At 68.7% G+C, this 50,862-nt stretch carries 50 protein-coding genes; 40 read left to right on the forward strand and 10 right to left on the reverse strand.

Annotated features, from left to right (window positions below):
- The first annotated feature begins 218 nt into the window (after positions 1 to 218).
- Genes VHU88_23945 through VHU88_23985 form a run of 9 tightly spaced genes read left to right on the forward strand, consistent with a single transcriptional unit; the run spans position 219 to position 8,881 of the window.
- The gene (locus tag VHU88_23945) at positions 219 to 1,067 is read left to right on the forward strand and encodes an NAD(P)-dependent oxidoreductase (GenBank protein ID HEX3614762.1); all 849 of its coding nucleotides are present in this window, start codon (positions 219 to 221) and stop codon (positions 1,065 to 1,067) included.
- Positions 1,068 to 1,072: 5 nt separating this feature from the next.
- Positions 1,073 to 2,332, forward strand: coding sequence for a cytochrome P450 (locus VHU88_23950; GenBank protein ID HEX3614763.1), 1,260 nt, complete (start codon positions 1,073 to 1,075; stop codon positions 2,330 to 2,332).
- A gap of 23 nt (positions 2,333 to 2,355) precedes the next feature.
- Entirely contained in the window at positions 2,356 to 3,447 is a 1,092-nt protein-coding gene (locus tag VHU88_23955) for a zinc-binding dehydrogenase (protein HEX3614764.1), read from the forward strand.
- A 17-nt stretch (positions 3,448 to 3,464) separates the two neighbouring features.
- Complete coding sequence (locus VHU88_23960; GenBank protein ID HEX3614765.1) at positions 3,465 to 4,370, forward strand: acetaldehyde dehydrogenase (acetylating); 906 nt, start codon at positions 3,465 to 3,467, stop codon at positions 4,368 to 4,370.
- The gene (gene dmpG, locus VHU88_23965; GenBank protein HEX3614766.1) at positions 4,367 to 5,395 is read left to right on the forward strand and encodes a 4-hydroxy-2-oxovalerate aldolase; all 1,029 of its coding nucleotides are present in this window, start codon (positions 4,367 to 4,369) and stop codon (positions 5,393 to 5,395) included. The genes VHU88_23960 and dmpG overlap by 4 nt, the downstream gene beginning before the upstream one ends.
- Before the next feature lie 9 nt (positions 5,396 to 5,404).
- Complete coding sequence (locus VHU88_23970; GenBank protein HEX3614767.1) at positions 5,405 to 6,460, forward strand: hypothetical protein; 1,056 nt, start codon at positions 5,405 to 5,407, stop codon at positions 6,458 to 6,460.
- A complete protein-coding gene (locus tag VHU88_23975) occupies positions 6,457 to 6,840 on the forward strand; it encodes a cupin domain-containing protein (GenBank protein HEX3614768.1) in 384 nt (127 codons plus the stop codon). The genes VHU88_23970 and VHU88_23975 overlap by 4 nt, the downstream gene beginning before the upstream one ends.
- A complete protein-coding gene (locus VHU88_23980; GenBank protein HEX3614769.1) occupies positions 6,837 to 8,048 on the forward strand; it encodes a CaiB/BaiF CoA-transferase family protein in 1,212 nt (403 codons plus the stop codon). Before VHU88_23975 ends, VHU88_23980 begins: the two co-directional genes overlap by 4 nt.
- The gene (locus VHU88_23985; GenBank protein ID HEX3614770.1) at positions 8,045 to 8,881 is read left to right on the forward strand and encodes an NmrA family NAD(P)-binding protein; all 837 of its coding nucleotides are present in this window, start codon (positions 8,045 to 8,047) and stop codon (positions 8,879 to 8,881) included. The genes VHU88_23980 and VHU88_23985 overlap by 4 nt, the downstream gene beginning before the upstream one ends.
- 283 nt (positions 8,882 to 9,164) lie before the next feature.
- Here the strand turns inward: VHU88_23985 and VHU88_23990 are convergent, their stop codons facing one another.
- From VHU88_23990 to VHU88_24010, 5 genes are read right to left on the reverse strand one after another with little or no spacing between them, the layout of a single operon-like run.
- Positions 9,165 to 10,334 carry an NAD(P)H-binding protein gene (locus VHU88_23990; protein ID HEX3614771.1) on the reverse strand — a complete coding sequence of 390 codons (1,170 nt, stop codon included), beginning with the start codon at positions 10,332 to 10,334 and terminating at the stop codon, positions 9,165 to 9,167.
- Complete coding sequence (locus VHU88_23995; GenBank protein ID HEX3614772.1) at positions 10,265 to 11,143, reverse strand: alpha/beta fold hydrolase; 879 nt, start codon at positions 11,141 to 11,143, stop codon at positions 10,265 to 10,267. The genes VHU88_23990 and VHU88_23995 overlap by 70 nt, the downstream gene beginning before the upstream one ends.
- Positions 11,140 to 12,363, reverse strand: coding sequence for a cytochrome P450 (locus tag VHU88_24000; GenBank protein HEX3614773.1), 1,224 nt, complete (start codon positions 12,361 to 12,363; stop codon positions 11,140 to 11,142). Before VHU88_24000 ends, VHU88_23995 begins: the two co-directional genes overlap by 4 nt.
- Before the next feature lie 34 nt (positions 12,364 to 12,397).
- Entirely contained in the window at positions 12,398 to 13,282 is an 885-nt protein-coding gene (locus VHU88_24005; GenBank protein ID HEX3614774.1) for an SDR family NAD(P)-dependent oxidoreductase, read from the reverse strand.
- A gap of 2 nt (positions 13,283 to 13,284) precedes the next feature.
- Positions 13,285 to 14,556, reverse strand: coding sequence for a cytochrome P450 (locus VHU88_24010; GenBank protein ID HEX3614775.1), 1,272 nt, complete (start codon positions 14,554 to 14,556; stop codon positions 13,285 to 13,287).
- Between the two features lie 88 nt (positions 14,557 to 14,644).
- On the opposite strand from VHU88_24010, the gene VHU88_24015 reads away from it, so the two are divergent.
- Positions 14,645 to 15,505: an NAD(P)-dependent oxidoreductase gene (locus tag VHU88_24015; GenBank protein HEX3614776.1), complete on the forward strand. Its 861-nt coding sequence runs from the start codon at positions 14,645 to 14,647 to the stop codon at positions 15,503 to 15,505.
- Here VHU88_24015 and VHU88_24020 read toward each other — a convergent pair.
- Together VHU88_24020 and VHU88_24025 are read right to left on the reverse strand one after the other, a co-directional pair.
- On the reverse strand, positions 15,499 to 16,200 hold the full coding sequence (locus VHU88_24020) for an ABC transporter ATP-binding protein (protein ID HEX3614777.1): 702 nt from the start codon (positions 16,198 to 16,200) through the stop codon (positions 15,499 to 15,501). The two genes, VHU88_24015 and VHU88_24020, sit on opposite strands and share 7 nt — an antisense overlap.
- Positions 16,200 to 17,000 carry an ABC transporter ATP-binding protein gene (locus tag VHU88_24025; GenBank protein ID HEX3614778.1) on the reverse strand — a complete coding sequence of 267 codons (801 nt, stop codon included), beginning with the start codon at positions 16,998 to 17,000 and terminating at the stop codon, positions 16,200 to 16,202. The genes VHU88_24020 and VHU88_24025 overlap by 1 nt, the downstream gene beginning before the upstream one ends.
- Positions 17,001 to 17,140: 140 nt before the next feature.
- Between VHU88_24025 and VHU88_24030 the strand changes: the two genes are divergently transcribed.
- The 8 genes from VHU88_24030 to VHU88_24065 are packed head-to-tail and all read left to right on the forward strand — an operon-like array spanning position 17,141 to position 25,453.
- Positions 17,141 to 18,625, forward strand: coding sequence for a hypothetical protein (locus VHU88_24030; protein HEX3614779.1), 1,485 nt, complete (start codon positions 17,141 to 17,143; stop codon positions 18,623 to 18,625).
- Positions 18,613 to 18,963 (forward strand): hypothetical protein, encoded by a 351-nt coding sequence (locus VHU88_24035; protein ID HEX3614780.1) that lies wholly within the window; start codon positions 18,613 to 18,615, stop codon positions 18,961 to 18,963. Before VHU88_24030 ends, VHU88_24035 begins: the two co-directional genes overlap by 13 nt.
- Positions 18,960 to 19,448 carry a hypothetical protein gene (locus VHU88_24040; protein HEX3614781.1) on the forward strand — a complete coding sequence of 163 codons (489 nt, stop codon included), beginning with the start codon at positions 18,960 to 18,962 and terminating at the stop codon, positions 19,446 to 19,448. Before VHU88_24035 ends, VHU88_24040 begins: the two co-directional genes overlap by 4 nt.
- Positions 19,445 to 21,379 (forward strand): ABC transporter permease, encoded by a 1,935-nt coding sequence (locus tag VHU88_24045; protein ID HEX3614782.1) that lies wholly within the window; start codon positions 19,445 to 19,447, stop codon positions 21,377 to 21,379. The genes VHU88_24040 and VHU88_24045 overlap by 4 nt, the downstream gene beginning before the upstream one ends.
- A 22-nt stretch (positions 21,380 to 21,401) precedes the next feature.
- Positions 21,402 to 23,045: an ABC transporter substrate-binding protein gene (locus VHU88_24050; GenBank protein ID HEX3614783.1), complete on the forward strand. Its 1,644-nt coding sequence runs from the start codon at positions 21,402 to 21,404 to the stop codon at positions 23,043 to 23,045.
- 10 nt (positions 23,046 to 23,055) lie between these two features.
- A complete protein-coding gene (locus VHU88_24055; GenBank protein ID HEX3614784.1) occupies positions 23,056 to 23,943 on the forward strand; it encodes an SDR family NAD(P)-dependent oxidoreductase in 888 nt (295 codons plus the stop codon).
- Complete coding sequence (locus VHU88_24060; protein HEX3614785.1) at positions 23,940 to 24,713, forward strand: hypothetical protein; 774 nt, start codon at positions 23,940 to 23,942, stop codon at positions 24,711 to 24,713. The genes VHU88_24055 and VHU88_24060 overlap by 4 nt, the downstream gene beginning before the upstream one ends.
- The gene (locus VHU88_24065) at positions 24,710 to 25,453 is read left to right on the forward strand and encodes a hypothetical protein (protein HEX3614786.1); all 744 of its coding nucleotides are present in this window, start codon (positions 24,710 to 24,712) and stop codon (positions 25,451 to 25,453) included. The genes VHU88_24060 and VHU88_24065 overlap by 4 nt, the downstream gene beginning before the upstream one ends.
- A 39-nt stretch (positions 25,454 to 25,492) precedes the next feature.
- On the opposite strand, the gene VHU88_24070 is transcribed toward VHU88_24065, so the two are convergent.
- Complete coding sequence (locus tag VHU88_24070; protein ID HEX3614787.1) at positions 25,493 to 26,128, reverse strand: helix-turn-helix domain-containing protein; 636 nt, start codon at positions 26,126 to 26,128, stop codon at positions 25,493 to 25,495.
- 44 nt (positions 26,129 to 26,172) lie between these two features.
- A complete protein-coding gene (locus tag VHU88_24075) occupies positions 26,173 to 27,069 on the reverse strand; it encodes a hypothetical protein (protein ID HEX3614788.1) in 897 nt (298 codons plus the stop codon).
- Positions 27,070 to 27,282: 213 nt separating this feature from the next.
- Between VHU88_24075 and VHU88_24080 the strand changes: the two genes are divergently transcribed.
- From VHU88_24080 to mdlC, 10 genes are all read left to right on the forward strand, one after another.
- Positions 27,283 to 28,896, forward strand: a complete 1,614-nt coding sequence (locus tag VHU88_24080; protein HEX3614789.1) for a PEP-utilizing enzyme — start codon at positions 27,283 to 27,285, stop codon at positions 28,894 to 28,896.
- A gap of 150 nt (positions 28,897 to 29,046) precedes the next feature.
- Positions 29,047 to 29,502 carry a MarR family winged helix-turn-helix transcriptional regulator gene (locus VHU88_24085; GenBank protein HEX3614790.1) on the forward strand — a complete coding sequence of 152 codons (456 nt, stop codon included), beginning with the start codon at positions 29,047 to 29,049 and terminating at the stop codon, positions 29,500 to 29,502.
- Between the two features lie 106 nt (positions 29,503 to 29,608).
- The gene (locus VHU88_24090) at positions 29,609 to 30,136 is read left to right on the forward strand and encodes a YceI family protein (protein HEX3614791.1); all 528 of its coding nucleotides are present in this window, start codon (positions 29,609 to 29,611) and stop codon (positions 30,134 to 30,136) included.
- A gap of 14 nt (positions 30,137 to 30,150) precedes the next feature.
- Entirely contained in the window at positions 30,151 to 31,911 is a 1,761-nt protein-coding gene (locus VHU88_24095) for an FAD-dependent monooxygenase (GenBank protein ID HEX3614792.1), read from the forward strand.
- Between the two features lie 2 nt (positions 31,912 to 31,913).
- Positions 31,914 to 32,840: a VOC family protein gene (locus VHU88_24100; GenBank protein ID HEX3614793.1), complete on the forward strand. Its 927-nt coding sequence runs from the start codon at positions 31,914 to 31,916 to the stop codon at positions 32,838 to 32,840.
- A 13-nt stretch (positions 32,841 to 32,853) separates the two neighbouring features.
- A complete protein-coding gene (locus VHU88_24105; GenBank protein HEX3614794.1) occupies positions 32,854 to 33,714 on the forward strand; it encodes a fumarylacetoacetate hydrolase family protein in 861 nt (286 codons plus the stop codon).
- 3 nt (positions 33,715 to 33,717) lie between these two features.
- Entirely contained in the window at positions 33,718 to 34,698 is a 981-nt protein-coding gene (locus tag VHU88_24110; GenBank protein HEX3614795.1) for an LLM class flavin-dependent oxidoreductase, read from the forward strand.
- A 150-nt stretch (positions 34,699 to 34,848) separates the two neighbouring features.
- On the forward strand, positions 34,849 to 35,244 hold the full coding sequence (locus VHU88_24115; protein ID HEX3614796.1) for a tautomerase family protein: 396 nt from the start codon (positions 34,849 to 34,851) through the stop codon (positions 35,242 to 35,244).
- 44 nt (positions 35,245 to 35,288) lie between these two features.
- Positions 35,289 to 36,023, forward strand: a complete 735-nt coding sequence (locus tag VHU88_24120; GenBank protein ID HEX3614797.1) for an SDR family oxidoreductase — start codon at positions 35,289 to 35,291, stop codon at positions 36,021 to 36,023.
- A 153-nt stretch (positions 36,024 to 36,176) separates the two neighbouring features.
- Positions 36,177 to 37,760, forward strand: coding sequence for a benzoylformate decarboxylase (mdlC, locus tag VHU88_24125; GenBank protein HEX3614798.1), 1,584 nt, complete (start codon positions 36,177 to 36,179; stop codon positions 37,758 to 37,760).
- Positions 37,761 to 37,767: 7 nt separating this feature from the next.
- Here mdlC and VHU88_24130 read toward each other — a convergent pair whose 3' ends face one another.
- Positions 37,768 to 39,030, reverse strand: a complete 1,263-nt coding sequence (locus VHU88_24130; protein HEX3614799.1) for a helix-turn-helix domain-containing protein — start codon at positions 39,028 to 39,030, stop codon at positions 37,768 to 37,770.
- Between the two features lie 180 nt (positions 39,031 to 39,210).
- Between VHU88_24130 and VHU88_24135 the strand changes: the two genes are divergently transcribed.
- From VHU88_24135 to VHU88_24190, 12 genes are all read left to right on the forward strand, one after another.
- Positions 39,211 to 39,672, forward strand: a complete 462-nt coding sequence (locus VHU88_24135) for a MaoC family dehydratase (protein HEX3614800.1) — start codon at positions 39,211 to 39,213, stop codon at positions 39,670 to 39,672.
- A 27-nt stretch (positions 39,673 to 39,699) separates the two neighbouring features.
- A complete protein-coding gene (locus VHU88_24140) occupies positions 39,700 to 40,923 on the forward strand; it encodes an acyl-CoA dehydrogenase family protein (GenBank protein HEX3614801.1) in 1,224 nt (407 codons plus the stop codon).
- 26 nt (positions 40,924 to 40,949) lie between these two features.
- Positions 40,950 to 43,253, forward strand: a complete 2,304-nt coding sequence (locus VHU88_24145) for a molybdopterin cofactor-binding domain-containing protein (GenBank protein HEX3614802.1) — start codon at positions 40,950 to 40,952, stop codon at positions 43,251 to 43,253.
- A 15-nt stretch (positions 43,254 to 43,268) separates the two neighbouring features.
- Complete coding sequence (locus VHU88_24150) at positions 43,269 to 43,748, forward strand: (2Fe-2S)-binding protein (GenBank protein HEX3614803.1); 480 nt, start codon at positions 43,269 to 43,271, stop codon at positions 43,746 to 43,748.
- Positions 43,749 to 44,231: 483 nt separating this feature from the next.
- The gene (locus VHU88_24155) at positions 44,232 to 44,495 is read left to right on the forward strand and encodes a hypothetical protein (GenBank protein ID HEX3614804.1); all 264 of its coding nucleotides are present in this window, start codon (positions 44,232 to 44,234) and stop codon (positions 44,493 to 44,495) included.
- Positions 44,495 to 45,184, forward strand: a complete 690-nt coding sequence (locus VHU88_24160) for an acetate uptake transporter (protein ID HEX3614805.1) — start codon at positions 44,495 to 44,497, stop codon at positions 45,182 to 45,184. The genes VHU88_24155 and VHU88_24160 overlap by 1 nt, the downstream gene beginning before the upstream one ends.
- Before the next feature lie 11 nt (positions 45,185 to 45,195).
- The gene (locus VHU88_24165) at positions 45,196 to 45,747 is read left to right on the forward strand and encodes a GNAT family N-acetyltransferase (GenBank protein ID HEX3614806.1); all 552 of its coding nucleotides are present in this window, start codon (positions 45,196 to 45,198) and stop codon (positions 45,745 to 45,747) included.
- 83 nt (positions 45,748 to 45,830) lie between these two features.
- Complete coding sequence (locus tag VHU88_24170) at positions 45,831 to 46,676, forward strand: alpha/beta fold hydrolase (protein HEX3614807.1); 846 nt, start codon at positions 45,831 to 45,833, stop codon at positions 46,674 to 46,676.
- Positions 46,667 to 47,239, forward strand: coding sequence for an adenylate kinase (locus tag VHU88_24175; GenBank protein ID HEX3614808.1), 573 nt, complete (start codon positions 46,667 to 46,669; stop codon positions 47,237 to 47,239). The genes VHU88_24170 and VHU88_24175 overlap by 10 nt, the downstream gene beginning before the upstream one ends.
- Positions 47,239 to 48,726, forward strand: a complete 1,488-nt coding sequence (locus tag VHU88_24180; protein HEX3614809.1) for a long-chain fatty acid--CoA ligase — start codon at positions 47,239 to 47,241, stop codon at positions 48,724 to 48,726. Before VHU88_24175 ends, VHU88_24180 begins: the two co-directional genes overlap by 1 nt.
- Entirely contained in the window at positions 48,726 to 50,420 is a 1,695-nt protein-coding gene (locus VHU88_24185; GenBank protein HEX3614810.1) for an alpha/beta fold hydrolase, read from the forward strand. The genes VHU88_24180 and VHU88_24185 overlap by 1 nt, the downstream gene beginning before the upstream one ends.
- A 2-nt stretch (positions 50,421 to 50,422) precedes the next feature.
- Positions 50,423 to 50,862 (forward strand): inorganic diphosphatase (locus tag VHU88_24190; GenBank protein HEX3614811.1); only part of this gene is annotated, 440 nt, incomplete at its 3' end.

Raw genomic sequence — 50,862 nt, forward strand, 5'->3', positions numbered from 1 at the left:
CGGGATAACCTTCACCTACGGAGTGCCTTCCGCCAGGGAACATCAGGACCTCAGGAATCCCGATCTTCCCTTGCCGGACAGGCACTTCCGTGTCTCACCCGCCGCCCAACACCCGCCGACCTGCAATTTCGAGGCTAGGCCCTCGTCGTTCTCCAGCAGCGTTCCCGAATGACGAATTGACAGATACGATATCTTAGATCTCAAGGAGGTCGGATATCGTGAGTTTCCCGCGTCGGTCGGTCGGCTTCGTCGGCCTGGGCACCATGGGCGAGCCGATGGCGGCCAACGTCGCCCGGTCCGGTCAGCCGCTCACGGTGATCGACGTCCGGTCCGAACCGATGGATCGGCTGGTGGCACTCGGGGCGAAGCCGGCGGCGTCGCTCGCGGCGCTGGCGGCGGCGTGCGACGTCGTCCTCGTCGCGGTCGTGGACGAGCCACAGCTCGACGCTGTCCTGCTCGGCGGCGACGGGGTGTTCGCGAACGCGTGGCCCGGCACGGTCGTCGTGGTGCACAGCACGGTCGGACCGGGTGCGTGCCTGCGTCTCGAGGCCGAGGCGGCTGCGCACGGCCTGCTGCTGCTGGACGCCCCGATCACCGGCGGGCCGCACGGAGCGGTCGCCGGGACGCTCTCGATCCTGGTCGGTGGGAGCGAGCCGGCGCTGGACACGTGCCGGCCGGCGCTGGAGGCGATGAGCCGGGAGATCTTCCACCTCGGCGGGGTGGGGGCCGGGCAACTGGCGAAGATCGCGAACAACGCGGTGCTGGCGGTCACCCTGCACGCGGTGCACGAGGCGTTGCGGCTGGCCGAGGGTGGCGGGCTGCGCCGCCAGGCGATGCTCGACGTCCTCTGCGCGGGATCCGGTGACAGCTGGGTCACCCGCAACTGGTCGGCCATCGGCGCGACGGTCACCGGTTACCCCGGTGGCCTGGAAGGTGTGGCCAAGTTGACCCGGAAGGACCTCACCCTCGCCCTCGCCGCCGCGGCGGAACAGGACCTCGCGCTCCCGTTCACCACGCTCGCCACCCAGGGCCTCGAGCAGCCCTATCGCGCCGCCGCGAACGGATGATTCCGATGACCCAGGCCCCGCCGATTGCGACCACCCTGCCGCGGTTCAACCCCGCCGACCCGGCACTGGTGAAGGATCCGTACCCGACCTACGCTCGCTACCGGGCGCTCGATCCGGTCCACTGGGGCCTGTCGTCCATGGCCGACCTGCCGGGTTCGTGGTTCCTGTTCCGCCACGAGGACAACTGCGCGCTGCTGTCCGACGGCGACAACTTCGCGAACGATCCGGCGACAGTCGGGATGGCCTCGCACGTGCCGCCGGCATTCGCGCCGGTCGCCTACATCTTCCAGCGCTGGCTCGGCGGGATGGACCCGCCGGACCACCGTCGGCTGCGGGCCATCCTGGCCAAGACCTTCACCCCGAAGCGAGTCGCGGCGCTACGGCCGCGGATCGAGAGCATCACCGCCGCCCTGCTGGCCGACGCGTTGGCACGTGGGGACGGGCAGATAGACGTCATCGCCGACGTCTCCTTCCCGCTGCCGATGGCCGTGATCGGCGATGCCCTCGGGGTGGCGGAGGAGGACTGGAAGCTGTTCCAGGGCTGGGCCGCCGACATCGCCCATGCGGTGGATCGCGCCGGCGATCCGAGCGCCGCGGCGGCCGGCGCGGCGGCAATCGCCGGGATGGCCGAGTACTTCTCCGCGGCGGTGGCCGAACAGCGCCGGAATCCCACCGACGACATGCTGGGCATGATGGTCGCGGCTGCTGACGACCAGGGTCAGCCCATGCAGGAGTTCGACGTCATCGCGATCGCGACCGAACTTGGAGTCGCGGGCCACGAGACCACCTCGAACGCCGTCGCGAAGTCCGTGATCGGCCTGATGGAGCAACGCGACCGGTGGGTGGAACTCGGCACCGCCGGCGATGCGCTGTGGGACTGCGCGATCGAGGAGCTCCTGCGCTGGTCGACGCCGGTCCAGCGGCAACGCTGGCGCTGGGCGAAGCAGGACGTGATCCTCGGTGGTCAGCCGATCGAGCGCGCGCAGGCCGTGGTGTCGATGCTCGCCGCGGCCAACCGCGACCCCGAGGTGTTCGACGATCCGGACCGGATCGACTTCGGCCGCGAGGCCGCGCGGCACCTGACGTTCGGATTCGGAAACCACTTCTGCCTGGGTTCCACGCTCGCTCGGCTCGAGATGAAGGCGGGACTGCACGCGTTGGTCCGGGCTCTTCCCGGCATGGAACTGGTCGAGGATCCCGCCCGGATCCCGTGGCGGGACAACTCGATTCTTCCGGCCCCGGAACGCGTGCTGGTCCGCGTCTGATCACGATGCAGAGGAGAACGATGATGAAGGCCGCAGTCGTGCGCGAGGCCGGCAAGGTGAACGTCGAGGAGATCGACGTCCCGGCGCCCGGGCCTCGGCAGGTTCTGGTGCGTATGGCCGCCGCCGGGGTCTGCCACTCGGACGTGACCGCGCTCAACCAGCTCGTCCCGTTCCCCATGCCCCTGGTACTCGGGCACGAGGGCGCCGGCGTGGTGGAGGCGGTGGGCTCGGCGGTGCGCAACGTCGCGGTGGGCGACCACGTCGTCCTGTCGATCACGGACGGCTGCGGGTTGTGCTTCCAGTGCCAGTCGGGGGCCTACGGGCTGTGCGAGACCAGCGCTCCGCACCAGTACGCGGGCCGGTTGAGCGACGGCACGACTCCGCTGTCCAAGGGCGCCGAGACCCTGCACACCTTCCTGTTCCAGGCGTCCTTCGCCGAGTTCGCCCTGGTCAGCGAGCAGTGTGCGGTGCGGGTCCGCGAGGACGCGCCGCTGGAGGCCGCCGCGCTGCTCGCGTGCGGTTTCAGCACCGGCTACGGCGCGGTGGTGCGCCGCGCGCAGGTGCAGCCCGGGGCCACCGTGCTGGTCATCGGCGTCGGCGGGGTCGGGCTCGCGGTGGCGATGACGGCCAAGCTCGCCGGTGCCTCGACGATCATCGGCGTCGATCGCAGCGCGCAGGCTTGCGATCTGGCCGCCTCGCTGGGTGTGACGAACCCGATCGTGGTCGACGAGTCCACCGACGTGCTCGCCCAGGTCATGGCCCTCACCGGCCGCGGCGTCGACCACGCCTTCGACGTGGTGGGCACCGCCGACACCATCAACCTGGCGGTGGCGGCGCTGCGGCCCGGGGGCGAGGCGGTCGCCATCGGCCTGCTCGACCCGACCGCCGTGGCGACCGTTCCGTTGTTCACGCTGCTGTCCCAGAAGCGGCTGACCGGAACCACCAACGGCTCGATCCGCCCGCACGTCGACATCCCGGCCGCGCTCGACCTTTTCATGCAGGGGCGCCTCCCGCTGGATGCCCTCATCACCCGCCGTTACAAGTTGGCCGAGATCGGTACCGCGCTGGCCGACGTGGGCCGACTGCCGGGCCGCGGCGTGGTCGTCTTTCACTGAATCTGAAGGGTGGTCAGATGGTCGCGAGAGCGGCAATCGTCGGATCCGGCAACATCGGCACCGATCTCATGTACAAACTGCTGAACAACTCCGACGTGCACCCCCGGTGGATGGTCGGAGTCGACCCCGCCTCCGAGGGGTTGGCGAAGGCTCGCGAGGCGGGGGTGGAGGCCAGCCACGCCGGCGTCGACTGGTTGCTGGCCCAGCCCGACCGCCCGGACATCATTTTCGAGGCGACCTCGTCCTACGTGCACGTCGCGAACGCCCCGCGCTATCTGGCGGCCGGCATCCCGGCGATCGACCTCACCCCCGCGGCCATCGGCCCGTACGTCATCCCAGCGGTGAACCTCGACGAGCACCTCGACGCGATGAACGTGAACATGGTGACCTGCGGCGGACAAGCCACAATCCCCATGGTGGCAGCGGTTTCCCGGGTCGTGGACGTGCCCTACGCCGAGATCGTCGCCACCGTCGCGTCCCGTTCGGCCGGCCCCGGCACCCGAGCGAACATCGACGAGTTCACCCGCACCACCTCTCGTGCCGTCGAGGTCCTCGGCGGCGCCACGGTCGGCAAGGCGATCATCATCCTCAATCCGGCCGAACCACCGTTGATCATGCGCGACACGATCTACTGCGAGATCCCGGCGGACGCCGACCAGGCCAAGATCGCCGCCTCGATCACTGAAATGGTCGGTGACGTCGCGACCTACGTGCCGGGATACCGACTTCTGACGGAGCCTCAGTTCGACGTCGTGACCGGGGCCGGCGGAGCGCAACGGCACCGGGTCGCGATCTTCCTCGAGGTCGAGGGCGCCGGACACCACCTCCCGCCGTACGCCGGAAACCTCGACATCATGACCGCCGCCGCGACCCAGGTCGGAGCGCAGATCATGCGCCACCGCGCCGCAGGAGCCCTCAGATGACCTACTCCGACACCCTGGACATCCGCGTCACGGACACGAGCCTGCGCGACGGTTCGCACGCCAAACGCCACCAGTTCACCGCCGAGGCGGTGCGATCGATCGTCGGTGCGCTGGATGCCGCCGGGATGCCGGTGATCGAGGTCACCCACGGCGACGGCCTCGGCGGTTCCTCCTTCAACTACGGGTTCTCCGCGACTCCAGAGCGGGAGCTGATCCGCGTCGCCGTGGAGACCGCGAAATCGGCGCGCATCGCCGCGCTCATGCTGCCCGGCCTCGGGACCAAGGACGACATCACCGCCGCCGCGGACCTCGGTGTCTCGATCATCCGGATCGCGACCCACTGCACCGAGGCGGACATCTCTGTCCAGCACTTCGGGCTGGCACGGGACATCGGCCTGGAGACCGTCGGTTTCCTGATGATGGCTCACACGTCAGCGCCGGAGGACCTGGCGAAGCAAGCGCGCATCATGGCTGAGGCCGGGTGCCAATGCGTGTACGTCGTGGACTCGGCCGGCGCGATGATCCTCGAGGACGTCTCCGATCGCGTGGCGGCAGTGGTGGCCGAACTCGGCAGCGACGCGCAGGTCGGGTTCCACGGCCACGAGAACCTCTCGCTCTCGATGGGAAACAGCGTGCTCGCGATCCGGGCGGGCGCGGTGCAGATCGACGGATCGACGCGGCGCTTCGGTGCGGGCGCCGGGAACACCAGCTGCGAAGCGCTGGCGGCGGTGTGCGAACGAGTCGGGATCCGCACCGGCCTCGACGTACTCAAGCTGATCGACGCCGCCGAGGACGTCGTCCGCCCGGTGATGGACGGCGAGTGTCTGCTGGACCGCCTCGCCCTGATCATGGGCTACGCCGGGGTGTACTCCAGCTTCCTGCGGCACGCGTACCGCGCCGCCGAGCGCTATGACGTCTCCGGCGCAGACATCCTCATGGAGTGCGGCCGCCGCAAACTCGTCGGCGGCCAGGAGGACCAGATCATCCAGATCGCGGCCGAGCTGGCCGCCACTCGTGCGGCCTGAGGGGCGGAAATGGCTGAGGTACTGGGTCTGGGCGTCACGCACTATCCGCCCCTGATGGGCCAGGACGACAAGATGAGTTGGGTCCTGGACTGGACGCTGCAGGACCCCGACATGCCTGCGCAGCTACGCGACCCGGCAGCGTGGCCCGAGCCGATGCGCGCGGAGTACGGCACCGATCGCGGCCACAGCTCGGCCGCTGCGCACCGGGCGCAGTGTCTCGACGGGTTCCGCGAGGTGCGGGCCGCGCTCGACGAGTTCAGCCCCGACGTCGTCCTGATCTGGGGCGACGACCAGTACGAGAACTTCCGCGAGGACGTCATCCCGCCGTTCGCTCTCCTCGGCTACGGCGACGTCACCGCGACGCCCTGGGCCACGGTGCCCTACCAGAACGTGTGGGACGAGCCGGCCGAGACGGAATTCAAGGTGCGAGGCGCACCGGAGGCCGGGCGCTGGTTCGCCGAGGCCCTGCTCGCCGACGACATCGACATGGCCTACGCCTACCAACCCCTGCACCACCCGAGCCTGCCGCACTCGTTCCTCAACGCGCTGCTGCTGCTCGACTACGACCGGACCGGGCTGAGCTATCCGGTGCTACCGATGGCGATCAACTGCTATGGCCGGCGCGTGATCTCCTTCCACGGCGGTCGCAGTCGATTCGCCGACCGGGCCAAGCCGTTCGACCCGCCCTCGCCGAGTCCGCGGCGCTGCGTGGACGTGGGCGCCGCGGTGGCGCGGGCCGCGCTGGCCTCCCCGTGGCGGGTTGCCCTGCTCGCGTCCTCGAGTTGGTCGCACGCGTTCCTCACCGACCACACCTACCGCCTGTACCCCGACATCGCAGCGGACCGGCGGCTCTACGAGGCGCTGGTCGCGGGGGACACCGCGACGTGGCGGGCGTGCACGCTGGCCGACGTCGAGCACGCCGGGCAGCAGGAGGTGCTGAACTGGTTCTGCCTGGCCGGCGCGATGGGGGAGTTGGGTGTCACCCCGACCTGGTCGAGCCTGGTCGAGACTCACGTGTTCAACTCGAACAAGGCTTTCGCGGTGTATCCCCCGGTGACTCCGTGAAGGTCGGCCGGGTCCTGCGCACCGGTCTCGACGCCGATGGTCGATCAGCGGCGGTCGACGACCGGATCGTCGAGTCCACGGAATTGCCGACCGGTCGGCTGCTGACCGAGCTGTGGGCCCAGGAATCCTTCGGCGGGTTGCGGTACTGGCTGCTGACGGTCCCGGCCGACGATCCGGCCGCGCCGGCGCGGATGCACGCGACGCCGACCCTGGACCTGGGGATCGTGCTGGCCGGCCACCTGCGGCTGATCCTGGAGGACGGCAGCTCCAACGATCTGCTGCCCGGCGACGCGTTCGTCCAGACCGGAACGGTTCACGCCTGGCACAACCCGGGACCGGACGAAGCTGTGCTGGCCGTCGTCGTGCTCGGCGCGGCATGACCGCGGGCCCGCTGCGCGGTCTTGTGGTCCTCGACCTGTGCCACTTCCTGGCCGGCCCTTACGCCACGCTGGCCCTCGCCGACCTCGGGGCCGACGTCATCAAGGTCGAGGACCCGGACCACCCGGACGAGGCCCGCCGGGTCGGCCCGGTGTTCCGCGGCGAGGACTCGGTCTACTTCATGTCGCTGAACTGGGGGAAGCGGTCCCTGGGCGTCCGGCTGGCCGCTGCGGCGGGCCGTGCGCTGGTGCTCGACCTGGTGTGCCACGCCGACATCGTTGTGGACAACTACAAACCCGGCGTGATGGCCAAGCTCGGGCTCGACCATGCGTCGCTCGCGGCGGTCAACCCGGCGATCATCACCTGCTCGCTCACCGGGTTCGGCGAGACCGGGGAGGAAGCGGCCCGCCCGGCCTACGACTACACGATCCAGGCCCGGGCCGGGGTGATGAGCCTGACCGGTGAGCCGGACGGCCCACCGGGAAAGGCAGGCATCTCCTACGTCGATCACAGCGGCGGACTGGCCGCGGCGCTCGCCGTGGTGGCGGCCGTCGTGGAGCGGAACCGCACCGGCGTCGGCCGACACGTCGACCTCGCGCTCTACGACGTCCAGGTCTCCATGCTCAGCTACCTCGCTGCGTGGACCCTGAACTCCGACCATGTGACGGCTCGTCAGCCCAACGGGGCGCACCCCTCGATCGTCCCCGCGCAGACCTTCGCCACCAAGGACGGACACGTCGCGATCTTCGTCGGCAACGACCCGATGTGGGCTCGCCTGGTCGGCGCACTCGACGACCGGGCGCTGGCCGATCCCGGCTACGCGACCAACTCAGGACGGTTGGCGGACCGCGAGGTGCTCCTGGATCGGCTGGGCAGCCTGCTCAGCGCCGAGCCCTCTGCGCACTGGGTCGCGACGTTCGAGGCGGTAGGTGTCCCCTGCGAAAGCGTGAACAACCTCGCGGAGGCGCTCACCGATCCGGTGCTCGATGCCCGCTCGCTGGTCGTCACCAGCGAGGTGGACGGCGGTGGTTCCTACCGCCATGTGCGCGGCCCGGTCCCGCTGGACCCGACCGCTGGTCTCCGACCGGCGCCCCGTCTCGGAGCCGACACCGCCGACGTGCTCTCGGAGTTGGGCCTCGCGGCGGAGGAGATCGATCGATTGCTCGATGCAGACGTGATCGTCGGCTCCACCTGGAGGATCCCAACATGATGCAGGCACCTTCGGTCACCCTCGTGCTTGCGGGCACAGGGAAGACCGGATCCCGGGTCGCCGGGAAACTCGCGAAGCGGGGTCTTGACGTTCGCACCGCGGCACGCAACGGCGCCGATGTCGTCTTCGACTGGGACGCTGCCACGACCCATCCGCCTGCCTTGCGCGGGATCGATCGCCTCTACCTGGTTGCGCCGGTCATGCGAATGGATTTCGCCGATCAGGTCGCGACCTTCCTCGACCTCGCGCAGGCCGGCGGCGTGCGGCACGTCACCTACTTGAGCGCATACGGCATCGAGCAGGTTCCGCCGCAGATCGCGCTGCGGGCCGTCGAGTTGGATCTCGGTGGTCGCGGTCTGATCACCCACTGCATCTTGCGTCCGGCGTGGTTCATGCAGAATTTCAGCGAGACTTTCCTCAAGCCCGTCGACGACGTGATCACGGTGCCCACGGCCGACGGCGCCGAGGCGTTCATCGACGCCGAGGACATCGCCGAGGTAGCCGCAGAGACCCTGGCCGACCCGGATGCTCATGCCGGTGCCGCGTACGCGCTCACCGGATCCGAGGCGATGACAATGAGCCAGGCCGCCGCGGTGATCGCGAGCGTCACCGGCAAAGCGGTGCGGCACAACGACATCGACCCCGAGTTGTGGATCCAGGGCGCTGTGGCGACCGGGGTGCCTGCCGAGTACGCGGAGATGCTGCGGATGTTGACGCGGACCATCGCCTCCGGGATGGGCTCCCGGCCCAACGACAACGTGGAGAAGATCACCGGAGCGCCGCCGACCAGTTTCGTCGAATTCGCCCGGCGAACCGCGAAGGCATGGATCTGACGGAGGGTCACGATGACGACCACCACGTCCGCCGATCTCGCGGACTTACGCCAACCGCGCAGGCCCGGCGAATCAGCTCAGCGCGCTGTGCCGGCGCCTCACGGCCTTGGACGAGTAGATCCCACACATATCGAAGGGAGAGGAACACTTCAGTGACAGCAGCGACGCCCGGAACGGCGCGTTGCGCCCCGGGCTTCACGATGTTGCTCAGGAGTCGACGGGGGCTAACCAGATCCGCCGTTCCGCACCCTCCGGATGAGCACGGGGATGTGGAAGCGCGCAGTCAGCTGGGCGGGGCGTCGAGAGGGCCGACTCGGTAAGCGGCGCCAAGGCCAACCAGACCATCGAGGAAGACGATCGGCGGGAACGCCTGAGCCGGCGTCAGCGGCCCGCTCCGGTCGAACCCGGGGGCTGCCGCCCAGGCTGCGGCCCGCGCGGCGGCGACCGAGGTGAACCAGTACGCGCCCGGCGCGGTGAGGCAAGCCCGGCGGGTCTTCCCGTCAACGGATCGGGCCTCGACCTCGACCGAGATTCGTTCGATGTCTTGACGCGGCGCGGGCAGCCGGGCGATCAGTGGGCGCAGCAGTGGATACGCGGGCGTCCGGGCCAAACCTTCGGCGAGCCGCATCGCGGCCAGTCCGACCACGCCGGGGACCCAGCCGGGCAGCGCCGATCCGGCCGTGAAGAAGACCTCGACGCCGGCGGTGTCGAGGTGGCGGGGGAGCAGGACGGTCTCGGCTCCGGCGAAACGCATGAGCGAAACGCGTTCCCCGCTCTCGAGATCCCACCGGCCACCGCGTAGTTGTCGGGGTGCCGGCTGGAAAGCGCCGTCGGCAAAGCGCAGACCCTCGCGCCGGTGGGCGCAGTCGAGCAGGGTGAGCAGCGAGCCTGTGTTGGTTCGTCCGCCGCGCACGTCGATCACGACGGTCAGGCTCTGCAGGGAACCCAGACCCTCGGCGGCCAGCGGGGCCAGCATCTCGGCCGGAATGCTGTCGATCCCGACCGCTGGGATGAGCGCGATCCCAGCTTGTTCGGCGGCGGGGCCGTACCGGTCGAAGATGCGGCGGATGTAGGCCTGTTCCCCACTGATGTCGAGATAGTGGACCCGGGCATCGATCGCGGCCTGCACGACGGGCTCGCCGTAGCGGGCGAACGGCCCGGCGCAAGCCACGACGGCAGCACACCCGTCGAATGCCCTCCGGAGGGCTGTCGGATCGTCGAGCGGCCCGACGCGGATCGAGACGTCGCCGTCGAGGTCGGCCTGCACCGCGGAGAGCTTCTCGCGGTTTCGCCCCACCAGCACGACCGGACCGCCCAACTCGACGAGCCGGCGGGCCACCTGGCGGCCGGAGTGCCCGGTGGCTCCGTAGACCGCGACGCCGATCAGATCCGCCGTTCCATCCGGGTCAGGAACTCGATCATCAGTTGGTTGACCTCGTCCGGCTTCTCCCACTGCGGCCAGTGCGCGGCATCGCGGAGCAGGTGGAACTCGTGATCGGGGATCGCGTCGATCGCGGGCTTGACGGCGTCGTAGCTCTTGCCAGGGTTGTGATCGGTCCAGACCACCAGCGTCGGGCACTTGATGTTCGCCAGCGTGTGGCTGTAGTAGTCGGTGTCCCCGAAGGCCGCCCGGTTCATCTGCAGCACCGTGTTCATGACCTTGATCATCGTGTCGACCATGCCCGGCTGGGAGTACACCTTCAGCCGGATGGCGACCATCTCGTCGGTCATCGAGGCCGGGTCGAGCACCAGCCATTCCAGGCGGCGCCGGATGCTCTCGGTGTTCAGGTTCTCGCCGAGTTTCGCCGTCCGCGCGCCGATGTCGTCGAGATCCTTCAGGCCCTTCTCGTCGGGCCGGGCGAGGATGCCGGTGTTCAGCGAGAGAGCGCGGACGCGGTCGGGATGCTTCAACGCGGTCCAGCAGGCGACGCCGCCGCCGAGTGATTCCCCGGACAGAAAGGCCTGTTCGGCCCCGATCGCGTCGAGCAATCCGACGACGTGGTCGGAGAACAGGTCCATGGTGTAGTCGTCCGGCGCGTGGCCGCTGTACCCGTGTCCGACCATGTCCATCGCCAACACGCGGAAGTGCCGCGACAGTGGGCCGATGTTGCGCGCGTAGGTCTCGGCGTGGCCACCGGTCCCGTGCAGCAGGATCAGCGGCGTGCCCGAACCGGCCTCCAGCACGCGGGTGCGGACCCCGGCCGCGTCGTAGTACCGCTCGGCGACGCCCGCGCCGACCATCTCGGACCAGATGCTGCTCACCACGCCACCGGCAGACTCGAGAGGGAACGGAAGAATTGGTGATCGCTCCAGATCGCCTTGCCGGCAAGCGTCATGCCGGGGAGGCGATCAAGCAGGGCGGTGAACATCACGCCGGACTCGAGCCTGGCCAGTTGCTGGCCGAGACAGTAGTGCGCCCCGAAACCGAACGAGATGTAGTCGTTCGGCGTCCGTCGGATGTCGAAGACGTCCGGATCGGTGAACACCTGCGGATCGCGGTTCGCCGCGGCCAGCAGGACCACGATGGTGTCGCCGGCCCTGATCCACTGACCGCCGATCTCGAAGTCGGCGAGCGCGACGCGTGGCATCGGCATCGGGGCCGGACTCTCGAAGCGGAGCATCTCGTTGATCGCCGACGGCAACAGGGAACGGTCGGCCTGCAACATCCGCAGCTGGTCGGGGCGGTGGAGCAGACACAACATGCCGTTGGCCACGAAGTTGGACGTGGTCTCGTGGCCGGCGAAGATCAGCTCCATGGTCAGCGCGACCACCTCGTGCTCGGCGAGGCGACCGTCGGAGTCCTCGGCGGCGATCAGCTTGCTGAGGATGTCGTCGCCCGGTGCGTCGCGTCTTTCGGCGATCCGCTCGCGCACGTAGGCGGTGATCTCGCGGGTCGCGGTGTTCGCCGCCTCGCGGTAGGAGTCGCGGTCGCCGCCGGGCGGCGGCTCGGTCATCGCGGTCGACCACCGGATGAACAGCGGGAGGTCGCCGGCCCGCACCCCGAGCAACTCGGTGATGATCTGCTCGACGATCGGGTAGCAGAAGTCCGCGGACAGGTCCATGTGTCCGCGGGGGACGAGCTCGTCGAGTTTGGCGTGGGTGACGCGGGTGATGCGCTCCTCCCAGGCCGCGACGCCGCCGCGGGTGAATGCGTACGACACCAGCCGGCGGAGCCGGGTGTGCTCCGGCCGGTCGTTGTAGAGCATCCGCGAGGTGAAGATCAGCTTGGCCTCGGGATCGTCCACTATCGCGTGCTTGAGGCCGGCCGCCCGGCGGCTCAGCACCTCGTCGGTGCGCAGGATCTCGCCCGCTTCGGCGTAGCCCGAGATCAGCCAGACCCCGCTCGGTGTCTGCAGCACGGGTGCGACCTCGCGGACCAGGTCGTAGAACGCGTACGGGTTACGCCGCGTGCTCGGGTCCGCCAGGTATTGCGCCGCCTGTTCGACGACGCCGGCATCGATCTCGGTGACCCCGCTGGTCATTGGGCCGTTCCTTTCCTTCGTTACTGACGGTCCGTCAGACGCTCGCGGTCTTCATGTACAGGTCCTGGAGCTCGTCCATGTCGGCGGGCACGTGGTAGCCGTCCTCGGCGAGGATCACGCCCAGGTGGGCGGCGACGTCCTCGACAGTCATGTCGCGGTTCACGTAGCCGGTCGTCTCGCCGACGAAGATCCGGGCCACCCGACCCGCACCCACGGCGAAGGCCTGACCGCTGACCGGGCAACTCTCGTGGACCAGGAACGCGGCCGCGGGCGCAACCAACTCCGGCGGAGCGTTGTCCGCGACCCACTGCATTCGCGGGGTGAGCGTCAGCTCGGAGACCAGCCGGGTGTAGGCGCACGGCGAGATGAGGTTGACCGCGATGTCGCAGGCCCTGCCGCGGACGGCGAGGCACTTGCCGAGGCCGAACACGCCCATCTTCGAGGCGCCGTAGGACTGCATCGGGCCCGAGCCGAACAATCCCGAGCTCGACGTTGTCAGCAGGATCCGCCCGTAGCGCTGCTCCTGCATCGTCGGCCAGACGGCTTCGGTGAGCCAGTGCGCGGCGGACAGATTGACGGCGACGAGCTCGTCGTACGTGCCGTTGACGAACCCGGCATTGTGAATGAGGACGTCGATGCGGCCGAACTGCTCGAGAGCGGCGGAGATCAGGGCCTGCGCCCCGGGCTGTTCGGCCACACTGTGGGTGTCGGCGACGGCGGTCCCACCGGCGTCCAGGATCTCCCGCGCGACCTGTTCGGCAGGCTCTGCCGACGAGCCCGCGCCGTTACTCGCCGCGCCGAGGTCGTTGACGACCACGGCGGCTCCGCGACTACCGAGCAGGCGCGCGTACTCGCGGCCGACACCTCGGCCGGCGCCGGTGATGACGGCGACGCGGCCGTCGAAGCGAAGTAGCGCCATGGTCAGTCGGCGATCAGCCGGACGTCGCGGTAGCCGTGGATGAGCAGGCTGTCGCTGACCTCGGGCGGTTCGGCCAGCCGGAAGCGCTTGAGGTGGGGGAGCAGCGCACCGAGCGTGCGCCGCGCCTCCAGACGGGCCAGTGGCGCGCCGAGACAGAAATGCACGCCCTTGCCGAACCCGAGGTGCGGCGTCGTGCGGGTGATGTCGAAGGCGTCCGGGTCGGGGAAATGCGCCGGGTCGCGGTTGGCCGCGCCGACCAGGATCGCGATCACCGCGTCCTTCGGGATCAGCGTCCCGCACACCTCGACGTCAGTGACGGTCTCGCGGAACAGGAACTGGAACGGCGACTGGTGCCGGACCGCTTCCTCGATCGCCTGCGGCAGCAGGTCCGGCGTAGCCAGCAGGAGGTCGAGCTGGTCGGGGTTGCTCAGCAGCTGGATGACCGTGCTGCAGACGAGGTTCGTCGTGGTCTCGTTGCCGGCCGACATCATCACGAGCAGGAACAACACGGTCTCGGTGACGGTCATCCAGTCGTCCTCGACGGCCCGGACGAGGTCACTGATCAGATCGTCCTGCGGGTTCGTCTTTCGCGACTCGACGATCGGCACGAAGTACTCGGAGAACTCCTGCAGCATGGCGAGCAGGGCGAACACGCTCTCCGGGTCGCTGCGATTCTCGCTCGTGGGCAGCGTGGCCAGGACCTCGGTCCAGCGCCGCACGTCCGCGTGCCGTGAGCGTTCGACGGAGAGCAGGTCCCCGATGACCCCGACGGGCACCGGGATCGCCAGCTCGTGCAGCAGATCGAACTCGGTCCGGTTCTCGATGCCGGTCAGGCACTCGGCCACGATCTCGTCGATGCGGGTCTGCAGCCCGGCGACCCGACGCGGGGTGAAGCCGCGGTTGACGATCTTCCGCTGCCGGGTGTGTATCGGGGCGTCGGCGCCGACGATGACCCGGGCGGTGAGCAACTCGTCGAAGTCCAACGGCAGTTGCGTCGCCACGTCCATCAACCTGCCGAGCAGTTCGGCGGCGCCGGGCGCCTCCAGGTCGAGTTTCGGCGGGAAACCGATGGTCTCGTCCTGGTTGGGTCGGTTCGAGAACAGCTCCGGGTGGCCCATGATGAACTGCACGCCGTCGTAGCTCGAGACGGCCCAGATCCCGTTCGGGCCCAGGTAGACCGGGGCCTCGGCGAGCAGCCGGCTGTACGTGCCGAACAGGTCCTCTCGGCAGGCCGAATCCCAGGGGTCGTAGTACAACTCGGCAGTCGTCGTCATCGCTGTCCTCACGCCGCTGTGGGTCCTGGCCTCGAAGGCTACACAGATATATCGTATCTGAACAGGCCGGACCGAGGGATGTGGGGAATTGTCAGCGACACGCGTGGGGTTCGTCGGTCTCGGCGACATGGGTGGCCGGATTGCGTTACGTATCGCGCGTGCGGGCCTGCCGCTGGTGGTCCACGACGCGCGGCCCGCTGCCGCGGCGGCGCTCGAGGACGCGGGAGCGTTGTTCGTCGACAGCTGTGCGCGGGTCGCGGAGCGCAGCGACGTCATCGGCGTCTGTGTCGTGGATGATGCCCAGGTGCGCCAGGTCGTGCGTGAGATGGAAATGCATCTCTGCAAGGGCAAAACCGTTCTCGTGCACAGCAGCGTCGCGCCTGCGACGATGCGGGAACTCGGTGCCGCGATCGCCGGTACCGGGGCGGCGATCCTCGACGCGCCGGTGAGCGGGTCGCGTCCGGCTGCCGACGCGGGCACGTTGACCGTGCTGGTCGGCGGCGACGGCGCGGTTCTGGAGCGAGTCCGCCCGGTTGTGGATTGTTTCGCCAAGCATGTATTCCACGTGGGCGGGCTGGGCGCCGGCGAGGCGTTGAAGCTTGCCAACAACGTGATGCTGCACATGAATCACCTGATCGTCCTGGAGGCGCTGAGATTCGCGGTCTCCCAGGGGATCGACGAGGCGGCCGCGCTCGAGGCGATCAACGTCTCCAGCGGGCGGTCCTGGGTGACCGAGACGTGGGGCCTGATCGACGACATGCTCGACGATCATCCGCAGGCGGGCACTCCGGAGATCTACGCGACCATGTCCAAGGACATGTGGCAGTCGGTTGTCGCCGCCCGCGCATCGGCCGTGCCGATGCCGCTCACCGCGTTGGGCACGCAGGTCTCCGAGGCTTACTTCCGGGAGCGGGAGGCACAACTGGCGCGGATTCGCACCACTCAGTGACCGACGTCGGCCCCGACGTACTGCGCGAAGACGTCCTCGTCCGCCAACTCGCTGGGCTCGCCGGCGAAGGAGATCTCACCGCGGTGCAGCAGGTAGACGTAATCGGCTATCGCCAGCGCCCGGGTCACGTACTGCTCGACCAGCAACAGACTCGATCCCTGGTCACGCAGCAGGCTCAGGAATTCGAAGATCTCATCCACGATCTTCGGTGCCAGCCCCATCGACACCTCGTCGAGCAGGGCGACCTTGGGCGACTGCACGTAGGTCCGCGCCAGCGCGAGCATCTGCTGCTCGCCGCCGCTCATGGTCCCGGCCAACTGCGAAAGCCGCTCGCCCAGCCGGGGAAAGGCGCTGACGGCCCGGTCGATCGACTCCTTCTCCTTCCCGTGCGGCGATTGCAGGATCAAGTTGTCCCGCACGGTCAGGTTCGGGAAGACCCCGCGACCCTCGGGCACATGGCAGACGCCCGCGGTCACCAACTCGAACGGGCGCAGTGCGGTGACCTCCCGATCGTCGAGGGTGACGCGGCCCGACGTCGGCCGGAGCAATCCGGAGGCCACCCGTAGCAGCGTGGTCTTGCCGGCGCCGTTCGCGCCGAGCAGTGCAACAACGCTGCCCGGGGGCACGGTGAGGTTGACGTCGCGGAGCACGCGGGTGCCGGAGTAGCCCGCACAGACGTCGTGGAGCGCGAACATCAGTGACCTCCTCCGGCCGACACCAGGTCCGCCTCGCTGCCGAGATACGCGGCCCGCACGATCTCGCTCCCGGCGACCTCCTGCGGGGTTCCGGCGAAAATCGGCTTGCCGAAGTCGAGCACCTGGATGAAGTCGCAGATCCCGAGCACCAGGCTCATGTCGTGTTCGACGAGGAGGATGGCCACGCCCTCCTCCTCGACCAGCGAACGCAGGATGCGGCCGAACTGGGCCGTCTCCGCCTTGTCCAGCCCGGAACTGGGTTCGTCGAGCAGCATCACGGTGAACCCACCGGCGATGCACCGGGCCAGTTCGACCAGACGTCGTTGGCCGGTGGAGAGGTCCGCGGGTCGCCGCCCGGCGAGGTCTCCGATGCCGCACCGGTCCATCGCGGCCTGGGCCGCGCGGCGTACCGCCGTCGCGTTCGATCGGCTGCACCGCAGGTGGCGCCAGGGCCGCGATCCGGCGAGCCCGGCCTCCTTGCCGAGTGCGACGTTCTCGCGGACCAGCAGCGAGTCGAACAGTTCCATGCGCTGGAAGGTCCGGCCCAGCCCGTGCTGGGCGCGGACCTGCGGCGGCGCGTGGGTCACATCGGTGCCGAACAGGTGGACGGTCCCGCTGGTTGGCCGGACGAGGCCCGTGCAGGCGTTGAAGGTAGTCGTCTTGCCCGCGCCGTTGGGTCCGATCAGTCCGGTGATCTCACCGGTCGGGGCACGCAGGCTGAGCCTGTCGACCGCGAGCAGGCCTCCGAAACGGACCGACACCTCGCGGATTATCAGGCCGACGTCGGGGGACTCGGTCATGGCTCACACCGCCTTCGTGGGCATTTCCGCGATATCGTATCTGAGGCCCCGGTCGGATAAAAGCCCTGAGCATGACCTTGAACACATCCTTCATCACAGATACGATATCGCAGATTCATTGCCTTGGATGCGGAGGCTCGATGGTGGACAGACGCCGCCGGCGACGGACATCGTGGGCGACCATTGGGGCCTACCTCGGCGTCGGCGCCGGGCTGGGAGCTCTGCCGTTGTTCGGCCTGACGGGCTCGGCCAAGGCCGACGACTCCTTCAGCACGTTCACGGCGCTGGCTGCTGCCAACGGTGTGTCGGTTCAGTTCGGTAACGACTCGATTCCGGTGGCACCGACGCCGGAGATCTCCGGCCCGGTCGCCCAGGCCTCGCTCGACCCGCTGGGCAGCTCGTTGGCCTACGCCTCGTTCCCGTACCCGGGGGACACCCTGGTCGCCTCGCCGAAACTCGTGGGTGGAGTGTTCGGGGTGCCGATGCCGGCCTACCCCCTGATCGTCAGCACGTCCTCGATCCCGGAGACCCAGACCGGCGGCACCGCGGGCATCTCGCTGCGCGCGGACAGTCAGGCCGACGAGTCCGAGGCGACCAGCGTGGTGGGCGACCCCAACGGCGTCGGTTCCTCCTCCTTGGCACAGGTCGTCAACAACTCCGGCTCCGGACGTGGACTCACGGCGACGGCCGCCACCGAGTCGACCCTGTCGCGTGTCGGCGGGGTGTTCTCGCTGCAAGGTGTCCGGTCCTCGGCCAGTGCCACGTCCGACGGTGCAGGGGTCGTCAAAACGCTGTCCACACTGCAGTTCAGCGACTTGTTCGTCCCCGGTCTCTCGATGGAGGTACCGGCCGGCACTCCGGGAAGTGTGCCGATCCCGGTACCCATCCCGGGCGCTCCGCAACTTCCCGCGCAGCAGTACCCGGCAATTCCCATCCCGGCACCCTTCGGCGGGACGACCTTGGTCGCGCCGCACATCGGGTTCGAGAACGGGTATTTCACCGTGGCACTGCCGCAGTTCGGCGACAAGAGGTGGACGGTCCCGGCCTCGACCGTGCTCAGCGCGCTCAAGGGCATCGGCATCGAGGCGACCTACTCCGCGCCGGTTCCGATCGTCCAGAACGGCAAGACCGTCGGGGTGCTCGGGGCGGCGCTGCAGTTCTCCACCACGCTGCCCGCGCCGCCCAGGAACGCCGGGTTCAACGGGCCGACCAAGGTCTCGCTCACCATCGGCCGGTCGATCGCCAGCCTGAAGGACATCACCGCGGCCGCCGCGGCGCACGATTCGTCGACCGCCGGGTCAGGCCCGATCGGGATCGGTTCGGTCGCAGGCGACACGACACCCGGCCCTGCCGCCGTGGACCGGCCCGCTCCGCAAGCCACTGACGCCTTCGGGTCCGGCGCCCTTCCGGTGGACACCGACACCCTCGTCCGAACGGCGACCGCGAACTCGACCGGAGCAACGGCACGGGCGCCGGCAGCGGTGAACCTTCAGCACTACGAAGCGGTCGCCGACAAGCGCGACACCTCGAACGTGTACCTCGCCCTGATGGGCGTGGCCCTGATCGGGTCCTTGGCCGCAGGCACCGTCCGACTTCTAGGAGTGCGAGTCCCGTGGACATCCTGATTTTCGTGCGTGCGCAGTGGGACCGCGTCCTCGCGGTGGTTGCCGTTGCGGCGGCGGTCATCACGCTGATCGTCGGCTGGCTCGGGATCAGTGGGACGCCGCACGTCGCCGAACAGCTTCCCTACGTCATCTCGTGCGGGATCGCCGGCCTGGTCTACATCACGATTGCTGCGACGCTTTGGCTCTCCGCGGACCTTCGGGACGAGTGGCGTGAGCTCCGGATCCTGCGGCTGGCGCAGGAAGCCGAGCGTCACGTGTTGACCGAGAGCCTGCGACACGACAACCCGGACAACAACCACGTCGGTCCGATGCTCGTCGGCGTTCAGAGCGCTCGATGAGGTTGGCGGCGCAACGGCGTAGCCGGCACCGGTTCGCCGATCGGGCGGGAGCGTCCGCTCACCTGGGCAACTCGCCCTGGCTGCGGACGGACATCGTCCGGGTCGCCTGGTGGGTCGCCCTGGGGATCGCGATCAATTTCGTCGCCTGGTACGGCGCGTCCGGGAGCACCTTGTGGTCCACCCAGACCGGCTGGATCGTGGTCGGGATCCTGGCGGCCGCCGTCGTGGCCGTCGGTTGCATCGGGTGGCTGGTGTCGGGGTTGCGCTCAGTGAGCTCTGCGCGCGCCGAGGTCGTCCGTGGGCTCGCCCGGCCGTCCCTGCCGGTGATCGTCGTGCCGGCCGCCGACGAATTGGTCGCCGGCCCCCGGATGACGCGCTTCCATCGGAACGGTTGTCGGCTTGTCGCGGGCAAGAAGTACGGGGCCGTGGGAATCGCCGACATCGCCGGTCGGCAACTCCAGGCCTGTGGGGTGTGTGAACCGTGAGTGAGTTCCTTCCTTACCTCATCATCGGAATCACCGTCGGCTCCATCTACGGCCTGTCCGCCATGGGCCTGGTCCTGACCTACAAGACCTCCGGCGTCTTCAACCTCGCGCACGGCTCCATCGGCGCCGGCGCGGCGTACCTGTTCCTCGAGCTTCGCCAGCGGCACGGCATGTCGTGGCCGCTGGCCCTCGTGGTCTCGGTGCTGGTCTTCGGCGTGCTGGTCGGGCTGGTCATGGAACGCCTCGCCGAAGGCCTGGCCCGGGTGCCGGCGGTGTACCGCATCGTCGCGACGGTGGGCCTGCTGGTCGCCACCCTCGGCCTGCTGGGCCTGCTCTTCGGCACGCAACTGCTCACGTTCGAACACTTCCTGTCGCGCGACCCGGTGACAACGGTGAGCGGCGTCCGGATCTCGCAGGCCAACCTGGCGGTCTTCGGAGTCGGCTGCGCCGCGGCGGTGATCCTGTCCGTCCTGTTCCGCTGCACCCGGATCGGCACGGCCATGCGGGCTGTGGTCGACGATTCGCAGCTGTTGGACATGACCGGGCAGTCCCCGACGCTCGTGCGCCGTTACGCGTGGCTGATCGGGACGTGCTTCGCCGCGCTGTCGGGCGTCCTGTTCGCAGAGACCCAACAGGCGGTCGACGCGATCGTGCTGTCGTTCCTGATCGTCCAGGCCTTCGGCGCCGCCGCGATCGGTGCGTTCCGCAGCATTCCGTTGGCCTACGTCGGGGGCATCGTCGTCGGGCTCGCGCAGGCGGTGACCAGCAAGCAGATCGCCGGCCACCAGTTCCTGGCGGGCCTGGACACCAACATGCCGTTCCTCGTCCTGCTGGTCATCCTGATCTGCCTGCCTCGGGGCCGCCTGGTCGAGGTCGGCAAGCTGGTGAAGGCGCGGGCCGTCCCGCCGAGTTCGCTGCCCGTCCGAACCCGCTTCGCCGGAGGATCCGCGGTCCTGGTCGGGGCACTGGTGCTGCCGCTGATCGTCGGTTCCCGGCTACCACTGTGGACGAACGCGCTCAGCCAGGTGGTCCTCTTCTCCTCCCTCGGTCTGCTGGTCTACTCGTCCGGGCAGATCTCCTTGTGCCAATGGGGTTTTGCCGCCGTCGGGGCCACCACGTTCGCCCACATGCTCCGACACGGTCTGCCCTGGGGGCTGGCGGTCCTGGTCGCCGCGCTGGTCGCGGTGCCCGTCGGGGCGCTGGTCTCGTTGCCCGCGATCCGGCTGTCCGGTCTGTACCTGGGCCTGGCGACGTTGGGATTCGGGGTGCTGCTCGCCGGTTTCTTCTACCAGCGCGGCTTCATGTTCGGCGTCGGCACCGACCTCGCGACGCACCGCCCGCACTTTCTCAACCTCGACTCCGAGCGAGGCTTCTACTACCTGCTGCTCGCGATCGCGGTCGCAGCGCTCGGCCTGGTCGCCGTGATCGAGAGGTCTCGGCTCGGCCGCCTGCTGCGGGGTTTGGCGGACTCGCCGGTGGCGCTGTCGACGCTCGGTACGAACATCAACCAGACGCGGATGATCGTGTTCTCGATCTCGGCCTTCCTGGCCGGATTGGCCGGCGCGCTCTACTCCTCGCTGTTCGGCTCTATCAACGTCGACTCCTTCAACTACCTGGTCTCCATCCAGATCATCGCGGTGCTCGTGGTGTCCGGACGTCGGACGGTCACCGCATCGGTGCTGGCTCCCCTGCTGTTCGTCGTGCTGCCGGGCTACATCCGCAACGGCGACTTCGCGCTCTACGAACAGATCGGGTTCGGCGTCTTCGCGGTGGCTGCCGCGTTGCTGTCGCAGACCTCACTTCGGGACCGGCTCTCGCGAGCCGTGGTAGCCGAGGACGGGCGGCGCTCCGTCGATCGCACCGTGCGCACGACCCCCGATCGGATCGCCGCACTCTCCGCCGTGCGGACGTCCGTCACGGCCAGTAGCTGACTTGCCCGAGGAAGGAATCACCATGCCCCGAAGCGGACGCCGAGGCCAACTCCGCGGCTGCGTCGCCCTGACCGCGCTCACGTTGGTGGCAGTCAGCGGCTGCGGCTCGCGGGTCAGCCGGGATGCCGTGCTCGCCGCCGAGGCCGGGCTCGGATCCCGTGTTCCAGCGGCATTGGCGCAGGGAACTGCCGTTGCCACCGACAATCCAGCGAGCACCGCCGAGGCCGCTCCGGCCGCGGCGGCGGCAGGAACCGCCGTGGCCCCAGCGGCTACGCAGGCAATCAAGGTGCCGGCGGTGGCATCCACCACCACGGCGACCGCGAAGCCGGCATCCGCCCCCGGCAAGGTCGCGGCGACCGCCTCGGACAAGGGCGCTTCGGTGCCGGCCGCGACCGCGGGCGGGGAAGGTCTGCCGGTGCTCTGCGCGAAGCCCGGCCCCCCGATCAGCATCGGTCAGGTGGGTAGCTGGAGCGGGCTGGTCGGCGCCAGCATCGGGCAGGCCCGGCCCGCCCTGGCGTTGTGGGCCAAGTACATGAACGACCACGGTGGCGTCGCGTGTCACCCGGTCCAGTTGCGCTCCCTGGATGACCAGAGCAATCCCAGTTCGGCGGCTGCCGCCGCCCGCACACTGATCCAGGACGACAAGGCCATCGCCCTGGTCGCCGTGTTCAGCCCGATCAGCGTCAGCGGGATCCAGTCGGTGACCAAGAGCACCGGCGTTCCGGCGGTCGGCGGTGACGGCGCGGCTCACGCATGGACCAGCGACCCGTACCTCTACGACGTCGGCTCCGCGATCGAGTCGCAGTTCTACCTCGCGGCCAAGCACGAGGCGCAAGAAGGTCGTAAGAAGGTCGCGATCTTCTACTGCGTCGAGGCCTCGGCCTGCTCGAACGCCGGTGAGTCACTGTCCGGCAACAGCCCTCTCAGCGCCACGGCTGCGGGCCAGCAGGTCGTCTACAAGGCGACGATGTCACTGACCCAGACCGACTTCACCGCGCAGTGCGAGGGCGCGAAGAACGCCGGAGCGGACAGCCTGTTCCTCGGGATGGAAGGCTCGTCGATCACGCGCTTCCTCCAGTCCTGCGACTCGATCGACTATCACCCGAGCGTCTACACGGTGGGCATCGCCGCGGTGTTCGACGTGAACAACCCCGCGATCAAGAAGTACAAGATCTCGATCGGTGCCCCGGTATTCCCCTACATGGAGCAGGACAATTCCGTGGAGGCGGCGTTCGCGGGTGCGTTCGACAAGTACGCGCCGGGCTTCAAGTACAACGCCGTGGCCGCGCAGGCCTGGGCCGAGGGGATGCTTTTCCAGCGGGCGCTGGAGCTGCTGGGTCCTGCCGCGCAGAGCCAGCAGATCACCACGGCGCTGCTCCTCAAGGGGCTCAGCATGATCAAGAACGACGGGTTGGGCGGCTTGATCCCGCCGCAGACCTACACCCCGGGGGCAGGCGGCAACGGGCCGAATCCGTGCGGCGCCGTGCTGGTCTACACGGCGGGCGTCTGGGCGTCCGCGGACAAGAGCGTGTTCTCGTGCGGTCCGAAGATCGGCGGCAAGCAGTCCGCGGCGGTGGTGGGAGCCGTGTCCGATCAGGCAGCCGCTCCGCAAACCGTGTCCCCGGCGGTGCTTGCCGATCGCCGGCGGACCGCGACCGAGCACTGAAGGGTTTCCGATGACAATCGACTTCACCGGACAGGTCGCGATCGTCACCGGCGCGGGGCGCGGACTCGGGCGATCGCACGCCGAACTTCTCGCCGGACGTGGGGCAAAGGTCGTGGCCAACGACGTCGCCGGAGCGGCCGAGGTCGCGGATGCGATCAACCGCGCCGGCGGCCAGGCAGTGGCGAGCGACGACGACATCTCCACCCCGGCCGGTGCGGCCTCGCTGGTGCACCGCGCCGCCGACGAGTTCGGCGGCGTGCAGATCCTGATCAACAATGCCGGGGTGGGCAGGTTCACGACCTTGGACCACGCGTCGATCGACGAGTACGAGGCGGTCCGTCGATCCGGGCTGGACGGAACCTTCTACGTGACCCGCGAAGTGTGGCCGTACATGATGGAGGCCAAGTACGGGCGGATCGTGGTGACCACGTCCGGCAACGGCCTGCTCGGCAACCCTTCCTCAGTGACGTACGCGATCGCCAAGGCCGGCGTCTACGGGATGATGCGCGCAGTCGCCCTCGACGGCGCGGAGTTCGGGATCAAGGCCAACGCGCTGGCCCCGATGGCTTCCACGCCGATGTCGAACGAGTTCGTCTCGCCGGAGATGGCCGAGATGCTGCGGGTGGAGTTCCCGACCTCGCTCGTGTCGCCGATCGTCGCCGTGCTCGCCAGCGAGCAGTGCCCGGTCTCCGGCTACACCTTCGACGCCGGTGGCGGACGCATCGGAATCACTTTCCAGGGCACCAACGCCGGCCTCTACGACCGAGCCATGACGCCGGAGTCAATCCTCGAAAGCTGGGACCACGTCGTGAACCGCACCGACTTCGTCGAGTTCGCCAGCGGCTACGAATCCCTCTCCATGGTCGCGGCCTCCCGGGAAAGGGCACTGTCCGCATGACGGAGACGGCGAACCTGGAGCGCTGGATATCCACCCGCAGCCAGCAGGTGCTGCTCTGGTGGGGCATCGGATTCACCGCGGTCTACGTGGTTTCGCTCGGGTTCCTGATCGGGGTCGTGCCCCCACCGTCGCCGTCCTGGTCGGCCGCGCGGGTTGCCGAGTACTACTCCGACCACCAGGGCCGGATCCTCGTCGGTGCGGTACTCACCTCGTTCACCGGCGCGTTCATGATCCCGATCGCGGTTGTCACCGCGCTCCAGTCGGCCCGGCGCGAGCCCGGTCGACCGGTGTGGTCGATCTTCATGTTCACCGGCGGCACGTTCACGTCGATCTTCCTGGTCCTACCCACGCTCTTCTTCGGGGTCGCCGCGTACCGGCCCGATCGTTCGCCCGAGATCACGGTGTTGATGCACGACCTCGCATACCTGGCGTTGTTCACGACCGTCCAGTTCTACATCTTCTTCGGTGTCCCTATCGCCGTCTCGTGCCTGCGCGGCGAGGACGCGGCGGACTCGCCGTTCCCCCGCCTCTACGGCTGGTTCACGATCTGGTGCACGTTCATGTTCGAGATCGGTGGGGTCGCGTTCCTCGCCAAGCACGGACCGTTCGCGTGGAGCGGCTTGTTCATCTTCTGGATCCCGTTCTTCTTCTTCTTCCTCTGGTTGACGATGCTCTGCGTCCTGCTGCATCGGGCGCTGGCCGTCCAGGAGCGCGCGGCCGCGCCGCGCATCGAAGAGCCGCTGGTCGTTCCCGTCGGAGCAGCGCGATGAACGCCCGCTGGCAACGGACCTGCATCTGGGCGGGGCCGGTCACCCTGCTGCTGTTCGCGATCGGGTACTGGTTCGTCGCGGGGTTGGTCCCCCCAATCTCGCCCGGGCACAATGCCGCCCAGGTCGCGGCGCGCTATGCCGCCGACCACGATCGGCTGCGCGTCGGTCTGACCATCGCAATCTTCTGCAGCCCGTTCTTGTTCGCCTGGATTGCGGTGCTGCACACCCAGCTCAAGACCGTCGAGGGCGACGAGTCGCCCCTCGCCACGACCGTCCTGCTCACCGGTGCGATGCTCGTCCTCTTCCTGTTCTTTCCGCTGATGGTCCTTGCCGATGCGGCGTTCCGGACGGGGGAGCCGCCCGAGATCACCAAGGCGATCAACGATCTTGGCTGGTTGCTGTTCATCGCCCCCGCGGGCCCCGCCGTCCTCCTGGCCGTGGCCATGGGCGCCGCCATGCTCAGCGACACCAGCCCGCGGCCGGCCTTCCCGCGGGGTGTGGGCTACTTCAACATCTTGATGGGGATGAGCTTCACCGGCGCGTCCTTGTGCTGGCTGTTCGATTCCGGGCCCTTCGCCTGGAACGGCGTCTTTCCCTTTTGGATTCCGCTGGTGGACTTCGGTCTCTGGGTGGGCGTCAACACCTGGGCCATGCTTCGGGTCGTCAACGCCCGAGCCGCCGCGCCGGCGAGCAACCAACCCATGGAAGAAGCTCTGGTTGCCTCGTCCCTGAGGAGTTGAGCCACCGTGTCTGCGCACGTTACGGATTCCGAACGTGTGTCAGGGCCGGTGCGCGCTGCCGTGAACGAGCAGTGCGGTCATCTCGTCGATGATGCGTTCGCGGCTCGGGCGCGCGTCCGGCCGATAGAGCGCTGAGCTGAACGCGGCGTTGAACACCACCATGCCGAACTCGCAGCGGATGATGACCTGCAGGTCTACGCCGGTGAATCCGTTCAGTCCCAGCTCGTATGCGCCGACCCGCTCCAGCTCCTCCAGCATGGGAAGCAGCGGGAGCTCGGTCGGTGCGCCAGGCCGTGGACTCATCAGCGCGATGACGAGCTCCACCTGGTCCTCGATCAGGTCGTACATGCTCTCGATGAAATCCCGGGCGGCCACGTCCACGGTGTGCGGCAATTGCGACTTGCCGCGCCAGCGGTCCAGGAAGTCGTCCACGGCGGCCCGGAAAGGGTGCACCACCGCCGCCTCGAAAAGGGCCGCCTTGCTGCCGAAGTGCCGGTAGATGAGGTTCTCCACGACGCCCGCTCGAGCTGCCACCTTGCGCGTCGTCGTCGAGGCGTAACCCAACTCTGCAAAGCAGTTCCGGGCCGCGGCGAGGATGAGTGCCCGGACTTCCTCTGTCGACCGCAACACCCGCTTGCGCCGGGGCTCGGACGAGTTCAGCGAGGCTCGGGCCACGTCTGGAATTCTTTCAGAGGCGCCGATGGTCGCCGGCGGCAGGCTCAGGTCTGCTGCCGAAGAATGCCTTGCTCCATGATCCCGAACCCGACTGCACCGTCGCCGGTGCGCACCTCGATGAAGTCGTCGTAGGCCGTCAATGCCGCCGGCCCCTGGGGATCGTTGAGCGGGACGAAGATCCGAGCCTCCGGTCGCCCGAGGCTCAGCCGGAGGGAATCACCTCCCTCGAGGTCGAGCTCGACCTGGGTGATGGCTCCCCACGGGTCGCGGCGGGTCACCGTGCTGCCGATGATGGTCGCGGTCGGTGCTCCGATGAGGAATCCGTGGGCCGGCACGTCCCGATCGCGTACCGCGATTTTCATGAACGTCATATCGAAATTCGGGAAGCAGAGGAACGTCGCGTAGTAAGCGGTCCAGGTGGAGATCTCCTCGCGATAGCCCCACGTCCGGTCGCGTAGGGCACGCCCTGCGATCCGGCGGGAGGTGGACCCCACGGAGACCGTCCCCTCGAAGGTTCCGCCTTGTTGGAAATGCTGCAGGACTTCGGTGTCGCTCAGCCCGGGCAACACGTTGGCCTGCGAGTAGCTAGCCGGCTCGTGGATCGGCCGGAAGCTGATGTCCAGCTCGAACTCGTGCGACTTCACCGCCATCCGCCCCGCAAGGTCGAAATGGATCCCCGGGGTCGAGACCTCCATGGGCGCGAGTGGCTCGAACACCTCCCAGCACCGCCCGTCGAGCACGATGCTGCAGCGCGCCCACATCCCTCGCGCGTTGAGACCCCCTTGGATGTGCGCCGTGCAGTAGAACCTCTGCTCGCGGTCGAAGCAGCAGAAGAAGGAGTTCTCCCGCCACGGCAGGGAGTCCGGGGCCAGCTGCAAGGACGTGTGCAGCGGTTCCGCGAGGGGTCCCCAGGGTCCGCGAGGATCCGTGATCGACGTCATGCGTTGCACCTTCTCCGCCACTGCTCATAGCTGCTGCTATCAATGATCCAAGGTTCCGCCCCAAGGCCGGATGCCGTCAAGAGGTGGCCCGGTACGGGAATCTAGCCCATCGATGGAAGGCCGCTTCAGCCGATCGACTAACCCTTGACCTGTTGGGTCAACGATCCTAGAGTCGATGACTCATAGCAGCGGCTATCACTGGAGGGGCGGACGATGTCGGCCTCTGACCCGGTCCACTCAGTCAGCGCACCGGGTCTGCACTGGACGACCGCCAACATCGGAGAGGCCGCTCCCGGAGTTCTGACGCCCTTGGGATGGTCGTTGTGGGGCCCGGCGACCGAGCAAGCCACCCGCACCGCGTTTCATCGGGTTGGCGCGGCCACACGGGCCGAGGCGCGGCTACCCGCCGCTGACGACGAGCGGTTCATGCGCGCGTTCTACGGCCGCGGCGCCGCCCAGGTGGAATTCCTCGCACGAATGGGAGACCGGATCCCCGGCACCTCGGGCGCTGCCATCGCCGCGCAGGTGTTCGGCGCCGTCCCCGATGGTCTGGCCTTCACCCCGACCCGTCGGAGGTATCCGGTCGTGGCGGTCCGAATGCCGTCGGCGTTCTTGCGCATGCCCGGGCTCCTGCGCGCGGCGGCCCTCCAGACCGAGCACTGGTGGCGTGACCAGGTGCGCCAGGGCCCCGAATTGGACCTGGACCAAGCCTTGGCCCAGTTGGCGGCCGGCGCGAGGCGGTTCCAGGACAACATCACATTGCAGGCCTCCACGCTGTTCTGCGTCGTCCAGCCGCTCTACGAGGTTCTCGACCGCCTCGTCCGGTCGCTCGGCCTGGGCGACGTAACCGCTCTTGCGGGTGGGTACGGCGAAGTCCCGGAGGCGGAGATCGTCACCGGACTTTGGCGGGCCTCCCGAGGCGAGGTGCCCCTGGAGGATCTCCTACTGCGCCACGGTTTCCACGGCGCCCGGGAGGGCGAGATCGCCTCGCGCGTCTGGCGCGAGGAGCCCGCGTCGCTGGTTCGACTGATGGGGGACTACGCGGCACGCGACGATGCTGACGACCCGCGACTCCGGGGGGCCCAACTGCAGCAGGACCGCCAGGAACTTGAAAGGCAGATAGTTGCCGCCGTACCCCCGGCTCGGCGCGCCTCGACGCGGGCGATCCTGGCGATGGGCCGGCGGATGATCCCGTTGCGAGGGGTTGCGAAGGCGTCCTACCTGCAGGCCCTGGACGTGGCCAGGTGCGGAAGTCGCCGGGCCGGAGCGCTCTTGGCCCGCAATGGGGTGATCGCCGAGCCGGATGACGTCTTCTATCTCACGGTCGAGGAAATTCTGGGCCGCCCTTCCGATGCGGTCAGGGGTGTGATCGGCGAGCGTCGTGCGCGACACCTGGAGTACGAAAGTCTGCACATCCCCGCGTCCTGGCAGGGCAACCCAGTACCCACACCGGCGAGCGCAACGCGCGGGCAGGGCGATGGTCTCACTGGCGTTGGGGTGAGCCCCGGGATTGTCGAGGGGATCGCGAGGGTCGTCCGAGATCCCACGACGGCGGAGGTGGTCGAGGGCGAGATCTTGTTTGCCCCCGCTACGGATCCGAGCTGGGCCTCGATCATGTTTCTGGCCTCGGCACTCGTCGTCGACATCGGTGGGGCCCTGAGTCACGCTGCCATCGTCGCGCGTGAACTCGGCATCCCGTGCGTCATGAACACAGGCGTCGGTACCGCGCTGATCAGATCGGGTGACCTCTGCAAGGTGGACGGTTCGACCGGCGTCGTGACCATCCTCAGCCGGAAGCCGGCTACACCTCGAGGAGGAGAGGCATGACCGGTCACAAGGTCGGTTGAGCTACGCACCGCGATAAGACAGATGCTCGGCGAGTTCTGGCTGCAGCTGGTCTTCTTCGGACTCTGGCTCACGGCCAACGGGCGGCGCACGCCGTGAATGTGCGTGACAAAGCAAGTACGCTGCTTGGTCGTGCCGAAGGATGCCCCGCTCACCCCCGACGAGGAGCGCCTTTGGCGAGCCCTGATGCGGATCGCGCTCGTCCTGCCTCGGGTACTCGACCGCGACCTGATTCGGTCCACGGGACTGACCGCGAATGAGTACCTGACCCTCATGAACCTCTCCGAGGCGCCGAACCGCGAACTGCGGATGAGCGACCTCGCGTCGGTCGCCGGGCTGTCCGTCAGTCGGATGAGTCGATTGGTCGACGACCTGGCCTCGCGCGGACTGGTGGTCAAGCGGCCGAGCGAGGTGGACGGCCGCGGGAGCGTCGCGAAACTCACCGCACCGGGTTCCGCGAAGTTGCGGTCGGCCTGGCCGGACCACCTCAGGAGCGTCCGGCGGCGCGCCTTCGACAACGTGGAGGCCGACGGGGTCGCCCCTGCCGCCCAGACGCTCGTACAGATCGCCGCGGCGCTCGAGGACTGATCCGCCGGCCCGTCCCGGCTCTGCCTCAGCTGAGTAGTTGCTTGACAAAGCACTTGGGATAGTATTTGCTAACGCAAGCAAATACTCCATCGAAGGGATGTGTCCGATGATGACCACGCTGAACAAGATCCAGGTTCCGCAGACAGGGACCTACCGGATCGACCCGGCGAAGTCCGAGATCACCTTCGAGGCCAAGCACCTGTTCGGCCTCGGTACGGTCCGTGGGTCGTTCCAGCTCGAGTCGGCTTCGCTGCAGGTGGAGACGGGGGTCGAGCGTTCGACCGCGAAGGCCACAGTGGACGCCACGAGCTACGCCAGCGGAAGCAGCCTGCGGGACAAGCAGGTGCGGGGGAAGCGATTCCTGAACACCGATGAGTTCCCGGAGATCAACTTCGTCTCGACCGGCGTGCAGCGGGTCGACGACACCTGGGTCCTGGACGGCTCCCTGACCGTGCGCGGTCGGAGCGGACCGATCAGCGTGGCCGTCGTCGACTCCGTGGCTCGCGACGACGCCCTCACCCTGGTCGCCACGACGCGGATCGACCGCTACGCGTTCGGCATCAAGGCCTCGCGCGGGATGGCCGGGCGTCACCTCGACCTGACCCTGCACCTGACCGCCCACGCCGAGCACTGAGCCAGGAGCCCATCATGGCCACGATTGAAATCGGCGTTCCGGTGCTGATCGTCGGGGCCGGACCGGCGGGGCTGACCGCGTCTCTGGCGCTGCGCCGCTACGGCATCGACAACCTGGTGATCGAGCAGTACCCGAGCACTGCGCACACCCCGCGGGCGCACATCGTCAACCAGCGCACCGTGGAGATCCTGCGCCACCTCGGCATCGAGGACCGGTTCCACGCGGTGGCGACCCCGCAACGAATGATGCGCAACAACCTCTGGGTGACCAGCCTCGCCGGGCGTGAGGTGGCGCGCTCCGAGACGTGGGGGACCAGCCCCGAGCGGGCCGGTGAGTACGAGGCCGCGAGCCCCGTGCCGATGGCGAACTGCCCGCAGACGGTGTTGGAACCGCTGCTGGTCGAGGCGGCCCGGGACGCCGGCGCGGACATCCGGTTCCAGCACGTCTTCGAGTCCGCGAAGGCCGACGAGTACGGGGTCACCAGCACGGTGCTCGACCGGACCGCGGGCGACACGTTGATCGTGCGCTCGCAGTACGTGCTGGGCGCGGACGGCGCGCGTAGCGCGGTGCTGGAGCAGACCGGGCTTACCGTCGACGGACCGGCCGGCCTGGCGCAGGCGGCGAACATCTGGTTCCGCGCCGACCTGAGCAAGTACCTGGCGCACCGCCCGGGCGTGCTCGTCTGGAACGTGATGCCCGGGCCGCTGGCGCCGTTGCGCCTGGGCACGTTGATCTGCCACAAGCCGTGGACCGAGTTCGTGCTGGCGTTCATCTACGATCCGGCGGAGCTGGACCTGGCGACGATGTCCGATGCCGAGCAGATCGCGCGGGTCCGCGCGGCCGTCGGTGACGACAGCCTCGAGGTCGAGCTCAAGGGCTTGGCCCGCTGGCAGGTCAACGCTCAGGTCGCGCCCCGGTACTCGACGGGCCGATTCTTCTGCCTCGGCGATGCGGTGCACCGCCATCCGCCGTCCAACGGGCTGGGTCTGAACATTTCGGTCGCCGATGCCTACAACCTGGCCTGGAAGCTGGCGCTGGTCTTGGGCGGGCAGGCCGATCCGGCGCTGCTGGAGACTTACTCGGCCGAGCGGCAGCCCGTCGGGGCAGCCGGTGTCCAGCGAGCGATCACCAGCCTCGGTGAGCTGGCCGAGATCGACCGGGCGCTCGGCCTCGAACCGGGTCAGTCGGTCGCGGACGGGTGGGCGGCGCTGCGGGTGCTGGACGAGGCCGGCCCGGACGGCGACGCCCGCCGGGCCGCGCTGCGCAAGGCGGTGGCGCTGACGGACTACCAGTTCAACGCGCACGGTGTCGAGCTGGGCTATCGGTACCGCAGCGACGCCGTGCTCGATGACGACAGCTCTGACGCTCCGTCAGATCGCGATCCGGAGCTGTACTACACCGCCACGACCCACCCCGGGGCCAGGGTGGCGCACGCCCGACTGGAACGCGCCGGCGTTGCGCTCTCGACCTTGGACCTGCCCGCCGGCCTGCGGTTCGCGTTGCTGACCGGTTGCGGCGGCGAGGCGTGGCGCGACGCGGCGGCCGGACTCCCGGTCGACGTCCACGTGATCGGTACCGGCGACCTGCTGGATCCCTACGGAGAATGGGCCGCGCGGCGTGAGGTCGCCTCGACCGGCGCTGTGCTGGTGCGGCCGGACCGGCACGTCGCGTGGCGCTGCGAGCGCCTGCCGGCCGACCCGGCGGCGGTCCTGACCGAGGTGGTCCGCCATATGCTCGGCCCGATCCCGGACCCGACGACGAATCGCCAGGAGTGACCGTGGCTCTGCACCGACTCACCTCGATCACGTTGGGCGTGCCGAACGTCGCGGAGACCGCGGCCTACTACGCGGCCTTCGGCCTGACGCCCACCGGCGCCGGCACGCGGTTCGCCACCCGGGACGGCGGGGAGCAGCTGAGAATCGTCGAGGCGCCGATCCGGCGCCTGGTCGAACTCGGCGTCGGCGTCGACGACGCGGATGACCTGCACCGGATTGCCGCGAACCTGAACCGCCTGGACATCGTGTTCTCGACCGAACCCAACGCACTGCGGGCGCTCGACCCGAATTCCAATTTGCTGGTCGTGCTGCAGATCGCGGCACACCTGGAACAGGCGCCCGCCGAGCAGGTTCCCTACAACGGCCCCGGCCGACCTTCCAGAGCCAACGGCCGCGCCCCGGGGGTCGAGCGGGAGGACGTGGTCCGGCCGCGCAAGCTGGGCCACGTCGTGATCGGCTCACGCGACCAGGAAGCCAGCCAGCGCTTCTTCACCGAAGGGCTCGGCTTCGCGGTCAGCGACCAGGTGCCCGGCCTGGCCAGCTTCCTGCGCTGCTCCACCGACCACCACAACATCCTCGTCCAGCGTGCGCCGGTGGACTTCCTGCACCACACCGCCTGGGAGGTCGACGACGTCGACGAGGTCGGCCGCGGTGCGACCGCGATGCTCGAAGGCCATCCAGAACGCCACGTCTGGGGTCTCGGCCGGCACCACATCGGGTCGAACTTCTTCTGGTACCTCAAGGACCCGGCGGGCAACTTCTCCGAGTACTACAGCGATCTGGACTGCATCGTCGACGACGCGCTCTGGAAGCCGTCGGTGGTCTCCGGCGCCCGCGGCCTCTACAGCTGGGGCCCGCCGGTGCCCCCGTCGTTCCTCAATCCCGAAGACCTGGCCGCCCTGATGACCGACGCGCACAGCGCCCGCTGACTAGGAGTCAGAAATGCGTATTGCCAACATCGACGGCCGACTGGCCCTGGTCGCGGGAGAATTGGCACTCGACGTCGAACGAGCCAGCGGCGGACGGTTCCCCGCCGACCCGGACCTGGTCCTGCAACGGTGGCCGGAGTTCGCGGCCTGGGGGGCCGGGCGATCGGTCGACGACGGCGAGCCGTTCACCGTGGCGCGGGTCGGTCCGCCGCTGCGCCGGCCGGCCCAGATATTCGCGATCGGCCTGAACTACCGCGCCCACGTCGAGGAGGCGGGTGTCCGGCAGGCCCCTTCTACGCCCGCGGTGTTCACCAAGTTCGTCACCAGCCTCGCCGGACCGTACGACACCGTGCACCTGCCCAGTGACCAGGTGGACTGGGAGGTCGAACTGGTCGCGGTGATCGGCGAACGTGCCTACCAGGTCGCGGAACGCGACGCCTGGCGCCATGTCGCGGGTCTGACGGTGGGTCAGGATCTCTCCGAACGGGCGGTCCAGCTCAGCGGTCCCGTGCCGCAGTTCTCGTTGGGCAAGTCGTTCCCGGGCTTCAGCCCGATCGGCCCGGTGCTCGTCACACCGGACGAGTTCAGCGACCCGGACGACCTCGGGCTGCGCTGCGAACTCGGCGAGGAGGTCCTGCAGGACGGCCGCACCAAGGACATGATCTTCTCGGTGCCGCAACTGGTGGCCCGGTTGTCGGCGGTGCTGCCGTTGTTGCCCGGCGACCTGATCTTCACCGGCACCCCGTCGGGGGTCGGCATGGGAAGCGACCCGAAGCGCTATCTGGTGCCGGGCAGCACCCTCGTCAGCACCGTCGAGGGCATCGGTGAACTGCGGAATCCTTTGGTCGCCGGTCCTCGGTACGCGGCGGAGTGAGCCGTGCTGTTGAGCTGCATGCTGCCCGCGGCCGCACCGTTCGGTGAGCTCATCGAGCAGGCGCGCCTTGCCGACGGGTTCGGCTACGACATGATCGCCTGCAACCACATCGCGGCCCGCGACTCGTTCGGTGTGCTGAGCGCGCTGGCAATGGTCACCGAACGGGTTCACCTGGCGACCGCCGTCGCACCGATCTACCACCGCTCGCCGGCCTCGATGGCGCAGACCGCGGCGACCGTCGACGACGCGTCCGGCGGCCGCTTCCGACTCGGCCTCGGCGTCGGCCACCGGTCGACCATGGCCGGCTGGCACGGGCAGGAGATCGGCAAGCCGGCCGAGGAACTGCGTGAGTACGTCGCCCTGGTCCGCGCCCTGCTCACCGATGCGCAGCCGCCGGCCGGCAAGCGGTGGAACTCCACGTTCCGGTTCACCGGGTTCACCCCGCGGCCGGACATCCCGATCGTGCTCGCCGCGCTGTCCCCGGCGATGCTGCGGTTGGCCGGTGAGATCGCCGACGGCGTCGTGCTCTGGGCCTGCCCGGCCGGCTACGTCCGGGACGTCGTCGTCCCCGAGGTGGCCAAGGGCCGCGCGGCCGTCGGCAAGTCGATGGACGGCTTCGCCGTGATGCCGGCAGTGCCGGCCGCCGTGGACACCGACCCGGCAGTAGTCCACCACGGGCTGCGCACCGAACTGCACCGCTACTTCGGACTGCCGTTCTACCGGGCGATGTTCGAGGCGGCGGGCTTCGGCTCCGACCTCACCGCCTTCGACAACGCACCGGACTTCGACGCGCAGAAACAGGCGATCAGCGAGCGCTTCCTGTCCTCGTTGGCTGCCTTCGGCGACGCGGAGGCGGTCCGGGCCGGCATCGTGCGGCACCGTGCCGCGGGGGCCACCAACCCGATCATCGCCCCGGTCCGTGGCAGCGACTTCCTGGCGACGCTGCATGCCGCGTCGGGTGGGAGCCAGGAGATCCAACGCTGACGCACCGTCCCCGCCGTCCTGCGGATGCTCCGCCGCAGAATGTGTGACACACACGAATTCCAGGAGCGATGTGTTGTGGCTGCCGTACAAGGTCCGTGACGTCCGGATCGGTCGATACTGGCCCCGCCTCGCCGGCCCGATTGGATCGCCATGCCCGTCTACACCTGCACCACCACGACCGGGACGTTGGCCGCCGCCACGAAGCGCGACCTCGCGGCCGAGATCACCCGCATCCATGCCGAGATCAACCAGGTGTCGACCAGGTACGTCAACGTGGTGTTCCAGGACGTGGCCCCGCGCAACCTCTACACCGACTCGAGCCCGGCGAACCCTCTGTTGATCAATGGCTGGGTCCGGGAGGGCCACCCCGCGGCAGAGACGACGCGGCTTGCGTTGGCGGTGGCTGCAGCGGGCAGCCGGGTCACCGGGCTGGCTGTCGAAGAGGTCCTGGTGGTCATCCAGAGCAGCCCCGCCCATGCCGCGGTCGAGGGCGGCCGGGTCCTGCCCGAACCGGGTCAGGAAGCGGCCTGGGTCGCGGGGAACTGAACACGGTCGACGTCGAACGGAACTCGAGCGGGCAAGGAGAACGCATGGATCTGGGTCTGCAGGACCGGGTGTACGTGGTCACCGGAGGGACCCGAGGTCTGGGTCGAGCCACCGCCGAACAACTGGTCCGCGAAGGCGCCCGCGTGGTGATCTCCGGCCTGGGCGAGGTGGACACCAAGCAGGCTGCGGCGGAACTCGGCGAGGACCGGGCTCTGGGCGTGGCGGGCGACAACGCCGATCCAGGAACGGCCGAGACGCTGGTATCCGCCGCGGTGAACCGGTTCGGACGGCTGGACGGAACGCTGATCAGTGTGGGCGGACCACCGCCGGGTGCGGTGCTGGACGTCGACGACCAGCAGTGGCGGACCTCTTTCGAGGCGGTGTTCCTCGGCGCTGTACGGATGGCCCGGACAGTGGCCGGACGAATCGAGCGGGACGGGTCGATCGTCTTCGTGCTGTCCTCGTCGGTGCGCGCACCGCTGCCCGGGATGGCCATCTCCAACGGCCTACGGCCGGGGCTGGGCATGGTTGCCAAGGCCCTGTCCGACGAGCTGGGCGAACGGGCGATCCGGGTGAACGGGTTGATGCCGGCCTGGTTCGCCACCGGGCGGGCCGCCGAGTTGGTCGCCGCCGGAGGTGACCAACCGGTGAATTCCTTGCATCGTCGCGGCACCCCGGAGGAGTTCGCCCGGGTCGCGACCTTCGTACTGTCGCCGGCCGCGAGCTACCTGACCGGGGCGATGATCGCGATCGACGGCGGTGCACTGCCCACTATCTGACCGACGCTGCATGTGATCAACACACGAAATCAACGGCCGCAGTGCTGGGCGCGCACCACAAGATCGTGGCGTTCGCGCGGAGCGATTCTTGGTTGCACTGGGCGCAATCCCCGAGCTGAGAGCGGATGAACTGTGGCCTCCACCGTGCGGACTGTGACCTACGACTTGTTCCGAGACCTGGGAATGACCACGATGTTCGGCAACCCGGGGTCGACCGAGCAGACGTTCCTGCAGGAATTCCCCGACGACTTCACCTACGTGCTGGCCCTGCAGGAGGCCTCGGCAATCGCGATGGCCGACACCTTCGCCCAGGTCACCGGGCGCCCGGCGCTGGTCAACCTGCACTCCTCCGCCGGGATGGGCAACGCCATGGGTAACTTGGTGGCGGCCTACCACGGGAACACGCCGCTGATCATCACGAGCGGACAACAGCACCGGGAACTGGTGATCGGCGATTGTTATCTGGCCAACCGGCAGGCCGTGGATTTCCCCAAGCCGTGGGTGAAGTGGGCGTATGAACCGGCGCGCGCGCAGGACGTGCCGGAGGCGTTCATGCGGGCCTACGTCACCGCGCTGCAACCGCCCGCGGGGCCGGTGTACCTGTCGATCGCCATGGACGACTGGAACCAACCACTGGCCGGCTTCGACCGGCAGCGCACGTTCAGCCACCGGGTGGGCCCGGACCCGGAGCGGCTGCGCATGTTCGCCGACCGGATCTCGGCCAGCCGCAATCCGGCGGTGGTATTCGGTCCGGAGGTGGACCGCAGCGGCGGGTGGGACGCGGCGATCGTGTTGGCCGAGAAGGTGCGCGCCTGCGTCTACCAATCGCCCCTGCTGGACCGGGCCTCGTTCCCGGAGGACCACCCGCAGTTCTGCGGCGTGCTGGGGATGTCGGTGAAGAGCATCAGCGATCGGCTGGTCGGGCACGACTTGGTCGTCGTGATCGGCGCCGAGGTCTTCCGCTACTACCCGTACGTGACGGGGGAATACCTGCCCGCCGGCACCGCGCTGCTGCAGATCACCGGTGATACGAATGCCGCCGCCTCCGCCCGTTTCGGCGACAGCCTGCTCGGCGACCCGAAGTTGGCGATCGAGATGCTCACCGAACTGGTCGCCGCCGGCACCGAACGCGCCGCACCGGTCACCATGTCGCGGCCACGGGTGCTGCCGGAGGTGCCGAACAAGCCACTGACCCCGCCGGAGGTCTACGCGGCGCTGAGCCGCATGAAGGCGGCCGACACCGTCATCGTCAACGAGACCACCTCGACGATGGCGCAGCAGATCGAGTGGCTGCCGACTACGCGGTCCGGGTCCTTCTTCGCCACCGCCAGCGGGGGTATCGGGTGGGGTGTCCCCGCCGCGGTGGGCGTGGCGCTCGGCGACCGGGACAACGGAGTGCAACGGCCGGTGTGGGCCCTGATCGGCGACGGGTCGTTCCAGTACTCGGTCCAGGCCATCTGGACCGCGGCCCAGCACAATTTGCCGATCGTCTACGTGGTCATGCGCAACAACGAGTACTCGATCCTGAAGAGTTTCGCGATCCTGGAGGAGACTCCCGGCGTTCCCGGCCTCGACCTGCCGGGCATCGGAATCGACTCGGTGGCCCGCGGATTCGGCTGCCACGCGGTCGTCGTGGACACCGTCGCCGACCTGGAGCAGGAGCTGAAGGCGACGCTCACCGCGGACACCCCGACTGTCATCGTCGTGCACACCCAACCGCAGAAGGCCATGTTGTGAAGCGGAATCAGCCCCACACCCCGGGCGGCCGGTCGCCCAGGGGTCGGGCCAGCCGGGTGGCGATGACCAGTTCGAGGACGGAGTCGAGCTTGCGCAGGTCGTAACCGGTCTGGTCGCTGATCCGGTTCAGTCGGTAGTGGGCAGTGTTCGTGTGCACCCGCAGGTGTTCGCTGAGCGCCTTCACGTTCAGGTCGCTGGCCAGGTAGGCGAGCAGCGTCGTGGTCAGGACGCCGCCGTGGGCGATGTCCTCGGCGACGAATCGGTGGATCGCCGCCGGGATGAGTCGTTCGGCGGTGGAGTCGCGGAACGAGGTCAGGTAGTCGAAAGCGCTCAGCGACGGCAGGGCGAGCACGCCACCGTCCGGCCCGAGGCTCTCGGCCGCGCCCCGTGCCTCCCGATGCGCCGAGGCCACGCCGCTGAGCCCCTGATGAACGGTGCTCAGCCCGATCGCCAACCGGACGTCCTGCTTCGCCAGTCGCTCGCACACGGCGGACAACTCGGCGGCCACCTGATCGGTGTCCGAGTCCCGCGCCGGGGCGACGATCACGATCTCGTCGCGCCGCAGCACCACGAGCGGCCGCAACCGGCCGCCGCACGCCCGGGCCACCCCCCCGGCTGCCGAACGGACCACCTGCTCGTCGTCCGGCACCGCACGGGGCAACGCCAGGACGACGAAGCACGGCACGTCCCGGCCCAACCCGGCGTCGCGGGCGGCATCGAGGCGCGGGCCCGGGGGGATCGGCCGGGAGGCGACCAGGTCCTCGAGCAGGTCGCGGCGGACCCGATCGCCACCGGCCATGTCCAACTGCTCGATCTCGATGTACAACTCGGCGGCGTAGGTGGTCGCGACGTTGATGTGGTCCAACAGCGGCCCGACCAACCCCAGGACCGCGGCGGGATTGCCCTTGGCCTCGGCCTCCTCGACGAGGACGTCCCAGATGATCTCCTGGGTGATCCGGAAGGCCTGCAGGTAATCGGCGATGGGCACCCGACCCACCCGCATCGCGGTGTGCCGGCGGGTGAACAGCAACGTCTCCCGGTTCGGCGGGGTCTCACCGGCCAATGAGGCTCGAAGCGCCAGCACGTGCTCGCCGATGTGCGTCACCACGTCTGCGCGCAGCGTCGCGTCGTGCACGGCCGGATAGCCGAGGATCTCCTGCCAGATCCGCTCCACGGCCCGGGCGACGACCTCTTCCCACCGTTGCTGCAACCGGTCGAGAACAGCAGGCAGGACCGACGCGGCGGCCTCCGACCGCCCGGCTGGCGTCATGTCCGCTCCCGGTGACGCAGTTGGCTTGGACTTCGCGATCCTGCTCGCCGACCGTTCGACTCGCAAGAGGGTGACAGTAGCCGTGCCGGCCGGAATTGTGCTCGGCGCACATGATCCGGTGGGCCGATTGGTGGTCCGCGACCGCGGATTCTGTGCGGTGGCACGGCTACTTTCCCAGCCATGCTTGCGGTGAGCACGATCGAGGAGTTGCACGGCCGGCTAGGGCAGGAACTCGGGGTCAGCGACTGGCACCCGGTCACCCAGCAGGACATCACCCTGTTCGCCGAAGTCACCCACGACCGGCAGTGGATCCACACCGACGTCGAGAAGGCAGCAGCGCTCGGGCCGTTCGGCGGAACCATCGCCCACGGGTACTACACCCTTGCTCTGGCGATGCACCTGATGCAGCAGGTGGTGTCCCTCGACGGTTTCGCGATGGTGATCAACTACGGGCTCAATCGGGTCCGATTCCCGGCCCCGTTGCCGGTCGGCGACCGGGTCCGGCTGCGGCTCTCGCTGGAGAGGATCGAGAACCGCGCCGGCGGCGGCGACGTGACCTTCCTGATGAGCTTCGAGTCCGCCGGTCAGGAAAAGCCGGTCTGCATCGCCGAGTCGGTCGTTCGCGTCTTCGACGCAGGCTGAGCCCCATCCCCTGCCCGGAGGCCGATCATGAGCGACACCGCAATTCACCCGTCCGCCGAGAGGCCGGTGTACACCGGCATCGGGAACGCGCTGCGCACCGACTATTTCCTCATCCGGGAACAGCTCTCGGCGCAGGAACTGGACTATCTGGACCGGACGCGAGCCTTCGTCCACGCCGAGGTGCTCCCGGTCATCAACGGCTACTGGGAGCGCGCCGACCTGCCCCTGGAACTGTTCCGTCGGGTCGGGGAACTCGGCCTGGTCGGCGACGGCCTGAGCGGCTACGGTTGCCCGCCGATGAGTGCCACGGCCGCGGGTCTGGTGGCCATGGAACTGCACCGCGGCGACGGGAGCCTGGGGACGTTCGTCGGTGTCCAGGGCGGCCTGGCCATGCGTTCGATCGCCATGCACGGCTCGGCGGAGCAGAAACAGCGGTGGCTGCCTGCCATGGCCCGCTGCGAGAAGTTGGGTGCGTTCGCGCTGACCGAACCGCGCCACGGTTCGGACTCGGTCACGTTGGAGACCGAGGCCCGCCGGGACGGCGACGAGTACGTCATCAACGGTGCCAAGCGGTGGATCGGCAACGGCGCCACCGCCGATGTGGTGGTGATGTGGGCCCGCGACACCGAGGACATGCAGGTCAAGGGATTCCTCATCGAGAATGGCACTCCCGGCTACGACGCGCGGGTCATCGAGGGCAAGGTGTCGCTGCGTGCGCTGTGGCAGGCCGACATCGATCTGGTCGACGTACGGGTGCCGGTGGCCAACCAATTGCCGGGCGTACGCAGCTTCAAGCACGTCGCCGAGGTGCTGAAGGCCACCCGTGCCTCGTGTGCCTGGGCGGCCCTGGGTCACGCGGTGGCCGGCTACGACGCCGCCCTGGCCTACGCGGGTCAACGCACCCAGTTCGGTCGTCCGCTGACGCGCTTTCAGATCGTGCAGGAGAAGCTCGTCCAGATGCTCTGCGACGTGACGGCCATGCAGCTCTACTGCCTGCGCATCGGCAGGCTCGACGAGACCGACGGGATGTCCGACACGATCGCCGCGCTGGCCAAGCTCAACAACACGGTCAAGGCCCGCCAGGTCCTGGCCGAGGCGCGCAACATGCTCGGCGGCAACGGGATCCTGCTGGAGAACCACGTGATGCGCCACCTGTGCGACATCGAGGCGATCCACACCTACGAGGGCACCGAGACCATCCAGACGCTGCTGGTGGGCCGCGACATCACCGGGTTCGGCGCCTTCACCTGAGCTTGGTCGAAGGAGAGGGCAACGATATGCAACCCTCGCGCGACCTGCCCCGACGTCGGTTCGTCGGGCATCTGCTCGTGGCACCGACGTTGGTGGCCGCGGCGAGACTGGGTGTGGACCTGCTCAGCGCACCGTCGGCCGCGGCGGAGGACGGCCCACCGGCAGTGCTGCAACCGTCTACCGTCTACGACCTGAACGATCTGTTGACCGATGCCGCACGGCCCACCTCGCACCTGATCAGCGTGCAGGTCGACGCGGACGGCATGGCGTTGTTCGCGTTGCCGCGGGCCGAGGTCGGGCAAGGGATCACCACCGCCGCCGCGATGCTGATCGCCGAGGAGTTGGACCTGCCGTTGGCCAAGGTCCATGTCACCCTCGCCGATGCCCGCCCGGAACTGATGTGGAATCAGCTGACCGGTGGATCGAACACCCTGCATGCGATGTACGAACCGATCCGGCTTGCCGCGGCCACCGCTCGCGAGCAGCTGAAAAGGACCGCTGCCGTTCGCTGGGGTGTGCCGGTCGCGACGTTGACCACCGGTGACGGCATGGTCCACGGCTCCGGGCGCAGCGCCTCGTACGGCTCGTTGGCCGCCGCGGCAGCCGTGGTCGAGACGACCGCGATCGACGTGGAACTCAAGCCCGCCACGAAATTCAGCCTGGTCGGCAAGCCCCAGAACCGGGTCGACGCCCACCTGGCCGTCACCGGGCGCAAGGTGTTCGCGATGGACATCACAATCCCCGGCCTGCAACCGGCGATGGTGTGCCGGCCACCGACGATCACCGGCAGGCCCAAGGCGGTCCACAACCTCGATGCCGTCAAGGCCATGCCGGGCATCAGCCATGTGGTCGTCATACCCACCGGGGTGGCGGTGGTCGGCAGTGCGTTCGGGCTGTGCATCGACGCGATCAACGCCCTCGACGTGGACTGGGAGCCTGGTCCGATGGCCGGCAAGTCCACCTCGGACGTCGTCGAACTTCTCAAGCAGGCCGAACTGCCGCTGACCCCGCCACCGCCCGGAGCGAAGACCTTGGAGGAGGTCTTCACCTTCCACTTCCGCTCCGGTGGCGCGCTGGAGACCAACTGCGCGGTCGCCGACGTCCGGCCCGACAGCGCCGAGATCTGGTCTAGCCTGAAAATGCCGATCGTCAGTGGCCAGGAGATCGCCAAGGAACTGGGTCTGCCGCCGGAGAAGGTGACCACGCACGTCACCGAGGGCGGTGGTTCGTTCGGCCGTCACCTGTTCTTCGACGCCGCACTGGAGGCCGCCCAGGTCTCCAAGACGATCGGCGCCCCGGTCAAGTTGATGTGGCACCGCACCGACGACTTCCGCCACGGCCGGGCCCACCCGATGTGCACCTCCCGGGTGCGGATCACCTACCAGGGCGATCGGGTGCTCGCCTACGACCAGCGTCACACCAGCCTGTCCACCGACTTCACCACCGGGCTGGGGGAGATCGCCACCGCTGAGGTCTCGAAACTGCCGGGTCAGAACTTCGTGCAGTACTCGCAGGCTGTGTTCTACCTCAGCGCGATGTGCCCCTATGACTTCGGTGTTGCCGACCATGCGCTCAACGAGATCGACCTCGGCATTCCCTCCTCCAGCGTCCGTAACATCTACAGCCCCGAACTGTGCACCGCCCGGGAACTGATGGTCGATCAGCTTGCGGTGGCCATGGGCAAGGACCCTTACGAACTACGCCGGCGGTCAGTCAAGGACGATCGGTCGAAGACAGTGCTGGAGACGGTGGCCCGGGTCGGTCGATGGAGCCGGCCCATGGCTCCCGGCACCGCTCAAGGCATCGCCTTCCACCAGGAGTACAAGGGCCACTGCGCCTGCCTGGTGGAGATCGACTGCCGCCCGGAGACGGTGAACCGGAGGATCCACAACGCCTGGACCGGTCCCCGGGTGACCCGGATGGTGCTGGCTGTGGACGTCGGGCGACCGGTCAACCCGCGCGGGGTGGAGGCGCAGATGCTCGGCGGGATGATGGACGGCGTCGCCCAGGCGCTCACGTACATGCTCCACCTCGAGGACGGCGCGTACCTGGAAGCCAGTTGGGACAACGCCTTCTACACCCGGCAGTGGAACGTCCCGCCCGACGTGCAGGTCATCGTGATGCCGGCGACCAGCGACGAGCCGGGCGGCGCCGGGGAGTTCGGCGTGGCCGCGTCCATGGCCGCGGTTGCCTGCGCCTACAGCCGGGCGGTCGGCAAACTGCAGACGTTCTTCCCGGTCAAGGCCGACCAGGCGCTGGGCTTCGACCCGTTCCCGACCCATCCACCGCTACCCACCTACAAGTCCAAGAAGAAGACGCAGGACGCCTGACCCCGGGGAGTTGCCATGGTGCATCACACGTTCAAGGTCAATGGAGCGCGGGTCGACGTCGAGGCTCCCGACGATCTGCAGGTCCTGTGGGTCCTGCGCGACCTGCTCGGCGTGCACGGGCCGAAGTACGGCTGCGCGGTCAACGTCTGCAAGGCCTGTACCTCCCATCTCAACGGCGAGGTGTTCAACCCCTGCTTCAAAGCCGTCAAGGAGCTGAAGCCGGACGACGAGATCACCACGATCGAGGGCCTGCCCGCCACGGTGGGCAAGGACCTGCACCCGATGCAGGAGGCCTGGCTGGAGTACGACGTCGCGCAGTGCGGATACTGCCAACCCGGTCAGATCATGGCCGCCGTGGCCAAGGTGAAGGAACTGCGGGCCAAGGGCCGGCGCACCGTCACCGACGCCGACATCGACGAGATCCGCAACATCTGCCGCTGCGGTACCTACCCACGTATCCGCGCCGCCATCAAGGCCGGGGCCGCGCGAATGTGACCGCCGGTCAGGTTCGGAACGACTGGCGCAGTTCGGCCCGGAAATCGGCCTGATAGAGCGAACGGCCGCGGGAGGCGCGCATGGCAGTGCCCGAGCGACCGCCTCGTCGGGGGTGACGGGAGCAGGCATCGCAACCCCTCGAATCCCTGCACCGGAAGGTGATCCAGGCACAACACTACGAAGCGTCGCGCGCTGCGTCGCCGGTGACGGAGCACAAAACAGCGCAGGCAGGATTGGCGGTGCAGACCGATGAGGCGGATCCCACGGGGGGCCTAGCGTCTGCCGGCAACCGTCCGTGCGGAAGGTCGTGATGCCGTGTCGAAGGTGCAGTCCATCGCTGTCATCGGTGGTGGATTCATGGGAACAGGCATCGCCGAGTCCTGCCTGCTCGCCGGGGCCGACCTGGTCCTCGAAGCAGTTCCCGAGGTCGTGGACCGGCCGCGGGTTCTACACCTACCAATGACGGACGAACAGGAGGACGCCATGACCGATGTTGGTGACGTGCGGCGACTGGTTCAGCAGGCCATCGACGCGGGCGCGACAACCGTCGGGGAGATCCACCAGAGGATCGCCGCGATGCCGCTGGAGGCGCTGGAGACGTTCGACAGCACGGGCACGGCCCGGAAAGTCCAGCAGTTGGCCGAACGCAGTATCGGCAACGTCTACGAGACGATCCGGGACGTCAACCAGCACGTCGGGGAGATGGCCGAGGAACTGTTGACCGGAGCGAAGGCAGGGAAATCCTGATGGCCACCACGGCGACCCACCGGGCGGATCAGGCCGCGGTCGAGGCGAACTCGGTCGCAGCACCGCCCGCCCCGGCGACAAAGGCCAAGCAGGCCGACCCCGGGCCGATCGGGCTGGCGGCCATCGGCGGCTCGGCGTTCATCCTGTCGATGTTCAACGCCGACCAGATCGACCGCTCCGCGCTGCCGGTGCTGTTCGGGGTGGCACTGGCCTACGGCGGCGTGGTCCTGATCCTGGCCGGGATGTGGGAACTGAAGATCGGCAACACCTTCGGCGCCACCGCATTCCTCACCTACGGCGGGTTCTTCCTGTCCTTCTGGGCGCTCGAGCAGTTCTACCTGAAGCAGATCGTGACCGCGCCGGGGGGCGTCCAACATGTCGGGCCGGCCATCGGGCTGTTCATCGTGCCGTGGGCGATATTCACGACCTACCTCGGAGTCGCGTCCCTGCGCACCACCGCAGCGCTGGCGTGCACCTTTGTGGTGGCTGTGCCCACCCTCTGGTTGTTGACGGCCGGCTACCTCGGTCTGCACCTGGAGCAGCACCAGTTGACGAACGACACCATCAAGGCTGCCGGTTGGTTCGGAATGATCACCGCGGCCGCCGCCTGGTACGCCTCGGCGGCGGGCGTCATCAACACGACTTTCGGGCGGAAGATCCTGCCGAACAAGTCGCTGAGGCCCAGCTGACGCCGGCCCTGTTGGCGTACGTACTGGCGCGCACCACACGGCTACAGCTGCGCGACGGTCAGGCGATCACACTGCGACCGGTCGTCCCCGACGACCGGTCGCTGTTCGTCGCCGCATTCGACAGCCTCTCCCCGGAATCGCGCTACCAACGCTTCTTCTCCCCGCTCACCGAACTGACCCCCGACGTTCTCGCCTATCTGACTGAGGTCGACTACCGGCACCATTTCGCCTGGGTGGCCCTGACCGGGCCACCTCGGGCGCACTGGTTGGCGGGAGTGGCCCGCTACGTCCGCAGGCAGGAGTCCTCGACGGCGGAAGCGGCGGTGACGGTGCTGGACCCGTACCAGGGTCGTGGTCTGGGAAGCCTGCTGCTCGACGCACTGGTCGGGCAGGCGCTGGAACACGGGATCACCCGGTTCGAGGGTGACGTGCTCGCCGAGAACGACGCCGTCCGGGCGATACTGGACCGGGCCGGTGCCCACCTGTCACCGGACGAAGCGGCCGTACTGCACTTCGAGTTGGACCTTCCCGGGCAGTTGTGCACCGAGCACAAGGGCAGTTGAAGAGCGTTGGGATCCGACGCCCAAGCCACCTACCGACGCGCCGACCGAGAATTGGCCGCCATCGACCACGAGGAGATGCCAGCGTGCTCGCCGAGGAACGGATCAGCTGGCAGTCGGTGGGCGGAATGCGGATCCGGGTCTCGCTGACGGGGGACCACGACCGCGTCGCGACCCCACCGCTGCTGCTGTGCAACGGCATCGGCGCGCCCCTGGAGGCTTGGTTGCCGGTTCGTTCCGCGTTGGGCGACCATCCCACGATCGCGTTCGACGCCCCGGGGATCGGTGGTTCCTCGCTGCCGTTGCGCCCGACCTCGCTGGCTCGGCTGTCCGGGACGCTCACCCGGGTGCTCGACCGCCTCGAGGTCCCGACAGTCGACGTCCTCGGGGTTTCCTGGGGTGGGGCGCTGGCCCAGAGCCTCGCCCACCACCACCCGGAGCGGGTCCGGCGGCTCGTGCTGTGCGCCACTGCCGCCGGGCTGTTGATGGTGCCCGCTCACCCACGGATCCTGCGCCGCCTGGCCGGCACCCGGCGTTTCGGCTCGCCCTCCTACCTGGCGCGAGTGGCCCCGGTGCTCTACGGCCCGGACGTCGTCGGGGACGACGGCGAAACCACCGAGACCCTGATCCACTTCGACAGGCCGCCGTCCCGGCGGGGCTACCTCTACCAGGTCCTGGCCCTACGCAGTTTCGCCAGCGCCTTGTGGCTGCACAACATCACCCAACCCACACTCGTGCTCCGCGGCGACTGCGACCCGATCATCCCGGCCGTCAACGGGCGGATCCTCGCCGGCCTGATTCCGCACGCCCGCCTGGAAACCGTGCAGGGAGCGGGTCACCTGTTCCTGTTCACCCGCTCGGACACCACGTGCAAGATGATCTGCGAGTTCCTCGAAGCCGAAATCAGTCCCGCGGAGAACGCATGCGGGTGATCATGCTCTCTCCGCCGGGAGCGGGGAAAGGCACCCAGGCCAAGCGACTCGCGCAGGCGACCGGCATCATGCACATCTCGTCCGGGGACCTGCTGCGGGCCGAGATCGCCGCGCAGAGCGAACTGGGCCGGCGGGCCGTCGGCTTCACCGAACGCGGCGACCTGGTGCCCGACGAACTGATCTTCGAGATCCTCCTCCCGGCGGTGATCGAGGCGATGCGATCGAGCGGTGGTTACCTGCTCGACGGATTCCCGCGCACGGTGCCGCAGGCCCTTCGTGCGGCCGAACTCGGCGTCCAGTTCGGGCTGAGCAGCGACGCGGCGGTGCACCTGACCGCTCCGGAGGACGTGCTGATCGATCGCCTGATCGCCCGGGCCGGACGGGAGAATCGGGCCGACGACACTCTCGACGTGATCAAGCATCGGCTGACAGTCTTCGAGCAGCAGACGCGCCCGCTCGTGGACTACTACCGCGGCCGAGGAATTCTGGTGGAGATCGACGCCAACCGCTCCGAGGACGAAGTGCAAGCAGAACTGCGCAGCCGGTTGATTGGGGACAGCTGATGACGAATCTCGCCACCATCCTCACCGATGCAGCCGGCCGGCACCCGGACCGGCCCGCCGTTCGCCTGGACGAACTGGTGCTCTCCTACCGCGACCTCGACAACCGGTCGGCCGGAATCGCGGGGTGGCTGCGGGAACGTGGCATACGTCCCGGCGATCGGGTCGGCATCATGCTGCCCAACGTCGTGGCCTTCCCGGTCCTCTACTACGGGGTGCTGCGGGCCGGCGGCACGGTGGTGCCGATGAACCCGCTACTGAAGTCCCGGGAGGTCAAGCACTACCTGGCCGACTCCGGGGCGCGGATCGTGTTCGCGTGGCACACCGTGGTCTCCGAGGCCGACATCGGTGCCGAGGCCGCCGGCGCGGAGTGCATCACGGTCACCGACGAAACCGTCGCCGGGGCCGCCTCGTTGCCCGCCGCGCACGAGGTGGTCCCGCGGGCGGACGAGGACACCGCGGTGATCCTCTACACCTCGGGGACCACCGGGACACCCAAGGGCGCCCAACTGACCCACGCGAACCTGCGGGCCAACGCCGAGGTCGCCGCCGCGAGTCTGTTCGGCCTGGACCACACCGACGTCGTGGTGGGCTGCCTGCCGCTGTTCCACGCCTTCGGGCAGACCTGTGCGTTGAACGCGACGGTGACCGCCGGCGCCGCGATCAGCCTGGTCGCCCGCTTCGATGCACCGACCGTGCTCAAGGTGATCGAGCGCGACCGGGCGACGGTGTTCGCCGGTGTGCCCACGATGTTCGTAGCGATGCTGGACGCCGGGCCCACCGTGGCCGACACCGCCACGCTGCGGTTGTGCATCTCCGGCGGGGCCGCGCTGCCGGTCGAGATCCTGAGGGGATTCTCCGGTGCCTTCGGGGTGCCGATCCTGGAGGGCTACGGGTTGTCCGAGACCTCGCCGGTCGCTTCGTTCAACCACTTCGGGAACACCCGCGCCGGATCGATCGGCCATCCGGTCGAAGGTGTCCGGATGAGGATCGTCGACCCCGCGGGCGCCGCGGTGCCCGCCGGTGAGATCGGTGAGATCGCGATCAGCGGGCACAACGTCATGCTGGGTTACTGGAACCGGCCGGAGGCCACCGCCGAGGCGATCCGCGACGGCTGGTTCCACAGCGGCGACCTGGGACGGGTCGACGAGGACGGCTTCTTCTACATCGTCGACCGGAAGAAGGAACTGATAATCCGCGGTGGTTTCAACGTCTACCCGCGCGAGATCGAGGAGGTCCTCTACGAGCACCCCGCGGTGCTGGAGGCCGCGGTCATCGGGATCCCGCACCCGACCCATGGCGAGGAGGTCGCCGCGGCGGTGGCGCTGAAACCCGGCACCGAGGCGACACCGCAACAGATCCGCGAGTGGGTCAAGGAGCGGGTGGCCGCCTACAAGTACCCGCGGCTGGTGTGGTTGGTCGACGCCTTGCCAAAGGGCCCGACGGGAAAGGTCCTCAAGCGCGAGATCGTCCCGCCGGACGGTGTCTGATGGCTTCGGCGGTCCGTGAGGAGGCGGCCTCCGCTCTCGCCGCGCCGCTGGACGAACTGCTCACCCAGGCCGCGGTTGGCCCGTTGCGTCGGTTGTTCCCGGGCCAGTCCATGGCCCGGTTCGCCGGATCGTTGATCCGCCACCCGCAGCCGGTACTCTCCCGCGCCGGCGGGGTGACGGCCGAGTTGGGCCGGATCGCGGTCGGCAACTCCACGATCGCGCCCGCCGGTCGGGACAAGCGGTTCGCCGACCCGGCATGGACCGGGAACCCCGTGCTGCGGCGGATCGTGCAGTCCTACCTACTGTTCGGCAAGACCGTGCAGGACGTGGTCCACGACGTACCACTGGAGTGGCAGGACAGCGAGCGGATGGGCTTCGCCGCGGAGAACCTCGTCGAGGCGGTCGCGCCGAGCAACAACCCACTGATCAGCCCGGCGGGCTGGAAGGCGTTCATCGACACTGGCGGCGCCAATGTCGTGACCGGTTCCCGCCAGCTCCTGCACGACCTGTCCAGCTCGCCGCGCGTTCCGACGATGGTCGACCCGACCGCTTACACGGTCGGCACCGATCTGGGTGTCAGCCCGGGAGCGGTGGTCTTCCGCAGCGAGGTCCTCGAGCTGATCCAGTACCGGCCGACCACCGAGACCGTGCGGACCGTGCCGCTGCTGATAGTCCCGCCGACCATCAACAAGTACTACGTCCTCGACCTGGCTCCGGGTCGCAGCCTGATCGAGTATCTGGTCGCGCAGGGCCAGCAGGTCTTCGTGATCTCCTGGCGGAACCCCGACCGGCGGCACCGCGACTGGGGATTCGACGCCTACGCCACCGCGATCCTGGAGGCCTTCGACGCGGTCGACCAGATCACCGGCGCCGGGTCGGCGCACGTCGTCGCCGCGTGCTCCGGCGGTCTGCTGGCCGCGATGACCGCCGCGCACCGCGCCGCGTCCGGCGGGCTGGAGCGGCTGGCCAGCCTCAGCCTGCTGGTGACGATGATGGACCAGAGCAAGGCCGGGATGACCTCGGCGATGCTCGACGAGGAACTGGCCGCCGCGGCGGTCGCCCGGTCGATGCGTACCGGATACCTCGACGGGCGCGCGTTGGCCGAGGTCTTCGCCTGGCTGCGGCCCTCGGACCTGATCTGGAACTACTGGGTCAACAACTACATCCAGGGCCGTCGTCCGCCCAAGTTCGACATCCTGTTCTGGAACGCCGACACCACGCGGATGACCGCGGCCCTGCACCGCGACTTCGTAGACGTCGCGCTGCACAACCGGCTGGCCCAACCCGGCTCGGTCAGCGTGCTCGGCACCGAGATCGACCTGCGGAACATCACTGTCGACTCCTACGTCGTGGCCGGCTCCGCGGACCACATCTGCCCGTGGGTGAACTGCTACCGCAGCGGCCAACTGCTGGGCGGCAAGGTGCGTTTCGTGCTGTCCACCAACGGCCACATCGCCGCGCTGGTCAACCCGCCGGGCAACGCGAAGTCCAGCTACCAGGTCTCCGACGACAACACGCTGGATCCCGACGACTGGCGCCGCGCGGCGCCGACCGAGAGCGGTTCGTGGTGGCCGGACTACGCCGCCTGGTTGGCCGCGCGATCCGGCGAGGCCAAGCCGGCGTCGGGGAAACTGGGCAGCCGCCGACACCCCGCGCTCGAGGATGCCCCCGGCAGCTACGTCCGGGAGCCGTGAGCATGGACTTCAACGTCACCATCGAGATCCCCAAGGGGGAGCGGAACAAGTACGAGCTGGACCACGCGACCGGGCGGCTCAAACTCGACCGGACGTTGTTCACCGCCACTACCTATCCGGCCGACTACGGGTTCGTCGACGACACCCTCGGCGAGGACGGCGACCCCCTCGACGCGCTGGTGCTGCTGGAGTCGCCGACCTTCCCCGGCTGCCTCATCCGCGCGCGGGCGGTCGGCATGTTCCGCATGACCGACGAGAAGGGCGGCGACGACAAGGTGCTGTGCGTCCCGGCCGCGGACCCCCGGATGGAACACCTGCGCGACATCCACCACGTGCCGGAATTCCTGCGCCTGGAGATCGAGCACTTCTTCCGCGTGTACAAGGAACTCGAACCCGGCAAGAGCGTCGAAGGCTCCAGTTGGGTCGGGCGCGTGGCCGCCGA

It is taken from the genome of Sporichthyaceae bacterium, from assembly GCA_036269075.1.
GTDB lineage: Bacteria > Actinomycetota > Actinomycetes > Sporichthyales > Sporichthyaceae > DASQPJ01.

What these genes read in the sequence shown, in the direction of transcription:
- VHU88_24065 (HEX3614786.1), top strand. Translation starts at nt 24,710, where the DNA reads ATGAACGCCCGCTGGCAACGGACCTGCATCTGGGCGGGGCCGGTCACC.
- VHU88_24175 (HEX3614808.1), top strand. Translation starts at nt 46,667, where the DNA reads ATGCGGGTGATCATGCTCTCTCCGCCGGGAGCGGGGAAAGGCACCCAG.
- VHU88_23955 (HEX3614764.1), top strand. Translation starts at nt 2,356, where the DNA reads ATGAAGGCCGCAGTCGTGCGCGAGGCCGGCAAGGTGAACGTCGAGGAG.
- VHU88_23950 (HEX3614763.1), top strand. Translation starts at nt 1,073, where the DNA reads ATGACCCAGGCCCCGCCGATTGCGACCACCCTGCCGCGGTTCAACCCC.
- VHU88_24080 (HEX3614789.1), top strand. Translation starts at nt 27,283, where the DNA reads ATGTCGGCCTCTGACCCGGTCCACTCAGTCAGCGCACCGGGTCTGCAC.
- VHU88_24185 (HEX3614810.1), top strand. Translation starts at nt 48,726, where the DNA reads ATGGCTTCGGCGGTCCGTGAGGAGGCGGCCTCCGCTCTCGCCGCGCCG.
- VHU88_24120 (HEX3614797.1), top strand. Translation starts at nt 35,289, where the DNA reads ATGGATCTGGGTCTGCAGGACCGGGTGTACGTGGTCACCGGAGGGACC.
- VHU88_23960 (HEX3614765.1), top strand. Translation starts at nt 3,465, where the DNA reads ATGGTCGCGAGAGCGGCAATCGTCGGATCCGGCAACATCGGCACCGAT.
- VHU88_23970 (HEX3614767.1), top strand. Translation starts at nt 5,405, where the DNA reads ATGGCTGAGGTACTGGGTCTGGGCGTCACGCACTATCCGCCCCTGATG.
- VHU88_24140 (HEX3614801.1), top strand. Translation starts at nt 39,700, where the DNA reads ATGAGCGACACCGCAATTCACCCGTCCGCCGAGAGGCCGGTGTACACC.
- VHU88_24050 (HEX3614783.1), top strand. Translation starts at nt 21,402, where the DNA reads ATGCCCCGAAGCGGACGCCGAGGCCAACTCCGCGGCTGCGTCGCCCTG.
- VHU88_24150 (HEX3614803.1), top strand. Translation starts at nt 43,269, where the DNA reads ATGGTGCATCACACGTTCAAGGTCAATGGAGCGCGGGTCGACGTCGAG.
- VHU88_24130 (HEX3614799.1), bottom strand. Translation starts at nt 39,030, where the DNA reads ATGACGCCAGCCGGGCGGTCGGAGGCCGCCGCGTCGGTCCTGCCTGCT.
- VHU88_24005 (HEX3614774.1), bottom strand. Translation starts at nt 13,282, where the DNA reads ATGGCGCTACTTCGCTTCGACGGCCGCGTCGCCGTCATCACCGGCGCC.
- VHU88_24060 (HEX3614785.1), top strand. Translation starts at nt 23,940, where the DNA reads ATGACGGAGACGGCGAACCTGGAGCGCTGGATATCCACCCGCAGCCAG.
- VHU88_24000 (HEX3614773.1), bottom strand. Translation starts at nt 12,363, where the DNA reads ATGACCAGCGGGGTCACCGAGATCGATGCCGGCGTCGTCGAACAGGCG.
- VHU88_23980 (HEX3614769.1), top strand. Translation starts at nt 6,837, where the DNA reads ATGACCGCGGGCCCGCTGCGCGGTCTTGTGGTCCTCGACCTGTGCCAC.
- VHU88_24090 (HEX3614791.1), top strand. Translation starts at nt 29,609, where the DNA reads ATGATGACCACGCTGAACAAGATCCAGGTTCCGCAGACAGGGACCTAC.
- VHU88_23985 (HEX3614770.1), top strand. Translation starts at nt 8,045, where the DNA reads ATGATGCAGGCACCTTCGGTCACCCTCGTGCTTGCGGGCACAGGGAAG.
- VHU88_24030 (HEX3614779.1), top strand. Translation starts at nt 17,141, where the DNA reads ATGGTGGACAGACGCCGCCGGCGACGGACATCGTGGGCGACCATTGGG.
- VHU88_24155 (HEX3614804.1), top strand. Translation starts at nt 44,232, where the DNA reads ATGACCGATGTTGGTGACGTGCGGCGACTGGTTCAGCAGGCCATCGAC.
- VHU88_24040 (HEX3614781.1), top strand. Translation starts at nt 18,960, where the DNA reads ATGAGGTTGGCGGCGCAACGGCGTAGCCGGCACCGGTTCGCCGATCGG.
- VHU88_24135 (HEX3614800.1), top strand. Translation starts at nt 39,211, where the DNA reads ATGCTTGCGGTGAGCACGATCGAGGAGTTGCACGGCCGGCTAGGGCAG.
- VHU88_24075 (HEX3614788.1), bottom strand. Translation starts at nt 27,069, where the DNA reads ATGACGTCGATCACGGATCCTCGCGGACCCTGGGGACCCCTCGCGGAA.
- dmpG (HEX3614766.1), top strand. Translation starts at nt 4,367, where the DNA reads ATGACCTACTCCGACACCCTGGACATCCGCGTCACGGACACGAGCCTG.
- VHU88_24180 (HEX3614809.1), top strand. Translation starts at nt 47,239, where the DNA reads ATGACGAATCTCGCCACCATCCTCACCGATGCAGCCGGCCGGCACCCG.
- VHU88_24115 (HEX3614796.1), top strand. Translation starts at nt 34,849, where the DNA reads ATGCCCGTCTACACCTGCACCACCACGACCGGGACGTTGGCCGCCGCC.
- VHU88_24095 (HEX3614792.1), top strand. Translation starts at nt 30,151, where the DNA reads ATGGCCACGATTGAAATCGGCGTTCCGGTGCTGATCGTCGGGGCCGGA.
- VHU88_24010 (HEX3614775.1), bottom strand. Translation starts at nt 14,556, where the DNA reads ATGACGACGACTGCCGAGTTGTACTACGACCCCTGGGATTCGGCCTGC.
- VHU88_24020 (HEX3614777.1), bottom strand. Translation starts at nt 16,200, where the DNA reads ATGTTCGCGCTCCACGACGTCTGTGCGGGCTACTCCGGCACCCGCGTG.
- VHU88_24145 (HEX3614802.1), top strand. Translation starts at nt 40,950, where the DNA reads ATGCAACCCTCGCGCGACCTGCCCCGACGTCGGTTCGTCGGGCATCTG.
- VHU88_24160 (HEX3614805.1), top strand. Translation starts at nt 44,495, where the DNA reads ATGGCCACCACGGCGACCCACCGGGCGGATCAGGCCGCGGTCGAGGCG.
- VHU88_24105 (HEX3614794.1), top strand. Translation starts at nt 32,854, where the DNA reads ATGCGTATTGCCAACATCGACGGCCGACTGGCCCTGGTCGCGGGAGAA.
- VHU88_24055 (HEX3614784.1), top strand. Translation starts at nt 23,056, where the DNA reads ATGACAATCGACTTCACCGGACAGGTCGCGATCGTCACCGGCGCGGGG.
- VHU88_24025 (HEX3614778.1), bottom strand. Translation starts at nt 17,000, where the DNA reads ATGACCGAGTCCCCCGACGTCGGCCTGATAATCCGCGAGGTGTCGGTC.